This window comes from Marinomonas polaris DSM 16579 (assembly GCF_900129155.1).
Classification (GTDB): Bacteria; Pseudomonadota; Gammaproteobacteria; order Pseudomonadales; family Marinomonadaceae; genus Marinomonas; species Marinomonas polaris.
Genome location: NZ_FQVF01000012.1, coordinates 1 through 57,671, shown reverse-complemented (window position 1 = coordinate 57,671; position 57,671 = coordinate 1). Strand labels below are relative to the sequence as shown.

Annotated in this window: 53 protein-coding genes and 1 tRNA gene (1 of these 54 running past the window's edge); 22 read left to right on the top strand and 32 right to left on the bottom strand. The window is 41.6% G+C overall.

The window, feature by feature from the left end:
• Both BUA59_RS13660 and BUA59_RS13655 read right to left on the bottom strand, forming a co-directional pair.
• On the bottom strand, positions 1-917 hold the start of the coding sequence (locus BUA59_RS13660) for a methyl-accepting chemotaxis protein (RefSeq protein WP_072840256.1). 1,075 nt of this gene lie to the left of the window's left edge; the window shows 917 of its 1,992 coding nt (coding positions 1-917); its start codon is at positions 915-917; its stop codon lies beyond the left edge, outside the window.
• Positions 918-1,117: 200 nt separating this feature from the next.
• Positions 1,118-2,509, bottom strand: coding sequence for an L-cystine transporter (locus tag BUA59_RS13655; protein WP_072840255.1), 1,392 nt, complete (start codon positions 2,507-2,509; stop codon positions 1,118-1,120).
• Between the two features lie 308 nt (positions 2,510-2,817).
• On the opposite strand from BUA59_RS13655, the gene BUA59_RS13650 reads away from it, so the two are divergent.
• From BUA59_RS13650 to modC, 4 genes are all read left to right on the top strand, one after another.
• Positions 2,818-6,015, top strand: coding sequence for an HD domain-containing phosphohydrolase (locus BUA59_RS13650; protein WP_072840254.1), 3,198 nt, complete (start codon positions 2,818-2,820; stop codon positions 6,013-6,015).
• Positions 6,016-6,176: 161 nt separating this feature from the next.
• Entirely contained in the window at positions 6,177-6,935 is a 759-nt protein-coding gene (gene modA, locus BUA59_RS13645; protein WP_072840253.1) for a molybdate ABC transporter substrate-binding protein, read from the top strand.
• A 9-nt stretch (positions 6,936-6,944) separates the two neighbouring features.
• Positions 6,945-7,628, top strand: coding sequence for a molybdate ABC transporter permease subunit (gene modB, locus BUA59_RS13640; RefSeq protein ID WP_012068696.1), 684 nt, complete (start codon positions 6,945-6,947; stop codon positions 7,626-7,628).
• Between the two features lie 2 nt (positions 7,629-7,630).
• On the top strand, positions 7,631-8,770 hold the full coding sequence (gene modC, locus BUA59_RS13635) for a molybdenum ABC transporter ATP-binding protein (protein ID WP_072840252.1): 1,140 nt from the start codon (positions 7,631-7,633) through the stop codon (positions 8,768-8,770).
• A gap of 47 nt (positions 8,771-8,817) precedes the next feature.
• Here modC and BUA59_RS13630 read toward each other — a convergent pair whose 3' ends face one another.
• Complete coding sequence (locus tag BUA59_RS13630; protein ID WP_072840251.1) at positions 8,818-9,630, bottom strand: TOBE domain-containing protein; 813 nt, start codon at positions 9,628-9,630, stop codon at positions 8,818-8,820.
• Between the two features lie 494 nt (positions 9,631-10,124).
• Between BUA59_RS13630 and BUA59_RS13625 the strand changes: the two genes are divergently transcribed.
• Positions 10,125-11,330, top strand: coding sequence for a tyrosine-type recombinase/integrase (locus BUA59_RS13625; protein WP_072840250.1), 1,206 nt, complete (start codon positions 10,125-10,127; stop codon positions 11,328-11,330).
• Between the two features lie 19 nt (positions 11,331-11,349).
• Here BUA59_RS13625 and BUA59_RS13620 read toward each other — a convergent pair whose 3' ends face one another.
• From BUA59_RS13620 to BUA59_RS13590, 7 genes are all read right to left on the bottom strand, one after another.
• Positions 11,350-14,142: a KGGVGR-motif variant AAA ATPase gene (locus BUA59_RS13620; protein WP_072840249.1), complete on the bottom strand. Its 2,793-nt coding sequence runs from the start codon at positions 14,140-14,142 to the stop codon at positions 11,350-11,352.
• A 14-nt stretch (positions 14,143-14,156) separates the two neighbouring features.
• Positions 14,157-14,660 carry a hypothetical protein gene (locus BUA59_RS13615; RefSeq protein ID WP_072840248.1) on the bottom strand — a complete coding sequence of 168 codons (504 nt, stop codon included), beginning with the start codon at positions 14,658-14,660 and terminating at the stop codon, positions 14,157-14,159.
• Positions 14,661-14,845: 185 nt separating this feature from the next.
• Positions 14,846-17,416 carry a MobF family relaxase gene (gene mobF / locus BUA59_RS13610; protein WP_072840247.1) on the bottom strand — a complete coding sequence of 857 codons (2,571 nt, stop codon included), beginning with the start codon at positions 17,414-17,416 and terminating at the stop codon, positions 14,846-14,848.
• Positions 17,403-19,151 (bottom strand): type IV secretion system DNA-binding domain-containing protein, encoded by a 1,749-nt coding sequence (locus BUA59_RS13605; RefSeq protein ID WP_072840246.1) that lies wholly within the window; start codon positions 19,149-19,151, stop codon positions 17,403-17,405. The genes mobF and BUA59_RS13605 overlap by 14 nt, the downstream gene beginning before the upstream one ends.
• A complete protein-coding gene (locus BUA59_RS13600; protein WP_072840245.1) occupies positions 19,151-19,435 on the bottom strand; it encodes a hypothetical protein in 285 nt (94 codons plus the stop codon). The genes BUA59_RS13605 and BUA59_RS13600 overlap by 1 nt, the downstream gene beginning before the upstream one ends.
• Before the next feature lie 134 nt (positions 19,436-19,569).
• Positions 19,570-19,992: a hypothetical protein gene (locus BUA59_RS13595; protein WP_072840244.1), complete on the bottom strand. Its 423-nt coding sequence runs from the start codon at positions 19,990-19,992 to the stop codon at positions 19,570-19,572.
• Positions 19,993-19,996: 4 nt separating this feature from the next.
• Positions 19,997-20,185, bottom strand: coding sequence for a helix-turn-helix domain-containing protein (locus BUA59_RS13590; RefSeq protein ID WP_072840243.1), 189 nt, complete (start codon positions 20,183-20,185; stop codon positions 19,997-19,999).
• Between the two features lie 93 nt (positions 20,186-20,278).
• Here BUA59_RS13590 and BUA59_RS13585 point away from each other — a divergent pair, with 93 nt between their 5' ends.
• A complete protein-coding gene (locus BUA59_RS13585) occupies positions 20,279-21,436 on the top strand; it encodes a hypothetical protein (protein ID WP_072840242.1) in 1,158 nt (385 codons plus the stop codon).
• Between the two features lie 94 nt (positions 21,437-21,530).
• Here BUA59_RS13585 and BUA59_RS13580 read toward each other — a convergent pair.
• Positions 21,531-21,607: transfer RNA gene (locus BUA59_RS13580), tRNA-Ile, on the bottom strand.
• Between the two features lie 175 nt (positions 21,608-21,782).
• On the bottom strand, positions 21,783-22,301 hold the full coding sequence (locus BUA59_RS13575; RefSeq protein WP_072840241.1) for an isochorismatase family protein: 519 nt from the start codon (positions 22,299-22,301) through the stop codon (positions 21,783-21,785).
• 139 nt (positions 22,302-22,440) lie between these two features.
• On the opposite strand from BUA59_RS13575, the gene BUA59_RS13570 reads away from it, so the two are divergent.
• On the top strand, positions 22,441-23,385 hold the full coding sequence (locus tag BUA59_RS13570) for a GlxA family transcriptional regulator (protein WP_072840240.1): 945 nt from the start codon (positions 22,441-22,443) through the stop codon (positions 23,383-23,385).
• 1 nt (position 23,386) lies between these two features.
• Here the strand turns inward: BUA59_RS13570 and BUA59_RS13565 are convergent, their stop codons facing one another.
• The gene (locus BUA59_RS13565) at positions 23,387-24,229 is read right to left on the bottom strand and encodes an AraC family transcriptional regulator (protein WP_072840239.1); all 843 of its coding nucleotides are present in this window, start codon (positions 24,227-24,229) and stop codon (positions 23,387-23,389) included.
• Positions 24,230-24,353: 124 nt separating this feature from the next.
• On the opposite strand from BUA59_RS13565, the gene BUA59_RS13560 reads away from it, so the two are divergent.
• On the top strand, positions 24,354-24,884 hold the full coding sequence (locus BUA59_RS13560; protein WP_072840238.1) for a peroxiredoxin-like family protein: 531 nt from the start codon (positions 24,354-24,356) through the stop codon (positions 24,882-24,884).
• 83 nt (positions 24,885-24,967) lie between these two features.
• On the opposite strand, the gene BUA59_RS13555 is transcribed toward BUA59_RS13560, so the two are convergent.
• Positions 24,968-25,297: a DHCW motif cupin fold protein gene (locus BUA59_RS13555; protein ID WP_072840237.1), complete on the bottom strand. Its 330-nt coding sequence runs from the start codon at positions 25,295-25,297 to the stop codon at positions 24,968-24,970.
• Positions 25,298-25,432: 135 nt separating this feature from the next.
• A complete protein-coding gene (locus BUA59_RS13550; protein WP_072840236.1) occupies positions 25,433-26,170 on the bottom strand; it encodes a GntR family transcriptional regulator in 738 nt (245 codons plus the stop codon).
• A 168-nt stretch (positions 26,171-26,338) separates the two neighbouring features.
• On the opposite strand from BUA59_RS13550, the gene BUA59_RS13545 reads away from it, so the two are divergent.
• The 3 genes from BUA59_RS13545 to BUA59_RS13535 all read left to right on the top strand — a co-directional run bounded on the left by BUA59_RS13545 (position 26,339) and on the right by BUA59_RS13535 (position 30,465).
• The gene (locus BUA59_RS13545; protein WP_072840235.1) at positions 26,339-27,163 is read left to right on the top strand and encodes an amidohydrolase family protein; all 825 of its coding nucleotides are present in this window, start codon (positions 26,339-26,341) and stop codon (positions 27,161-27,163) included.
• Positions 27,164-27,200: 37 nt separating this feature from the next.
• On the top strand, positions 27,201-28,499 hold the full coding sequence (locus tag BUA59_RS13540) for an SLC13 family permease (protein WP_072840234.1): 1,299 nt from the start codon (positions 27,201-27,203) through the stop codon (positions 28,497-28,499).
• Positions 28,500-28,569: 70 nt separating this feature from the next.
• Positions 28,570-30,465 carry a methyl-accepting chemotaxis protein gene (locus BUA59_RS13535; protein WP_072840233.1) on the top strand — a complete coding sequence of 632 codons (1,896 nt, stop codon included), beginning with the start codon at positions 28,570-28,572 and terminating at the stop codon, positions 30,463-30,465.
• A 640-nt stretch (positions 30,466-31,105) separates the two neighbouring features.
• Here the strand turns inward: BUA59_RS13535 and BUA59_RS13530 are convergent.
• Positions 31,106-31,543, bottom strand: a complete 438-nt coding sequence (locus tag BUA59_RS13530; protein ID WP_198515398.1) for a GNAT family N-acetyltransferase — start codon at positions 31,541-31,543, stop codon at positions 31,106-31,108.
• 168 nt (positions 31,544-31,711) lie between these two features.
• On the opposite strand from BUA59_RS13530, the gene BUA59_RS13525 reads away from it, so the two are divergent.
• The 5 genes from BUA59_RS13525 (at position 31,712) to BUA59_RS13505 (ending at position 36,689) form a co-directional block, all read left to right on the top strand.
• Positions 31,712-32,725 (top strand): sulfate ABC transporter substrate-binding protein, encoded by a 1,014-nt coding sequence (locus BUA59_RS13525; RefSeq protein WP_072840232.1) that lies wholly within the window; start codon positions 31,712-31,714, stop codon positions 32,723-32,725.
• Positions 32,726-32,938: 213 nt separating this feature from the next.
• The gene (gene cysT, locus BUA59_RS13520; protein ID WP_072840231.1) at positions 32,939-33,778 is read left to right on the top strand and encodes a sulfate ABC transporter permease subunit CysT; all 840 of its coding nucleotides are present in this window, start codon (positions 32,939-32,941) and stop codon (positions 33,776-33,778) included.
• A complete protein-coding gene (gene cysW, locus BUA59_RS13515; protein WP_072840230.1) occupies positions 33,779-34,657 on the top strand; it encodes a sulfate ABC transporter permease subunit CysW in 879 nt (292 codons plus the stop codon). It begins immediately after the preceding gene.
• A 10-nt stretch (positions 34,658-34,667) separates the two neighbouring features.
• The gene (locus BUA59_RS13510) at positions 34,668-35,756 is read left to right on the top strand and encodes a sulfate/molybdate ABC transporter ATP-binding protein (RefSeq protein ID WP_072840229.1); all 1,089 of its coding nucleotides are present in this window, start codon (positions 34,668-34,670) and stop codon (positions 35,754-35,756) included.
• A 6-nt stretch (positions 35,757-35,762) separates the two neighbouring features.
• Positions 35,763-36,689 (top strand): CysB family HTH-type transcriptional regulator, encoded by a 927-nt coding sequence (locus BUA59_RS13505; protein WP_072840228.1) that lies wholly within the window; start codon positions 35,763-35,765, stop codon positions 36,687-36,689.
• A gap of 16 nt (positions 36,690-36,705) precedes the next feature.
• On the opposite strand, the gene BUA59_RS13500 is transcribed toward BUA59_RS13505, so the two are convergent.
• The 15 genes from BUA59_RS13500 to urtA all read right to left on the bottom strand — a co-directional run bounded on the left by BUA59_RS13500 (position 36,706) and on the right by urtA (position 52,827).
• Positions 36,706-37,617: a response regulator transcription factor gene (locus BUA59_RS13500; protein ID WP_072840227.1), complete on the bottom strand. Its 912-nt coding sequence runs from the start codon at positions 37,615-37,617 to the stop codon at positions 36,706-36,708.
• Positions 37,604-41,125: a hybrid sensor histidine kinase/response regulator gene (locus BUA59_RS13495; RefSeq protein WP_072840226.1), complete on the bottom strand. Its 3,522-nt coding sequence runs from the start codon at positions 41,123-41,125 to the stop codon at positions 37,604-37,606. The genes BUA59_RS13500 and BUA59_RS13495 overlap by 14 nt, the downstream gene beginning before the upstream one ends.
• Positions 41,126-41,164: 39 nt before the next feature.
• Positions 41,165-41,764, bottom strand: coding sequence for a HupE/UreJ family protein (locus BUA59_RS13490; protein ID WP_072840225.1), 600 nt, complete (start codon positions 41,762-41,764; stop codon positions 41,165-41,167).
• A gap of 70 nt (positions 41,765-41,834) precedes the next feature.
• Positions 41,835-42,476: an urease accessory protein UreG gene (gene ureG, locus BUA59_RS13485; protein WP_072840224.1), complete on the bottom strand. Its 642-nt coding sequence runs from the start codon at positions 42,474-42,476 to the stop codon at positions 41,835-41,837.
• Positions 42,477-42,528: 52 nt separating this feature from the next.
• Positions 42,529-43,236: an urease accessory protein UreF gene (locus tag BUA59_RS13480; protein ID WP_072840223.1), complete on the bottom strand. Its 708-nt coding sequence runs from the start codon at positions 43,234-43,236 to the stop codon at positions 42,529-42,531.
• Positions 43,217-43,660, bottom strand: coding sequence for an urease accessory protein UreE (locus BUA59_RS13475; protein WP_072840222.1), 444 nt, complete (start codon positions 43,658-43,660; stop codon positions 43,217-43,219). The genes BUA59_RS13480 and BUA59_RS13475 overlap by 20 nt, the downstream gene beginning before the upstream one ends.
• A gap of 23 nt (positions 43,661-43,683) precedes the next feature.
• Entirely contained in the window at positions 43,684-45,390 is a 1,707-nt protein-coding gene (ureC, locus tag BUA59_RS13470) for an urease subunit alpha (protein WP_072840221.1), read from the bottom strand.
• On the bottom strand, positions 45,390-45,707 hold the full coding sequence (locus tag BUA59_RS13465) for an urease subunit beta (protein WP_072840220.1): 318 nt from the start codon (positions 45,705-45,707) through the stop codon (positions 45,390-45,392). The genes ureC and BUA59_RS13465 overlap by 1 nt, the downstream gene beginning before the upstream one ends.
• Positions 45,708-45,722: 15 nt before the next feature.
• A complete protein-coding gene (locus BUA59_RS13460) occupies positions 45,723-46,025 on the bottom strand; it encodes an urease subunit gamma (protein WP_072840219.1) in 303 nt (100 codons plus the stop codon).
• 66 nt (positions 46,026-46,091) lie between these two features.
• Positions 46,092-47,030 carry an urease accessory protein UreD gene (locus tag BUA59_RS13455; protein WP_072840218.1) on the bottom strand — a complete coding sequence of 313 codons (939 nt, stop codon included), beginning with the start codon at positions 47,028-47,030 and terminating at the stop codon, positions 46,092-46,094.
• Between the two features lie 53 nt (positions 47,031-47,083).
• Positions 47,084-47,791: an urea ABC transporter ATP-binding subunit UrtE gene (urtE, locus tag BUA59_RS13450; RefSeq protein ID WP_072840217.1), complete on the bottom strand. Its 708-nt coding sequence runs from the start codon at positions 47,789-47,791 to the stop codon at positions 47,084-47,086.
• Positions 47,788-48,639, bottom strand: coding sequence for an urea ABC transporter ATP-binding protein UrtD (gene urtD / locus BUA59_RS13445; RefSeq protein WP_072840216.1), 852 nt, complete (start codon positions 48,637-48,639; stop codon positions 47,788-47,790). Before urtD ends, urtE begins: the two co-directional genes overlap by 4 nt.
• Positions 48,636-49,769 carry an urea ABC transporter permease subunit UrtC gene (urtC, locus tag BUA59_RS13440; RefSeq protein WP_072840215.1) on the bottom strand — a complete coding sequence of 378 codons (1,134 nt, stop codon included), beginning with the start codon at positions 49,767-49,769 and terminating at the stop codon, positions 48,636-48,638. Before urtC ends, urtD begins: the two co-directional genes overlap by 4 nt.
• Complete coding sequence (urtB, locus tag BUA59_RS13435; protein WP_084122441.1) at positions 49,766-51,388, bottom strand: urea ABC transporter permease subunit UrtB; 1,623 nt, start codon at positions 51,386-51,388, stop codon at positions 49,766-49,768. The genes urtC and urtB overlap by 4 nt, the downstream gene beginning before the upstream one ends.
• A 155-nt stretch (positions 51,389-51,543) precedes the next feature.
• Positions 51,544-52,827: an urea ABC transporter substrate-binding protein gene (gene urtA, locus BUA59_RS13430; RefSeq protein WP_072840214.1), complete on the bottom strand. Its 1,284-nt coding sequence runs from the start codon at positions 52,825-52,827 to the stop codon at positions 51,544-51,546.
• Between the two features lie 932 nt (positions 52,828-53,759).
• On the opposite strand from urtA, the gene BUA59_RS13425 reads away from it, so the two are divergent.
• The 6 genes from BUA59_RS13425 (at position 53,760) to BUA59_RS13400 (ending at position 57,354) form a co-directional block, all read left to right on the top strand.
• Positions 53,760-53,996: a tautomerase family protein gene (locus BUA59_RS13425; RefSeq protein WP_342742493.1), complete on the top strand. Its 237-nt coding sequence runs from the start codon at positions 53,760-53,762 to the stop codon at positions 53,994-53,996.
• Positions 53,997-54,080: 84 nt separating this feature from the next.
• Positions 54,081-54,518, top strand: a complete 438-nt coding sequence (locus tag BUA59_RS13420) for a hypothetical protein (RefSeq protein ID WP_072840212.1) — start codon at positions 54,081-54,083, stop codon at positions 54,516-54,518.
• Positions 54,519-54,555: 37 nt separating this feature from the next.
• Positions 54,556-54,996 (top strand): GFA family protein, encoded by a 441-nt coding sequence (locus tag BUA59_RS13415; RefSeq protein WP_072840211.1) that lies wholly within the window; start codon positions 54,556-54,558, stop codon positions 54,994-54,996.
• Positions 54,997-55,254: 258 nt separating this feature from the next.
• Positions 55,255-55,656, top strand: coding sequence for a DUF6088 family protein (locus BUA59_RS13410; RefSeq protein ID WP_072840210.1), 402 nt, complete (start codon positions 55,255-55,257; stop codon positions 55,654-55,656).
• Entirely contained in the window at positions 55,640-56,623 is a 984-nt protein-coding gene (locus tag BUA59_RS13405; protein ID WP_072840209.1) for a nucleotidyl transferase AbiEii/AbiGii toxin family protein, read from the top strand. The genes BUA59_RS13410 and BUA59_RS13405 overlap by 17 nt, the downstream gene beginning before the upstream one ends.
• 170 nt (positions 56,624-56,793) lie before the next feature.
• A complete protein-coding gene (locus tag BUA59_RS13400) occupies positions 56,794-57,354 on the top strand; it encodes a DUF262 domain-containing protein (protein WP_072840208.1) in 561 nt (186 codons plus the stop codon).
• Here BUA59_RS13400 and BUA59_RS13395 read toward each other — a convergent pair.
• Positions 57,347-57,671 (bottom strand): integrase core domain-containing protein (locus BUA59_RS13395; RefSeq protein ID WP_139248883.1); only part of this gene is annotated, 325 nt, incomplete at its 5' end. The genes BUA59_RS13400 and BUA59_RS13395 overlap by 8 nt on opposite strands.

Sequence of the window (57,671 nt, the reverse complement as noted above, 5' to 3'; positions counted from 1 at the left end):
TCACTGCGGGAAGTCAACGAAGCGCTAAGGATATTAATTTCGGAACTGATTTTGTCGGCAACGCCTTTTATCAAGCCTATTTTGGCTGTAGCAAGCTCAAACCAGTCAGCAGGGCCACTCACGGATGAAACATCTTTTGTCGCTAAAAAAGCATCAGTAGCTTGGGTAACTGCCTTCCATTTCTCGTTTTTCATGGCAGCATTCAGTAACGCTTCTTCTTTATCTGACGCAGTCACAATAAAATGCTCTAACTGATGATGCTCGTCTTCTATAAATGCCGCGATCTGTGACTGACGCATAAAATTAGTCGATTTAGCGGCATACACGCCATTTAAAGCACCACGATATTGACCAGCGCGCTCTTTCATCCACAATAAACTTAAACGGGCCTCAAGTGCCTTGGCGATTTCTCGATTACTAATATCTAGAATGACGCGTTGAATCGAATTTAACGCTTGGCGATTCACCTCAGAATAAAAATCAAAAGCGCCATTATCAGCAGCCAAAGCATCTACTTTTTGTCGAACTTTATTTTTGTCCTGCAACATTGTTAAAACAGGGGTTCGTAGACGATTCAAACGCTCAGAAGTAAGCACCTCGAAAGCGCTATCATCTATATTTTTAAGCGCCGCTTCTGCATTATCGGCTACTTTACGCTGCGCCAACAAAGCGTCCTTGCCGCTGCTACCCTTACTACCAAGGAAACCAGCACTTAAACCACGTTCAACCGCAAAGTTGTGCGCTACGCCATCTAAAATGGTCGACAGCTTCACCATATCTTCGGCAATACGTCCCTCATGAACGCGTTCATTTAAATCTTTGACTAAAAACGCCACAATAATAATGGCAAACAGGGATGGTAAAATGCCAACAATGGCTACCGATTGAGATATTTTGAGATTGGAAAATAAGGACACGAGCCTCTCCTTGTCGTTGTTATTAAGCAAGCTTAGATCAAATCATGCACTTTGCATGCCCAGAACTTAATTTTTAAATTATCCAAATTTCGCTACTTTCCTTTTAACCTCCTCGCTTTTCATTCTTGGTTTATTTAATAAGTCACAAAAAAACCACCCGGAGGTGGTTTCTATAAATAAGATGTTGTTACGCTTTGCTATTAACTATTTTTCAGCTCAGCTTCTGGCGCTTCATCTTGTTCAAACACACTCGAATCAGTATGATCAAGCCACTTCGAGGTAATACTACCAGCCGTCATCGCACCATTTACGTTCACAGCAGTACGCCCCATATCGATCAAAGGTTCGATAGAAATCAACAAGCCAGCTAATGCAACAGGCATATCTAAAGCAGACAATACAATTAAAGCCGCAAATGTCGCGCCACCACCGATGCCCGCAATACCAAATGAACTAATGGTTACGATAGCAATAAGTGAAATAATGAAGCTTGGATCTAATGGATTAATGCCTACCGTTGGTGCAATCATCACAGCCAACATCGCAGGATATAAACCAGCACAGCCATTTTGCCCCATCGTCGCACCAAAAGAAGCAGAGAAATTGGATTCACCTTCACCGTTACCTAGACGTTTAACCTGAGTATCGATATTCAACGGAATCGTTCCCGCACTAGAGCGAGAAGTAAAAGCAAACAACAATACAGGTAGAACTTTCTTAAAGTAGCGAAGCGGTGAAATGCCATTAAATGCCAACAAACATAAATGCATGACTAAAATAAGCGCCAACCCCACATAAGACGCCACAACAAAGTTAAGCAAAGTCAAAATATCGGAAACATTTGATCCCGCAACAACCTTGGTCATCAACGCAAGAATACCGTATGGCGTAAGGCTTAACACCATACGAACTAAGGTTCTAACGATAGATTGAGCTACATCAACAAAATGCTCAAAACTTGCACCTAACTTTGGTTCAGCACGAGCAACCGTTACGCCAGCTACACCAACAAAAGCTGCAAAAATAACCACAGCAATAGTTGAAGTTGGACGACTACCCGTTAGATCGGCAAAAGGGTTGCCAGGGAAGAAAGAGGTAATCATGTCAGCAAACGATACACTTGCTAGTCCATCAAGGCGTGTTTCCAATGCTGCACCACGCGCCATTTCGCGAGCACCCTGCACAATACCATCCGCAGACAAACCAAATAAGTTGCTAACGAAAACACCGATCAAAGCAGAAACAGCCGTCGTCGCCAATAATATGCCAATAATGCCACCAGACATCTTGCCCAAAGAGCCCGTGTCTTTCACCTTAATAATAGCGCCAATAATAGACACTAAAATCAATGGCATTATGATCATCTTCAGCAAACTAATATAACCATAACCAACGATATTTACGTACTCTAATGTCTCGTTAGCTTCAGCGCTGCCAACACCATAGATAAATTGCAATGCAGCACCAAAGGCAACACCTAAACCCAAACCAGTGAATACCTGAGTGGATAATGTCTTTTTCGCTTTTTGCAGTTTGAACAGCAATGCGATCAACAAAGCGAAAACTGCTAAGTTAATAATGGAATACAACATGGAGAGAAAACCTTAAAAAATAAATCATAGAACACCGACCCCTTACTCATCTAAACATCAATAAATAAGGTAAATCGATAAGTTGCCGCCATGTTAACAAAATGCTGACTAAATGGATAAGAAGGAAATATGATTAACTTATATAAGAAAAATGTATAAGGATGAAACTTGAGCGCATTACAAAATACTCAAAAATCACAAATCGTCACACATATTAATTTGCACAAATGAACGAATTCGGTTTGTATTAGAGAAAGTAGAAACGCCCCACCCAAACTCGGCATTCAAAACTTATTACAAGGACGTGAATGGTGACTAGCAAAAAACGGATATTCAAACGATTATCTATCAGAATTCTAGTCGCAAACATGTTCCTTCTGGCTATTGTTATTACAGCCTCTGTTGCCATTTCACTGCAGTACAGTGCCAGTAAAAGAATGGCCGTCAGCCATATGTTATCTAGCATGAATTTACTTTCTGACCATATGAGCGACAGCGTTTATAGCCTAGAGAATGATGCAAAACAGACTGTCAGCTTACTTGCAGAATTAATCAACAGTGATCTATCTGATGCGAGTATCGAACGTAAAAGCAGTTTATTTGCTCAGTTCTTAAAAAAACGTCCCGAGCTATACAGCCTTTACATTGGTGACAAACAAGAACATTTTTTTCAGCTCATCAACCTAGATTCAGCCAAAGATATAAGACAACGAATGGGTGCTCAGCCAGATGATCGTTGGGCTGTTGTCGAAGTCTCAGGCAGTAATGAAAGACGTCTACGACAAACCTACTTTTACACCTCTACTTTTCACCTTAATCACCAGCAAACGGAAAACAGCAATTTCTACCCAACTGAACGACCATGGTTCGCAGCTTCAGCACAAAATGATATCTATAAAACCCCGCCTTACCTTTTTCAGCATCTACAAATATCCGGGCAAACCTACGCTCAACGAATACGTAATACAGACCAGGTAATTGGCTTAGATATTCTCTTATCGTCTTTATCTGATCAACTGTCTCTATCTTCATCAAAACTAATTAATGGGCAAGAACAAGCTTTTTTGTTTAGCCAAAATGGAGAAATTATTGCCTCGAACATTAATAGCACCCACTCTGTTATCACACCTGAAATACAACCAATACTATTAAGTCAGCAACAAAAAGAAGCCATCACCAATCTAGGTCGCCTTAAAGTATCTAATCAGAATGATTGGCGCCCTTTTGACTTCAGCGAGTCAGGAGTACCAAAAGGCTACTTTATCGAGTTGATGCAAATGATTAGCGCTATGACAGGTCTTAAGTTTGACTACATAAATGGCTTCAGCCGTGAACAACTTGTCCAAAAATACAAAGATGATGGGATTGATATTTTACTGTCTGTACAAAAAGCTCAAAACACAGATATTGAAGGATTATACAGCGTTCCATTGCGAGATATTCCGTATGCCATTGTAACAAAAAATATCACGCAAGAACCAAAGTCGTTAAGTGACTTAAATGGAAAAACCGTCGGCTTTTTAGGCCGCTGGTCAGTCCTACCAACGCTCAAAACACACTTTCCAAACATAAAATGGCAAGAGTCCATCACCGAACGAGATCTCATTTCACGCCTACAATCCGGACAATATGACGCCATTATAGGTGCATCTCCTGTCCTAAAATCGACAATAAGCATAATGGAAGCTGAAGGCTTACAAGTGTACGATGAATTAGTAGAAATCAACAATATCGTACCTAGTCACTTTTATCTGGTAACAAAAGAAAAGCAAAAATTTGCGCTCGATTTAATCAATCAGGCATTAAGTCAAATTACACCTGCTCAACGAGATGCTCTAGATGTTGCTTGGCTACAGCAGAATACCCAGTATATGCAAGATCATCTTGATATTCCCTTTAAAAAATTAATCAAAACTGCTGATGATCCAAACGCTAAACAGCCTCTGATTATCAAAAAAAATGACGGTACCCGCTACTATATTTTTATCAAAAATATAGGTAATGACATATTCACCAAACAATACTTTACCGCTGTCATAACAGAGAAAATGCTTTTCCAACAAGCAACTAAAGAGGCTTTTCATTCAGCATTATTAAGCGCCTTAGTGATGGTGATCCTATTACCGATTATCTGGCTTTTCAGTACGCCGATAGTCCGTCCCATTCGACAATTACAGCGAGTAACAGAGAAAATCAAACTACGCCAATTTGACGATGTAGCATTTGTAGATTCCAATATCAAAGAAATCTGGCAACTGTCCAACTCCTTTGTTTCAATGTCACAAGATATTAAACAGCACGAAGCCAGCCAAAAAGGATTTATGGAGGCATTAATTCGTCTAATCGCAACGGCTATAGATGACAAGTCGGCACACACCGGCGGTCATTGCTATCGGGTTCCTGAACTTGGATTGATGCTTTCTGACGCCTTAGAAAAAGCCGAAGAAGGCCCTTATAAAGCGTTCAAATTCGCCAATGACAATGAACGACTAGAGTTCCGCATTGCCGCTTGGTTACACGACTGCGGCAAAATCACCATGCCAGAACACATCATAGACAAAGGCTCAAAGCTCGAATGCACTTACAATCGCATTCATGAAATTCGCACACGTTTCGAAGTCTTATGGCGTGATGCAGAAATAGATTACTTACATAAAGTACATATTGAAAAGCAAGATCCTACCATCGCCTTAACGGTATGGGAGGAACGCCAAACAATACTTCAAGAAGAATTCGCTATAGTTGCCAAAGCAAACGTCGGCAGTGAATTAATGAGCGAAAAAGACAGACAGAAAATAAAAGAAATTGGCGCGCAAGAATGGATACGTCATTTTAGTAATCGCTTAGGCTTATCCCCTGCGGAAGAAATGATGCTCGCCAAGCAACCACAAGCAGGCAATCAAGAGGATAAACAGCTCGGTCAACAAGCCGTAACAGAAACCTTGCTATCCGATAAACCAGAACACATCATTCCACGCCATAAAGAGATCACATTTGACGCGTCTTTAGGCATCAAGATGGCAATACCAAAGCATCAATATAACCAAGGTGAAATCTACAACCTGACCATAAAAAAAGGCACGCTTACCAAGGAAGACAGATTTAAAATCAACGAACACATCATCAGCACCATTACCATGCTAGACAGCCTTCCGTTCCCACCAGAGCTAAGTCGAGTCCCTCTTTACGCCTCTACTCACCATGAAAGAATGGACGGACAAGGCTACCCGCGGAAACTCAATGCAGAACAACTCAGCCTGCCTGATAGAATACTCATGATCGCCGATGTATTCGAAGCTCTCACCGCCTCAGATAGACCTTATAAAAAAGCCAAGCCAGTCAGCGTCGCCATCGACATCATGTTTAATATGTGCCAAGAAGGACACCTCGACTTACAACTCTTCCGCTTCTTCCTAACAAGCGGCACCTACTTACAATACGCACAGAAATTTTTACCAGAAGACCAAATCGATACCGTTAATATCAAACTTTATTTAGAAGGCTGACCTAAAAAACGCACCTAAAAAACGTACTTAAAAAAGTACCTAGAACACCGCCCAAAGATAAGCCAAAAAACACAGCAGCGTTGCGCCATTTCGCTATATAACGCACTATACAACGCATCGATATAAATCCTATTGTCAGACCATTCCATAAGGTTAAATCTATGCGATTATTCAACTCGCTAAGTGTCATATTATTGAGTTTCTTAATGCTTAGCCCTTCGACTTACGCAGAAGAAGTTTATGCTGCCGTCGCCTCGAACTTCACAATCGCCATGAAAGACATAGCCAAACAATATGAAGAAGAGTCTGGCAATAAAGTTGTTTTATCCTTCGGTTCCTCGGGTAAATTCTTCGCCCAAATTCAAAACGGCGCTCCGTTTCAGGTATTTCTATCGGCTGATGAAAACAAACCTGATGCCTTAGAAAAAGCAGGATTAATCGTTACAGGTACTCGTTTCACCTATGCTATTGGTGCCCTAGCATTATGGTCAGCTAAGCCTGATTTTATCGATAACAATGATGCTCGCTTAAAAAGCGGTGATTTTAATAAATTAGCATTAGCCAACCCAAAACTTGCGCCCTATGGCGTTGCTGCAACAGAAGTATTAGAGGAGTTAGGACTAACAGAATCAACTAAATCAAAATGGGTAATGGGCGAAAACATTTCACAAACCTATCAGTTTGCCAGTACAGGCAATACAGACTTAGGATTCGTTGCACTGTCACAAATCATGAGTGAAGGGCGAATTGCAAAAGGCTCAAGTTGGATAATTCCCACTGATCAATACAGCCCTATACGCCAAGATGCCGTATTATTAAAAAGCGCAGAAAATAGCACTGCAGCAAAAGAACTACTTGACTACCTACGTAGTGACAAAGCTCGTAGCATCATTCATTCATACGGTTATAAAACGGAATAACACCACAGCATGCTTTCTGCGTCAGACCTAGAAGCCATTTGGCTAACCTTTAAAGTAGCGACAACTGTTACTGTTATTTTACTGCTCATTGGAACCCCAATCGCATGGTGGTTAGCACGTACCCGCTCTCGCCTAAAAGGCCCAGTCGGTGCCATAGTCGCGTTGCCACTCGTTTTGCCACCCACTGTGCTGGGGTTTTATCTTTTGATAGCAATGGGACCCAACGGTTTTATTGGTCAACTAACCCAAGAGCTAGGGATAGGAACATTACCTTTTACTTTTTGGGGGCTGATAGTCGCGTCTGTGTTTTATTCTCTGCCCTTTGTCGTACAACCCATACAAAACGCCATTGAAGCAATTGGAGAACGACCATTAGAAGTAGCTGCCACCTTACGAGCTGGCAGCTGGGATCGCTTTTTCACTATTGTATTACCATTAGCAAAGCCCGGTTTTATTACTGCAGCGATTTTAGGTTTTACGCATACTGTCGGCGAATTTGGGGTTGTCTTAATGATTGGCGGAAATATTCCCGGACAAACTCGTGTTGTATCAGTGCAAATCTATGATCATGTTGAAGCATTGGAATATGACCAAGCCCATAAACTCGCCGCAATCATGGTGATTTTTTCATTTTTAGTATTGCTCGGCCTGTATAGCTTTCAACGAAAAAATACACTCTGGGGAGCGAAGTAAGCATGCCAACAAACAACACCACTACAGAGAATACAGAAAGTATAGAAAATACAGAAAAAGGCCTGTATGCCAGATTTCACTTACAGCACTCAAATACAAAATCATCAGGCTTTGCTTTAAATGTCGACCTAACTCTTCCAGAAAGTGGCCTAACGGCTATTTTTGGGCAATCAGGTTCTGGGAAAACCACCTTACTACGCTGTATCGCAGGACTAGAGCGAGCACAACAAGGGCACTTTGTGATGAAAGGGGAAATATGGCAAAGCGATACTATTTTCCTACCGACTCATAAACGGCCATTAGGCTATGTGTTTCAAGAATCTAGCCTCTTTACCCATCTAACCGCAAAAGGCAATTTAGATTACGCCATAAAACGCAGTGGCATTCCTCTGCCAGCCAACTTATACGAACAAGTCATCGACTTAATGGGCATCGAATCCGTACTGACGAATAATTCACAGCAACTGTCTGGCGGTGAAAAACAACGTGTTGCCATCGCCCGAGCCTTATTGATTCAACCCAAATTACTACTCATGGATGAGCCCTTAGCATCGCTAGATAACGCAAGAAAACAAGAAATTCTGCCCTACCTAGAAAAGCTTCGCTCTACCCTCAAAACACCCATTTTATATGTCAGCCATTCTGTGGAAGAAGTCATGCGCCTGGCAGATCATGTGGTGCTGATGCAAGACGGCAAAGTTGCCACTCAAGGGCATGTAGAGGAGGTTTTTTCGCAACTTAAATCACCACTGCTGGTGAATAATGACACTGGCGTCATCTGGCAAGGCAAGATTATTGAACAAGACAATAAGTGGCACTTATCAAAAGTATCTTGCGCAGGTAGCGACTTATGGATTCGTAACAACGGCGACACTCTAGGACAAAATGTTCGAGTAAGAATACTCGCCACTGACGTAAGTTTAACGCTCACTTATCATGAAGATTCCAGCATATTGAATCGACTACCAGTAAAAGTCCTCGAAATTGTTGCAGACAAGGACCCAGCAATGGCGTTAGTACGATTACAAACAGAGCAAAATACGCTTATAGCAAGATTGACCTACCGATCCGTTGAGCACCTAGCCTTGGCAGAAGGAAAAGCACTCTGGGCTCAAATTAAAAGTGTGGCTCTTGTAAGGTAATCACATAAACAGAAAAAGAGATGAAGAGACTCAGAAGCGAAGAGAATCTATCCGTCTCTGAGTAATATCACGCTTGGCGCCTTAAATAACGCACAAGCTTTATTGCCCACTTCTAGCGCTAATTCCGTGGCACTGATGTTGGTAATAATCGCAGATACAGACTTTCCACCCCCAATATCTAACGTCACGTCCGTATTAACTGCACCTGGTAACAAACGCGAGATCGTACCAACCAGCTTGTTTCGAGCACTGGTGACAACGCCTGTATCAGTACTCAAAATCACCGAAGAAGCCTTGATCAAAGCCACTACGTCACAACCTTTCTTCAACGCAAGTAGCTCAACACTTTCCTGAGTAATCATCGCAATGATCAATTGATTAGTACCGATATCCAACTCAACCTCAGCATTTACAGCACCAAGAGTAATATTACTAACCGTACCTCGAAATTGATTTCTTGCACTCGTTTTCATACTCTCACTCTTCATAAAACTCGCCACATCATTCAAGGTATGCAGCTTATCACCTAAACGCTCAATGAATTTCTGATGCTCATCCTGCAAGGCTTGGAAACCTGAAATCACCCTATAGCCCAACTCGGTTAACAGAGTTCCGCCACCTTGCGCGCCGCCGGTAGAACGAACCACCAAAGGCTGAGCCGACATATTATTCATCGCATCAATACGATCCCAAGCGGTTTTATAACTGATTCCCACCTGCTTTGCGGCCTTGGAAATAGAACCACACACATCAATAGCGGCCAACAACTCAATTTGCGCAGATGCAAAAGATTTATGCTGCTCGGTTAATAAGAAAACCTCCCCCTTCAACCCAGCCAACGCTGTTTTCTTATCTGTCATAAAAACCTGTTTGCTAATTGCATCTATAATCTTACTAACCAGTTTATATTAAAGACAATTTTAATACCCATGGTATTAAAAAACATCATCAGATAAACCAACGAGAAGAAGTAACAAACTTAATATAGAGAGAGTAATCATTACATATCAGTCGATATGACAATAAATTAGATGGTAATGACTTACACGATTTACGAGAATAGTCGACAGGAGCGTACTGAATCGGAGGTAATAAAAAAGCCCCGATAAGTCAGTTTACACTAACCTATCGGGGCTTATTTTATATGGTGGGCCTGCCCAGACTTGAACTGGGGACCTGCCGATTATGAGTTTTAATCCCTATTGGTTGATGCAGCTTCACACAGATTGATAAAAATATATTTATACTTATAGATCAATTATTTAAATTTTAAACAGTTTTATTAAGCTTTACTTAACTATACCTATATTGATAGATTATGTAGCACATTTGTAGCACGTAATTTAGGTATTATATGAAACTGAAGTTCACTAAAGAGATCATTTCCGCCATAGAGCCGTCAGATAAAAGACAGCGCATTCAAGACGCCAAGGTCGATGGACTAGTGATTGAGGTACTTCCTTCAGGCAGAAAATCGTTTCGTGTCTACAAACGTCTCAAAGGACATACCTCCCCTGTAAGTATCACATTAGGTCAATTCCCTTCTTTGACTATTGAGAACGCTCGAAAAAAAGCATTAGAGAAGTTATCCAAGCTTGCACATGGCATCAACCCAAATGAACAAGCAAAAGCCGATGCCAAGTCAAAAATTACACTTACAGAAGTTTATGATGACTACATATCACAAAAGGAGCTGTCTGAGTCGAGCTTGCGAGGCTATAACCAAATAATGCGATCATATCTTGCTGACTGGCATAAAGCGGCTCTTGCAGACATTACAGAGAGCATGATCAAGGAAAAACATGCGAGTCTCTCACGCACTAGTCGAGCGCAAGCCGACTATTGCATGAGAGTACTCAGAGCTTTATACAACTTTGCTCAATTTGAATATAAAAACGCTCAAGACAAACCAATTTTTCTCTACAACCCAGTTCAAATACTTAGCCACAAAAGACAATGGAATCACGTACCGCGCAAACAAACACGCCTCACTCGATCTGAAATCCCTAAATTATTGAGCGGCCTAAATACGATTCGTGAAACCGCAGACACATTTTTGTTTGCGGTCTGTGACTTTGTTGAAATAGCCTTATTCACAGGATTAAGAAAATCAGAACTACTAAACTTGAAATGGGAACAGGTGAACCTTGAAGAACGAACTTTCCGAATTTTAGAGACAAAAAATGGTGATGCGTTAGAACTACCAATGGCAGATCATTTATATTCTATCTTTGAGAGACGAAAAACAATAACCAACAATGAGTATGTCTTTCAAGCTGACAACGATTATGGATATGTTCGAGAGCCCAAAAAATCAATACAGAAAATTATAGATGAAACAGGGATTAGCTTTACACTTCACGACCTTAGAAGAACCTTTACAAGCACGGCTGAACTCTTACGAGTCGGCACCTATACAATTAAACGATTACTTAACCATAAAACAGGAAGAAATGATGTTACGGCTGGCTATACTATTTTAACATCTCATGAACTTAAAGCTCCCTCTAGAGAAATTGAAAATGAAATTCTCAATAACCTAGAGGGAGCTAACCAATAATTTTTAATATCTTTAAAGGCTAAGTTCTAAATTTTTTTCTGATATCAAATTTAGACTTACTCTTTGGTGACTTCAATCCCATATAATATTTATAAAGATAGGCAAAGGAATATTTTTTCTTTCCGCCAGGTATAAAGGTCATAAACACTATACCATTTAACTCTAGCATTTCCTCAAAAACCCTAAATGGAATTTCTTTTAGATCAGGATGATTATTTTTAACTTGAAAAATAAGCTTTTCAAAATCATTTTGAAGAAGAGATGAGTATTTTAAGTCATCTGTAACTAGTCCATTTCGAATATCTTCGACAACATACTTAATTAGTTCATTTCCCTCTTCACTAGCTAAGTCTTTAAAATAGTTATCGACAGCTTCTGACCTTACACTTTTCGACTCACAATAGGCAACATTTAAAACGGCATCTCCTCTCAAAGCATTCCCATCTCTCTTTTGCTCATTAATTGCTAATTTTATCAAATCAAGAAATGGTCTTAAACTTACAGTTTTATCAGCATTTTTGAGATTATTATACAATGCTTCATAAGAATCTAACCAATTCTCTCTAGGCTTTCCAAAAAAGGCTGTAACCAATGGCTTCAATACATTCTCATCAGTAGGTAATTGATTAAGTTGATTTTTCTTTTTAAGCTTTGACTCAATAACATTCTTTACATAACTCTTTGACATTCTTTGAGATAAAAACTCAATGAAATCTTGTTTAGAATAGGCGTATATTATTTTAAATAAAAAAACATACATCTCATCAGGAGACCACTCTAAGTTTATTATTTGATGATCAATAGAACTCTTATTTGTTATATTACCAAGTTTTTTATACAGATCTCGCCTTAAAAATAATTTCGGAAATATTCTTTCCCAATTATTATTTTGACATAAGCGAATAAGAGGAGATATCCCAACATCCCACTCATTTGGTTTTACAACAAAATCTAACTGATCAAATGTAACAATCAACCTAGAATCATTTTTCTTAAAAGCCTCATCTATTGAATAAAGAGACTCTTCAATCTTTAAATACTTTGTATCATCTTCAATAACATCGGTTATTTTTTTTGCACTTGAAAGATCATTACGAACTTCAAAATATAGATCATTACGATATACTGCATTTTTTCGACATATAGCCAACCACAAATATAAATTCCAAAACTTATTCACGAAGTTTTCATTATTTATTTTCTCATCAAAAAAAGAAGATAAAGAAATAAAACCAGCAGAATTCTTAGCTCTATCATCAGGTATTACATTTAATATATCAAAATTCAAATGTTTCTTTTCTGCACGAATAACTAAAAGTTCAAAAAATGTATCATCCTGTAAAGCTTTATAGAATGCAGTCTTCCCTGTACCCTTACCACCTAAAAGTATTTTATATTCGGGCAGAAATAAATCGTGCATACACTGTCTAACATAAAAATCATTTTCAAAAAAATTATCATTGAAAGTTACATTTTCAGCATATTTTTCTGGAAAGTTACTTAATAAATTATCAAGCAATATGTCACTTAAATTCTTCCCTTCAAAAACAGAATCAGTAGGCGAAGTTTCCTCCGCATAGAAAGCTTCGCTAATAGATTCATCAAAAACTTCTTTTCGCTGATCAAGATCAGAACTTAACTTGTAGCACTCTTCAATTTCGTCACTAAGGTAAGAAAAAAAATCTTTATATTGAGTAGAATAATTCATGAGATCTTTAACATCTTCACTTTTTTCAAATTTTGTACCAATAAATTCTAGATCATTCTCTCGAACAAAGTGAAAAACAGGAATAGAATTATCTAATCCTTGTTGATTATTGATTGTATCTTTAAAATCATTATGTCTTCTCGCTGCTGAAATAGATAATATAGATAATATAATGCAGAGTTTTGACTTTTCATGTTCAACAACAAATTTATCATATAAAAATTCTAAACCAGGTCTATTTTGTATATCATCCCCTGCTAAAGCCACTATTTTATTAGACAACTGGGATAGTACACCAAAGACGTTATTAAACCCTGTCCTAGAATCGAACAATATAACATCAGGACTATAGTTCTTTTCAATATCCTTAACCAAACCATCAAAGTCTCTTAATAAGACATTTTTACCTTGAATATCTATTCTTGAAAGCCCTTCAAGATAAAAGTTTTTTTCTTTATCAAAGATATTACCTGCTGGCATCATGTTAATTTTCCCTTCTCCACTCAAAGTAGAAGAAGTTTCATAAACATAGTTCGAGTTAAGTTCTAAACTAGGTATAAATTTTTTATCATTAAAATACTCAATTACACCATTTTTAGGGTTGTCAAATTGAGATATATCAAAAAAATTAATTAACCCTGGAGCTTCAAAATCACAATCAACAACAAAAACTCTTTTACCTTTATTAGCAAGATACCTAGAAAAAAGAACTAGCGAAGTCGTTCTACCAACGCCACCTTTATAACTATAAAATGTAACAACTGGCGTTTTACTTTCTTTTTCATAGTTACTTTCTTCAATAAGACCATCTAAAGATCGCCTAACACCAAGATTTATCTTATCCTCACCTTCAAACAAATAGGACTCATCTTCATAAGACTGAGAGTCAAGAAAAACAAATTCTACTTCATACAAGCTCAGGTCTTCGTTATAACCAGCGACTTTAGCCAGAGAAGAGATATCAGATATAGAATCACTAAATATTGAAACGATTAAAGATTGATTTAAATTTAATTTCACATTGAAATCATATATATCTTTGCTTTCAATTAATCCACTTAAACTATTATTTAAAAAATCTATAAACTTAAAAGACTCTAACATTTAATTATTCCTTATTACATATTTTCCACTACTGAGAAAATCTCTTCGGCTTTCAAATTAAAATCTTTAACATGAACATAACTATCACAATATCTAAACTGAATTGGAATTTCACTATACAAATATCTCACATCGGCATCCCAATTTTTATATAGCAGCTTAACTTCTTTTGATACACCGTTAAAACCACTTACCAAAGGAATATCACCTTTATGTCTATTGAGATATTCTGAATAACGTTCAAATTTATGATTTTTGATCTGACCAGAGAAAGTTAAACCATTTTGATCTAGATCTTTTATGTCTTTATTTCTATCATATTCAATGAAGTAATAAATGCCATATTTTATTGAGCATTCTACAACGTACCCAGAAAGATAATACAAATTAATTGTTAACTCTTTAATTCTAGCTTTATTTTTACTTTCACGTCCAATTAAAACCTCAACTTCTTTTTTTAATATATCACAAGTGTTTTTATGTTTCCTAGCGGAGTTTAAAAAATCTTTATATTTCATAAAAAACCAAAAAAATAAATTGAATATTACACTCTATTTAAAATTTAAAAACTCTCTCAATTAAAAATTAGAAAAAGTATCATTATCAATAAAGCTCTAAAAACTCGATTTTTAATATATACATTCTGATAATAAAAATTAATTCTATTACTTTTAACAATATCAGCCTTGACGGTTCGTCTGCACTAGAGACCTCTTTCATGTATAAATAAGCTTAGATCTGGTACCTCCTTAAAAGCTGATTTTAGTGTTTTGGCTGTCTCTAATTTTATTTCTTCTAAAAATTCGATAGCCATAATCGGCTTATTATTTTTACTCATCTGCTCCGCTAGTGTTGCTAGGCGAATACTGTCATTGCTGTATTCATCTTGCTCTAAAGAACCTGATAGCCAGTCTAACTCTTCACGATTGATAAACCAATGACATTGATCCTTGTGTCGCGAACCAGCAACATATGATGCTGATCGATCAACTCCTGAGGTGTAATAGACGAAAGTGTCACCATCAATTGTACGACCTTGGCTGGAGTAGATTGTAGAAGCGTATGCATGAACTAAAAAAAGTCTGCTATCTTCATCACTGTATTCTGATTGATAAAAACTGACCTCACGATTACTATCTAATTCAACTGTGAAACGAATATCATCGCTAAACTTCTTAATATTAACTATCGTACCTATTTCTCCGTTCGTTAAATTTCGGGAATAATCATTTTTAGAAAAACGCACTCTATCACCTGTAGAAAATGACAGTGTCATTTCATGTTTTCCAATAATGCAATCAGCCTCTAAATTTTCTAGACCAACTACACCCATTTCTTGATAAGACTTTCGAACATCTTTATTTAAAAGCTTCACATCACTCCAACGATAAGCCAATATCAATGACTGCTTTGAAGGATTCTCATTTTTATATCCTAACCATTTATCAATCAGCTTTTCTCGGCTTTTTTCGCTACTATCAGAGAAGTGCAGTAGCCCACGCTCTTGATGAACGAGCAGGGCCTTGAGTGAATTACCTTCCCTTAAATCCATTACCGCTTGTCTTGCCCATAATTCACGCTGACGTCTAATAGTTTCTATACGGGTACAACCTCGTTGTTGAGATAAAAATCTTAGGCTACCATCATGCGTAATCGCGCTTAACTGCTGTTGCTCTCCAACTAAAACTAACTTTCCATTCGCATTATCGACGGCTTTAAATAGCGTCACTAAGTCATGGGTCGATACCAGCCCAGCTTCATCAATTACTAAAACTGTATTTGAGAGAGAAATTTTCTTTGTCTCAATATCAACCAAAAGTTTAGCTAGTGTTCCAGATTGAATCCCCGTTTCATTTTCTAGTTGTAATGATGCTTGTCTAGAAATAGTAGCTCCTATTACACGAAATCCGGCTGTTTCATAAGCTAACTTCATAGAACTCATTGAGCTCGATTTTCCCGCGCCAGCGGCCCCTTGAAGAATGTCGAGATTAGATTGACATACACCGTGCACTGCTTCTATTTGTTCATCTGACAGGCTATAGCCTTGCTGTACACATTGCACTTCAAGAGCAGAAACGATTTTACTCTCTGATAACTGATAATAATTTTTAGATTGTAATTTTTGAGCGTATTCAAGAAGTTCTTTTTCTAGTGATAATATCTCTGTTGTTGTATAAAGGCGATTACGCTTATTATCAATACCGAGCTCAATAATTGACTGCTCTGCTAATAAATATTGAACTGCTGATTCAATTTCTTTTATCTCTGCATGATAAAATTGAGCTTCTACAGCAATAGCTGCATAAAGATCTTGTAATCGAAATACAGATATTTTTTCAGTCAAAAGTTTAACTATCGAATTTAAAGGCATTGGTTCTGAACTAATCTCGACTGATTTTTTTTGAATGAGGCGAACATGTTCATCACGAAAATTTAGCTCATCCATTTCATTTTGCCAGCGCTGAAATAACGCAGGCCGATCAGTGATATTCTGTTTCTTTTTACGTGTCATCATGACAATTTTAGATCCGATTTTTGATGCTGTTGTTCTTACACCGACACTAAATAATTTCTCTCTGATGACTTTTTTACGTTTTGAGAAATGCTCACAAACAGACCTAGGGATTCCTTCTATTTCAAACTCTGGTTTACATTCGGTACGTTCGATAGAAAACCCAAGATCTTGCATTCTACGAGCTAATGCAGCTCTGTAAACTGCCCCAGTTGCTTTTTGCCACTTGTAAAGATGGTTTGATTCAAGTGTTCCAAAGCTACCATCAAACCTGAATGCCCCGTTTTTTATCAGACAGTGTGTATGAAATTGGGGGTCTTGATCACGACTAGTTGAATGCTCATATAATACAGCAATAAACCCAGTTACCGCTTCTTGTTCATATCCATTATGACCTCGTCGCGTGTAACCTGCGTGTTTTTCAAGAAATTCAATAGCTTCCTTAACCGATTTTTCTCTCGCATCGTGGATTTTATTTCTTAATTCAAGATCAGCTCTAGCTGTCAAAACAGAAACACTTTTGGGATCTGAAAAAGTAACATCCCAACCAATTCTTTGATTTTTTTTTCCTAGTAAAGGTTTGAAAATACGCTCAAAACTTTCTTTACCTAACAACTGTTTTTTTTTAAGCAGTAGCGCTCCTGAACCAGCTAGAACACCACCATTCTCCGTTTCTGATGCATAATAGTTATCCTCTTCTAAATAATCCAAATAACTTTCACCCTGTTTAGAACTTGCTGAAATAAGCTTAATCGTCATCATGATTCACTCTCCTCGCAAGACGTCCACGCATTGGTGTTTTTATAGCTATTTTTGTTTTTCTCGTCTGAGATAGAGTCCAATTTGCGGCTATTGTTTCTGCTGCGATTGGCTTGATATTATGTATAGGCCATATCAAGTAATAAACACTTAACCAGCCTGACACCATAATATAGCCGTGAATACCGTTTTTTGATGCAAAGGGTAGATTTACTAAATCAGAAGCATTAACTAAGGGTTGAATTTCTTTTTGCCATTGTATAAATTTTTGGTTAGTTAAATTCGGTCGTTCTATAATTCGATCTGAAAATGCTTTAGCGGCATACTCAGCAGAACCTCCACTTGCTCCCATTTTCATAGTCACTATGGTCGAAAATAAATTAAGTAATGTATTGGCACCTTGCTCCGTGTAGAGTTCAATCAGCTGCGAGTGCCCTTGTGTTCCCGCGACAATACGACAACCCTTTGAACGCCCTAGTGTCATCCATTTTTTAATAGATTCATTTCGGGGTAAGTTCCCAATTTCATCTAAAAACATCCACAATTCACGTTTTGTGCTATTCTTTGAGGATAATATACTTGAAGTCATTAAAGATATCAGGGTATTAGCAATAGGAGCACCTATATCCTTATACTTAGCACTTGCTTGAACAATCACTACTTTTTTTTTGGACTCCCTATCAAATGTCCATTCAGATATTGAAAATCCAGTCTTATACGCATTAGGCCATGCATCTGCTAATATATATATCCAACCTAAAGAACTAATTAATTGAGCAAAAAAACTTGCAGTAGTTTTACTATTGGGCTCAATGAAGCGTGTTGCACGTGGATAGTATTTAGTAAACATTTCTTTTAGAATAGCATCGTTAGTAGAAAGTATGTTAGCTAGCTCCTTCCAGCCCCAATACTCATTTGTATGATTTAATGTCATTATCATCCCTGATAAAATTGATCTTGCCCCCTCGGACCAAATAGGATCCTTCGTTTCAGATATTAAATGATCAGCTATGAGCTTAGCATCAGTATCAGTTTTTGCATCAGCACTTATGTTCCATGGCGTACCACGTTTATCCCAAGGGGATATTAATACTGTATTACTTGAATTATAAAATAGTTTTGTGAACTCTCGCTTCTCATCATATATAAAAGCCTTTTCACCTCTATCAATTATTTGCTTTATTATTGGAGTTATGAATACTGTTTTTCCAGATCCTTGATTACCAATAATAAGAAAATTACCATTTTCTCTATCACGTGTTAACACTACTTTTGGGTGAAGAACAAGCCCCTTTTTTGTTCCTCTTTTCAGTTCAATCGCTAGTTGCTTTTTAGCATGTTTGAATGCTTTTTCACCTTTAAGCAATCTAGCTCCACTTACATGATAAAGCTGGTCGTTCTCACATGACCTCACATATATAGATACTAAGATAGAGAAAAGCAGTGCTGGTAGTATTACTAATAGAACATGAATGAAGAAACATAACTCTAATTCTCTATTGCTAATTTGCTGCCAGTAATAGCTAACACTATTCGTTTTAGCATCTGCAAAAAAATCGTAAACTATAAGCTTCCAATGTTCTAAATGAGAGTCCAATCTCCCCCAATTTTCAGGAGATAGCACATCCCATGTGAAATAAATTAAAATTATTATTGATATAATGAAGGTTATTAACCCTAATACTAATACCCTAATAATTGAGTTTTTTTGAACTGAAGGAGGTTTATTATTTATCATTACCAAGTCACTCCTTTCAATTTAAGTTGTTCAACAACTTCATCTCTTTCTTTTGAACTTATACCCACTACAGCACATATCATTTCGAACATAACTTTTCTTTGACGTAGTTCAATGTTAGCTAGTTGTTGTTTTATCTGTTCATTAGTTTGATACGTTTCCCATGAGTTTCTAATAACTTCTGCTAGGTTAGACCCTCGCTTCTCTGCCTCTCTTTGAATTTCTAAATAGTCTTTTAGTGAAAAACGTGTGGTAACTGACTTTATTGAGCTATCTTTAATCATCTTGAAATCTCCGGATTCTTATTATTATTCAGTGTGTTAAGGTTTATTTTTTATGAAATTGAAATCGTTTATGAAATCGTCTGAACAATAGTATTTTCATAGTGTGCAGACGAATTCTATTTTTTAAAAAAACATCATTGATGTGTAGGGTTTATGTCATATTTAATTTTCTTCAACTCCAAATAAAGCCTGAAAACTTCAGTTGGAACCTTTACGTTGAAAGTATATTTTGCCGTTAACCTTTCAGAAAGATTTGATAAAAAAAACAACTCGTACATTTTTAGTAAATATATTTTTTTATCATTATTTGGACTAATAACAAATGAGATAGCATCATTGAAATCTTCCATCTCAAGCTGTCTACTTTCTTTTTCATGCAGATAAAAAATAGAGAAAAACTCAATAGTTGAAACAATTGATTGCGACATCTCAACAGTTAAAGGTTTTACATTAATTTCAAACCAAACACTCTCTTCATTAAAAAGATTCACGTCTTCAGTTATAGGAATATGTTCTTCTTCTATCCAAAGCTGAATATTTTTCAATATTTCTTTCATAACATTACCCTCTTTTTATTGTTCTACTATTCAAAAAAAACTCTAAGTCTTCTTGTCTATAAAAAACTCTACTACCGACTTTCAAATAAGGAAGATCATAGCGATCATTACTTGCCCACACAGCTAGAGTTTGATGCTTAATATTAAGATATTCAGCAGCTTCTTTTCTATTTAGTAGTCTTGGTTTATTCATCTAAAGTATCTCGTAATAATTTCGATTGATGTAGATTAATCGCTAATATAAAATGATGTCATTACATATTTTAAAATAGGTGGACACTTTAAAATGATAACTACAGAAGGTAATGAAAATAATTTTCAGATGTTGATAAAAAACATCAATTCAATAGTTTTAGATTTTAAAAAAAACAGCAAAGACATTGTTTTTCAAGAGTCACTTTCATCTTTATTGAGTGATATAGAAAATCAAAATACGATAAGGAAAGGTATTAACAAAAATATTTTTGGATTAAAAACAGCTAAATATTTTTTTCAAATACATTTAGATTTCCACTTCAACAATACGATAATCTCCAATCACCTTCTTCATGAAAAGACAGAAGAATTCATCTTTAAAAAAACAATAAAATCCCCTTCACGCATTGTCTCAAGAAAATCAGAGCTTAAAAAATGGAATCAAGAAATTAAAGAATTAATAAAATTAAAAAAAGGAAATTTTGATATAGAAAGTAAGAGATTAGAAACAATACGACTAATAACACTAATAGTTCGTGATTATTGCTACAAAGAAAAAGTTAAATATTGCTCTATTTGTTATAGACGTATTTTAAAAAATAGCTACTGTTCTTATCATTTATCAAGCAGCCCAGATTTTTACAAAGATGTTATTAAAATCAAACATTACTTAAATGAAAGTAGAATAAAAAAACATCTAAATCAAAGAGAAATGCGAAATTCGCTAGGTGATTTTTATATAGAAAGATCTCCTGATTCGTTATCTAAAATAATTTCAGAGCGCTCCAACAGGGTTAAATTTGCTGCAATAGCTTATCTACTCTCAGAAGAACTAGTGACACTAAAGAGCTTTATTTGTCAAAAGCTACTAATAGCCCTACCAGATTTCAATGAAGATATACTTTTAGAACATTTTTCAGAATTTGAAGATTTTTCAAAATGGTTATACTCAGCTAATGTTCTTGATAATCCATTAGAAAATACTAGTATTTTTTGGCTGCTCAACAACATGATAATTGCAGATGAATTTCTTAGAGCCAGTAACGAGTATAGAAAAGAAAATGCAAAGCTTGTAGAAATACAAAATAGTAGACAAACAATTGACGCTAGAAGGAAGGATACAGAAGAGAGAGATCAAGAAATCAGAAAGATGAAAAAACATGGTGTATCGTATCGTAAAATAGCGACACAGTTTAATCTTAGCAAATCAAGAATTGCTGAAATAGTGAGCAAAGCCAATTCTAAATAAGCTATAAAGTAATTTTGTAGCACGGATGTAGCACAAGAAATAAAAAAGCCCCTAGAAGTTAGCGTTAACTAACCTTCTAGAGGCTTATTTTATATGGTGGGCCTGCCCAGACTTGAACTGGGGACCTGCCGATTATGAGTCGGATGCTCTAACCAACTGAGCTACAGGCCCTAAAAGCGTTGCAGATTATATCGATATGCTCGCCGCTTGCCAAGAAGTGCATGCAATTTATATGTAATAAATCTTCGAAAGTGGTTGATTATCCGGCTATTTTTTAACCAACCAATTACTCAGCCCTCTAGTTCTCTGCGTTTTACTCATTTTTTATTTATCGTTAGCGACTCATTTAAACTCGCTCAAAAGCATGCCGAATGTCGGTATAGGTAACTTTCGTCTTAATGGCTTCTAACGCGATCAGGTGTAAAAGCCGTTCACGAGTGGTACAAGCATCTGGCAAGATGCTGACTTGATAAAGATCGGCGGCATCAGAAATCGCAGTATGAGTCACGCAGTTTTGCGTCATCATGCCGCAGATCACTAGACGATCTACTGCCAGCTCTTCTAGCACTTGCGTTAGGTTTGTCTCTTGAAAAGCATCGGCGTGTTGTTTGATGATCACTGGCGCATCAGGTGCGGCGTCTAGAATCGCTTGGTGAAGTTTCACCCCTTCTGTACCTTCAACAAAAAATGGCGATTCGCCAGCTGCTACATGTTGCACAAGTACAATGGCGGCATTTTGTTCTTTTGCTGCGTTAATGGCATTAAGAATTTCTTTTAACGTATTGTCAGTATTCCACAATGGAAAATTACCTTTATCAAAATAATCGTTTTGTGGATCGATGACTAATAATGCAGTGCGGCTCATAAATTGGCTCCTATTAAACAAAGTATTGGCAAGCACAGTCGTCGTGTAAAAACCTCTATCTAGAATCGCAAAACTATGGATTCCATTACAGTGTCAAATTTGACATATTAGAGGCCTAAAATGACAAACAGGTGATTCCTTGAAACATTATCAAATCGCTGTACTTGCTTATCCTCATTCTCTTTTGTCGGCGGTTTATGGTTTTGCCGAAACATTCGAGCTAGCCAATGAAGCCTGCAAAGAAACAGGTTTGGAAATCCGTATCACTACGCATATTTTACACGAGGCAGACTTAAAGAAAGACTTGGACACGCAATCTCACTATCACGCAGTCTTGTTGCCGCCTAGCTTGCATAAAGCCAGTTACAGCGAGAAGAATACCGATATCAATGATTTTTTAATCGCACAGCATCAACAAGGTGCCATACTTTGCAGTGCCTGCGCTGGTGCGTTCTTTTTGGCATACACAGGTCTTACAGATAAACGCCAAATGACGACGCACTGGGCGCTAGAAGGTTTGTTTAAGGAACGTTTTCCTCAGCAAGCAATGGACACGTCGAAGATATTGATTAACCAAGGCGATGTGATCAGCGCCGGAGGCATGATGTCTTGGATGGATTTGGCCATGGAACTAGTACAAGTACTGACGAATGCTAATATCGTTCGTCAGTTAGGCAAAACATTAGTGATTGATACAGGTAAAAGAGAGCAACGCTACTACCAACAGTTTCAACCTAATTTCGACCATGGTGATGCGGCGATTTTGACGGTTCAGCATTATTTACAAGGCCATTTTGCCGAACTGCAACGCACTGAAAGCATGGCCGCTCTCGCTAAATTAACGCCGAGAACCTTTTTAAGACGCTTCGCTAAATGCACTGGCTTCAACCCAAATGAATATTTGCAACGTATCCGTATTCAAACGGCTTGCGATGCCTTAGAACAAACAACGCTGTCGTTCGAGAGCATCGCCCTGCAAGTAGGATATGAAGATGTTGGCAGTTGCCGTAAAGCCTTTCAAAAGATTATGGGGTTAACGCCCAGCGCCTTTCGCCAGCGTTTTGTATCGCCATCACCCCATTAATTCAAAGACGAGATTGACGACCAATGTCTCCCGGTGTCATGCCAATGACTTTTTTAAAAGTCCGGCGAAAAGCCGCCTCGCTTTGATAACCCAATTCATCACTTAAAATTGCGAGATTTCGGTCACCATTTTTTATCCGTTGCGCAGCTAAACGCATGCGCCATGAAGTCAAATAAGCCATGGGAGACATTCCCATCGTACTTTTAAACAAGCCACTAAATACCGAACGTGACATACCCGCTTTTTCGGCAAGACTAGCAACCTGCCAAGCTTGTTGAGGTTGCTCATGGATAGCCACAATTGCCCGCGCCAGCCTCGCATCACTTAAACCTGCTAACAAGCCTAATTCGATTTTTTTGTTTTGAATAAACAATCTCAGCATTTGCACCAAATAAGCTTCAGCTAGTCGCTCAATCACCACTTGAGAACCACAACGAGGCTGCAAGCTTTCTGTGAGTAATATGCTTTTCAAAGGCGACAATTGCAGGGCAATCTCATCACCTTTTTCGACTTTCACCCATTGCCATTCCAAGTCCAACAATGGATTAAGCGCTTTTGTGGCGAAATCAAATTCACAAATTAATAACTTAGTTTCACAGTGTAGCCTTTGTATAAGCGATGCTCTGAGATCCTGGCCCGTAGCAAACCACACACCATCACCCTCTTTCAATCTCGTTCGGCTTTCACCGTGTGTGGTTAAAGAAAGTTCTCCGGAGATTAAATACAACCAATAGCTAGAATCTGCTGATAAAGCCAAACGCTCATTTTGACGAGAAAAATGGAAAGCGCTTATCGAAGTCGCCTTAGGGCGAAACGCACTTAATACCGATGAAAGACGATCCATAATAATTCTTCCTCAAGAGAAAATACGATCTGCAACACATAAAGCACAAACAATCACCAATCATATCACCCTTAACCATAAACTGCCTTCATCAAAACAAACAACAGATTATGAGGTAAGCGAAATGTTCGTCCTAAAACCAAGAACAGCAACACCAAATCTCACTATTAATACTCTGAAAGAGTCTTGGTCACTTGCTCAGCAAGCACCTGAAAACTTCACCATGGTTGTCGTTTATCGTGGTTTGCATTGTTCTATTTGTAAAAATTACTTAAAAGAATTAAGTCGCCTAGCAGATGACTTTATCGCGAAAGGTGTGAATATCCTTGTACTAAGTTCCGACACAGAAGAGAGAGCCGCACAGGCATCAACAGAATGGGAAATTGAAAACTTAACCATGGGCTATGGCCTAACGGTTGAACAATCTCAAGCTTGGGGATTACACAGAAGTGCAGGCCGAGGTGTGACTAGCATTGGCATTGAAGAGCCTGCCGAGTTTACTGAACCTGGACTATTCCTTGTTCGCCCAGATGGCACATTATACTGGAGCAACATCAGCACTATGCCTTTTGCTCGTCCGCACTTCAAAGAAGTACTTGGCGCAATCGAATTTGCTGTCAGCAAAGATTATCCAGCACGCGGTGAACTTATTTAACAACAAAACGTGTATTGTGATTTGACGTTATACAATAAAAAGTAGAATCAACATCTCGGTTCTACTTTTTTATATCCAACACATCAATCTACAATAAAGAGCGTTGCGCCTTCAGAGGTCGAAGAGCGATGTGGCTCGGCATCATCAGCCACTTGGTAACTCATGCCTGCGGATAACACAAAAGTACGACCGTCTTTTAGTACGGTTTTCAGCTCGCCACTCATGCAAAAAAGAATATGCCCTTTTGTGCACCAATGATCCGCCAAATACCCAGCAGAATACGTAACTATTCGCACACGAATATCACCAAACTGTTTGGTCTGCCAATAAGCAAATCCGCTCTCACCTTTGTGGGTCGTTTTTTCGACGCCTTGCCAATCTGTAATGCCAAAGGGTAAATCTGTAATCTTCATAAAAACGCCTTAAAATCCTTCTATTAACAAGACAATGCCGCACCATTTGAGCGGCATAACATAATAAGTAGTAAGCGTTAGCGAGGAACTTTGGTCAAGCACTATATTAATAGATTCGAACAATATTTAAGATGTTTAAGCTATCTCTATTTGGTAACAAAACGTCTCTGCTGCACCATGAGAAATACGGTATTCCAAAGGCGTTTTGTCATAACCATAAGCCACTCGTTCAATGACGGCAACAGGACTGTTTTCAGCGGTTTTTAAAGCTTCAGCAATACATGTATTAGCAGATTTAATGGTTAAGGTTTCTTTCGCCGAAGCGATAAGTTGCCCGCATTGTTGTTCATAAAATGGATAGAGCAAATTACCAAACTCTGATAATTCTAAATCAATAAGGCTGGCAAAAAGTGACGCTGGCAACCAAATTTCTTCCGTTAATACCACTCGATCTTCCAAAAAACGCAAACGTTCAAGACAAATAGCCTTGTCATTCACATCTATTTTTAATGCATCAGCAGCTGGCTGTGGTGGCTTTTTGAGTGTTCTGGATAGCAATTGGCTTGTGGGCATAACAAAACGCCCGTCGGAAGACATCTGACGGAAAAAGCGAAATAAAGAGGCATTAAAATCGGGGCGACGCACAAAAGTACCACGACCTTGACTACGGTAAAGCAAACCATCACTAACTAAGGTGTCGACCGCTTTGCGAATCGTTCCAATGGCAACATCATAGGTTTTTGTCAGCTCACTTTCAGTAGGAATTGGGGCATCCGGCAGCCAAGTTCCCGCGCTAATATTTTCTAGCAATTCATCACGTACCTGTTGATATAGGGGTAAACGTTGGTCTCGCCCCTGCTTAAATAACGCCATTTTGATCCCTCATTTGTAAAGAACATTATTCTAATACCCATACCGTAAGCCGTCTACGATTGTTGACTTAATATTCATATAAACATATATTCATATATATGAATTACATAAGTACACAATTCTCCTCATAATGAACAAACTTAACCGCATGAATGCAAAGGTCTCTTTATGATTTCTGACACTAATTTGCCAGTGAAAGGTATAGACACCCACGCGCATATTTTTCGCACTGATCTGCCTATGACAGCAGAACGAAGGTACGCTCCGGACTATAATGCGCTGCCTGAAGACTTTTTAATGCAGTTAGCAAATTACAACATATCGCATGGTGTTTTAGTTCAGCCTAGTTTTTTAGGTACTGACAACAGTTTTATGCTGCAAGCCTTACATCAATATCCTCAGAAACTTAAAGGCATTGCGGTCGTAGACCCTAGTATTAGCGATAACGAATTAGATGAGTTAGATGCGGCTGGTGTAGTGGGTATTCGTCTAAACTTGATAAATAAGCCACTGGAAAATTACACGTCTCCTCTATGGCAAACATTTTTAACTAAATTAGCAAAACGTAAATGGGTTGTTGAGATTCAGCGAGAACTAGACGATTTAGCAAGCTTTTTACCGGCTATTTTAGAATCTGGTGTTGAGGTCATTATCGATCATTTTGGCCGTACATTGCAGGGTATCCAACCAGCCAATCGAGCACACCAAGACTTCTTAGATTTACTAAGTAGCGGCGCCCCCATCTGGACAAAAATTTCAGCCGCTTATCGCTGCAATGCCAATATTGAGCAAGCACAAGCAATGTTAGCAATATTGCGCACGGCTTATGGGCACTCAGAACTTTTATTATGGGGAAGTGATTGGCCAAACACACAATTTGAAACACAAACAGATTACACAGAACAATACGGTTTTATGGAAGCCTTACTACCCAGCACGTATGAGCGGAATAAAGTACTAATTACCAATCCAAGCAAGCTGTTTAAGTTTTAACCGGCAACCAAATAAGAAATGTAAAGAGAACCATAAAATGAGTCTACTTGTTGTTGGAGCAATCCTACTATCCATCATCCTTGGTTATAAAACCCGTATTAATATCGGGCTTTTCGCCATCGCTTTCGCCTATTTAATTGGTAGTTTTGCGCTTGGATTAAGCCCTAACGACATCATCAAAATGTGGCCATTGAAGATTTTCTTTATCATCTTCTCTGTGTCGTTATTTTATAGTTTTGCCATTATCAATGGGACGTTAGAGAAACTGGCCGAACATCTTATGTATCGTTGCCGACACTTTCCTCATCTATTGCCATACGCTATTTATATTACGACGACTATCATTTCAGCATTAGGCGCAGGTTATTACACCGTTCTGGCCTTTATGGCGCCTATTACTTTATTACTTTGCCAACGAACTGGCATGAGTATGGTGATTGGTTCTATGTCGGTAGGTTATGGCGCACTGACTGGCGCAAACTTTATGTCTAGCCAAAGCGGTATTATTTTCCGCGGCATAATGGCAAACGCTGGCGTGACGGAAAACCAAGCATTCATCAACTCTATTGGCATTTTCCTAAGTACCGCAGCTATTCCTTTAATCGTAATTACGGCATTGGTTTTCTTTACTAAGCATCGTAGCACCATTGCAAAAGGCGGCTACCAAGCAGACCTTCCTACAGCGTTTAACAAAGAACAACGTCAAACATTGACGTTAACGCTGATAATGATGGGCTTAGTCTTACTTGCACCAATTTCACATCTTTTATTTCCAGACAATCAGACGATTACCTTCATTAATTCCAAAATGGATATTGGTTTGATTGCCAGCGTGTTCTCTGTGATCGCACTATTGCTTAAATTAGGTGACGAACGCAAAGCCATCGCGTCTGTGCCATGGTCAACGCTTATTATGATCTGTGGTGTGGGTATGTTGATTTCTGTTGCGATAAAAGCAGGCACGATCAACGACCTAGCGTCTTGGATCGGTACTTCAATACCAGCCGTTTTAGTACCAGTTGCATTCGGTATTGTGGCGGCCTTTATGTCCCTTTTTGCCAGTACATTAGGCGTGGTTACACCAGCGCTTTTCCCAATCGTACCGTCAATTGCTCAAAGCTTGTCACTGGATCCGATGATGCTATTCATCTGTATCGTAGTCGGTGCGCAAGCCACGGCAATATCACCTTTCTCCTCTGGAGGAAGTTTGATTCTAGGTGCCTGCCCAACAGAAGAAAGCCGAACAAAACTGTTCCCTCAGCTTCTGTTTCGCGCAGCACCACTGGGCTTTGCCGCAGCCCTAATCTTTAATTTGCTGATCACCTTTGTGCTTTAGCACCCTCTAAACCTCTTTGGGCGTATGCATCGCTTGGTGCTGCGCCCTTTTTTTATATGGAGATACATTTATGACCCTTTCACTGCGCACTCGCCTTCTGAGTGTCAGCATTATTGCCGTCGTTATAACGACAGCTTACTTAGTCTCAGAAACAACGCATTCCCTGACTCAGCAAATGCGCGATTCACTATTAAAAGATGTCCGCCATTTTTCAAAAGCCTATGGCGATAACACGAGCGAGTGGCTAAACAGCCGCAAGGTCATTGCAGAATCGCTTGCTAATACATTAGAGCGAGCACCTGAACAATCGCCCTATATAGCTATCAAACAAGCCTACGATAGTGGCAAGTTTGCCTTAACCTATTACGGCAATAACGACGGTAAGATGTATCGTCAAGATCCGGCCTTAGACGCAAAACGCGCTGACTACGACCCACGCCAAAAAAGCTGGTACACCGAAGCCATGAGCATTGGTAAAGCCAGCATACTCGGCCCAAATCTAAGTTCTACCACAAAAGAGTTGGTTATTATTTTAACCAATCCAGTAACCAAGAATGGCAAGACATTCGGTATGGTAGGTGCAAACCTAAGCTTGAATCAATTATCTAAACAGGTTGCCGAACTTGATATTCCAGGTTCTGGCTCTGCCATGATGGTGTCATCTAACAACGATATTATTGCTCATGCAGACAAAAATATAGTGATGACAAAAGCCGAATCTATTTCGCCTATTTTCGCGCCTAAATTCCTATCAAACTTAGCAAGAGAAGATAAGCTGGTAGAAGAAACCTTAGATGGGAATGAGGTCTTTGCCTACGCTCAGAATATCCCTAACACGGATTGGACCTTAGTTTTCACCATGGATAAAAGTGAGCTAATGGCGCCCGTTTACACAGTATTAGTTCGTCAAACTATCACCGCCTTGGCTCTATTAGCAGCCTTCAGTTGCTTCTTATATTGGTTGTTTAAAGTACTCTTTAGTGACTTAAATCGTGTTTCAAAAGCCTTGCAGGATATATCCAAGGGCAAAGGCGATTTACGTGCTCGTATAGAAGTAAAACGAGATGACGAGATTGGCATACTGGCGCAAGGTTTTAATGACTTTGTTAGCCACATGCACGGCGTTGTAGAACGTCTAAAAGTACTGTCTAAAGATGTAGCGGACGAAGCACATAACGTCTCGAATTCCTCTACTCAAAGCGCTTCTCGTGTTGCCACTCAGCAACAAGAAATAGACATGGTTGCTTCTGCCGTCACCGAAATGGCTGCCGCAACCAATGAGATCGCAGGCAATGCAGAACAAACTGCAAAAGCCGCTAGCCATTCTGTTGAACTTGGTCAAAAAGGCAGCGCTCAGGTACAAAAGAGCCGTAACTCAACTTACCAGCTTGCCAACGAAGTGAGCCTTGCCACTGAGCAAATCTCAGCTTTGGATCACCATGCCCAACAAATCAGCGGTATTTTATCAACCATTACTGGCATCGCAGAACAAACCAACTTGCTGGCACTAAACGCTGCTATCGAAGCGGCTCGTGCAGGTGAACATGGTCGTGGTTTTGCCGTAGTTGCCGATGAAGTACGTACATTGTCCCAGCGTACTCACTCTTCTACAGAAGAAATTCAAAAGATGATTGAGTTACTACAAGAGCAGACATCAAAAGCAGTTACTTCGATGCAAAACAGCAGTGCTAAAGCGCAAACCAGTGTGGCCGATGCGGATGCAGCAACAGAAAGCCTAGAAGAAATCGCCAATGCTATCATTAGCATTTCAGACATGGCAACGCAGATCGCTACCGCCGCTGAAGAGCAAACAGCAGTAACTCATGAAATAAGCCAAAACAGCGAAATCATTCGCCAAGTGGCGGCAGATTTAGCCGATGAAAGCAAAACAGGTGTAGAGCAATCGAAACGACTTAGCCTACTTGCTAAACAAGTCGACACAGAAGTCGGCCAGTTCCAAATATAAGTTCTAATCACTCAAAAAAACTGGACGGAACTATTTTCAGAAAGAGATAGTTCCAGAACAGGACATCAAAATAACAAAAGCCTCGCTGGCAATGCTAGCGGGGCTTTTTCATTAAAACGAAAGCTCACGACTGTAGATATATCATCAAGATCTTTTTAAAAATTTAAGCAAAAAAAAGTGATGGCTCAAAAAATGAGACATCACCAAAAAAAAGGGAAGTACAGAATGAATCTTTAGCGATTTAAAGAAACATCACCCTAAAAGAAGGGCTACTGACGCTACTTAAAAAATAGAAAAACTACAAAGTAAGATAGAGAACAGGTTCATTGTCGAATCTGATAAAGCTTTACCAAACTCGCGGAAATTCAAAAGGTTTGAAGGGAGTCCATTCGATAGATTAGACGATATATTTAAGATCTAAAGGCCTTCAACAGAACGTCATAATAAAAAGAAAAATGACTCAAAACAATGCACGCAAGGCATCATGAACATTCTTATCTCGTTCCAGCATTTGTGTGCAAATTTATGAAAATTTGCAAGAACCTGTCATTAAAACATAACAAAAGATCACATAAAGCATATCCATTATTCTTTATGCGATTCAAGAACCTATCAAGATTCAAGAACCTACCGATTATGCTTACTTCAAAGATTGGATATCCGTTAACACCCATGCACTGTTATGCTGGGTAAAACCAATTTTAGGGTAATAATCTACCGCCTGAGGAGCAGACAAAAGAATCAAAGAACACTTAGGCTGCAACGCTTCCTTGGTCATTCGCACCAAGGTTTTACCAATACCTGATGCCTGCACAGACTCATCTACCGCCAAGTCAGATAAATAACAGCAAAAGGCAAAATCCGTCACCGAACGAGACACGCCCACCAGAGCCTCACCCTGCCATGCGGTAATCAACAAATTGGAGTTTTCCAGCATAGCGTTTACGGTCTCTAAATTATCAATAGGACGACGTGCACCTAATGTAGTTTTCGACAGCAGCTCAATAAACTGAGCCGCCGTAATCGCCTGATTTACCTTGTATGTAATAGCCAGTTCTGTGGATTGCTCAACGGACATTATTCGGACTCCTTTAAAGTTAGCTAGCGCTACGTCAAAGATATTATTTAGCATTTTTTCGTATAAACAATCCATTTTAAATTGGTTTTGTTTGTATAACTGTTTACTTAACCTTTCCTTGTCTTTAACACCTCAGGCTAGACCTCATTTCATCAAGGAAAACAGAAAATGACTTTTAAAAAACGACTCAGTATATTGCCCTTAATTATTAGTGCTACGGTGGCTAGCCAACAGCTTATTGCAAAAGACATCACCTTGCTCAACGTGTCTTATGACCCAACACGGGAACTTTATCAGGCGTTTAACCCACTATTTATCGACTATTGGAAGCAGCGTACTGGTGATGACGTAACGATCAAACAATCCCATGGTGGCGCAGGCAAACAAGCTCGTGCTGTGATTGATGGCCTGCAAGCTGATGTAGTGACGTTAGCATTGGCCTACGACATCGACGCGATTGCTGAAAAAACTGGCAACATAGATCCAAATTGGGAGAAAAAACTCCCCAACAACAGCGCGCCTTATACATCAACTATCGTTTTCTTAGTTCGAAAAGGCAATCCTAAAAACATCCAAGACTGGGACGATTTGGTCAAACCCGGTATCCAAGTCATCACACCGAACCCGAAATCTTCTGGCGGAGCTCGTTGGAATTATTTAGCGGCTTGGGGTTACGCAGAAGAAAAGTACGGCAGTGAGGAAAAAGCCAAAGACTATATTAAACAGCTATTTAAAAATGTCCCTGTGCTAGACAGTGGTGCCCGTGGCGCAACCAATACCTTTGTTCAACGTGGCATAGGCGATGTATTACTTGCATGGGAAAATGAAGCTTTTCTAGCCATTAATGAACTAGGCCCAGAAAAGTTTGAAATTGTTGTGCCATCGGTATCTATCTTGGCAGAACCTCCTGTCACAGTGGCGGATAAAATCGCTGAAAAACACGGCACAAAAGAAGTGGCAGAAGCCTATTTAGCCTATTTGTATTCACCTGAGGCACAGCGTTTGGCGGCAAAACATTACTACCGTCCAGTTTTGCCAGCATTGGCAGATCCTAAGGACATCGCGCGTTTTCCAAACGTTAGAACGTTTACTATCAAAGAAAAATTCGGCAACTGGCAGCAAGCACAGAAAACTCATTTTAGTGATGGTGGGGAGTTTGACCAGATATATACCGTTAAATAAAAGCCAATCGCCTTCTAACCTCTTAATCTCGTAACCATAAATGCAAAACGGACGCTCCATCAGCGTCCGTTTTGCATTTAACGTTTTACTTTTACGAGACCGTTGTACAAGAAAGGCTAAATCACTTTTCTTCATAAGCTTCCCATTTATTCTTAGTTCTGCTGCATAAGCCATCGCCATAAACTACAGACTTTAGATATTCTGGATTCAGTCATGAACACGCTTCGTCAATTTTCGGTGTTACCCGGATTTGGGTTATCTCTGGGTTATACCTTGGTGTATTTATCCCTCATTGTACTGGTTCCCATCAGCGCAATTTTTATCTTCACCTGTCAGTTAAGCCTGTCTGAATATTGGCAAGTCGTCACCTCACCTCGTGTTATGGCGTCTTATCAATTGTCATTTGGCACATCATTTTTAGCGGCTGCTATTAATGCCGTCTTCGGCGTGTTGCTGGCTTGGTGTTTAGTACGTTATTCCTTTCCCGGTAAACGCATCGTCGACGCCTTAATCGACTTGCCTTTTGCTTTGCCTACTGCGGTTGCTGGTATCGCCTTAACCGCTTTATACGCACAAAACGGTTGGCTTGGACAAATCATTGAAGGTTATTTTGGCATTAAGGTGGCTTTTACGCCTATTGGTATTTTGATTGCGTTGGTGTTTATCGGCCTGCCTTTTGTGGTGAGAACGGTACAACCTGTATTGGAAGAAATTGATACCGAATTGGAAGAAGCCGCGTCAAGCCTAGGCGCGAATCGTTGGCAAGCTTGTCGCTATGTGGTTTTACCAGTCTTGCTACCCGCCATCATGACGGGCTTTGCCCTAGCTTTTGCCCGTGCGGTGGGCGAATACGGCTCGGTTATTTTTATTGCCGGTAACATTCCTATGGTGTCCGAAATCACGCCCTTAATGATCATCAGCAAGCTAGAGCAATACGACTACACAGGCGCAACGGCTATCGCTTCCGTCATGTTAATTGTGTCATTCATCTTATTGCTACTGATTAACCTATTGCAGTCATGGACAGCCAAACAAACAGGAAGGAGCGCTTAAATGAGCACACTTGCTATACAAACGCACGCTTCACAAACGACACGTTTTGAAAAGAACGCCGCAACACGAGAACCCAACTGGGTAAAATATTTACTGCTAGGAATCTCATTAAGTTTCTTTGCGCTGTTTTTGTTGTTGCCGTTAATCGCTGTCTTCACCGAAGCCTTACGCAAAGGATTAGAAACCTATTGGCTAGCATTTACCGATGCTGATGCCCTGTCTTCCATTGCTCTTACACTAACCGCCGCGCTGATATCTGTGCCGCTAAACCTGGTTTTTGGCGTGGCCGCCGCGTGGGCCATCACAAAATTTGAGTTTAGAGGTAAACAGATTTTAATCACCTTTATCGATCTGCCTTTTTCCATCTCGCCGGTCATAGTTGGCTTAAGTTTGGTACTGGTATTTGGTGTTCATGGCTGGTTTGGCGAATGGTTAGTCGCCAATGACGTCAAGGTTATTTTCGCCTTACCGGGCATTGTGCTGGCCACCATATTTGTGACCTTTCCATTTGTCGCGCGGGAACTGATTCCACTCATGCAAGCACAAGGCAAAGAGGAAGAAGAAGCTGCCATTGTGCTGGGTGCGAAAGGCTGGCAAAACTTTTGGTACGTGACATTACCGAATATCAAATGGGGCCTGTTGTATGGCGTAATTCTCTGTAACGCCAGAGCCATGGGTGAGTTCGGCGCGGTATCCGTTGTGTCTGGTCACATTCGTGGCGAAACTAATACCCTGCCCTTGCATGTGGAAATTCTTTACAACGAATACAACTTCTCGGCGGCTTTCGCAGTGGCATCTTTATTGGCTTTATTAGCCCTGCTGACCTTGGTCATCAAAAGCTATGTCGAGCATAAAATCAGCAAAAGAACGAACGGATAATAGGTGATATATGAGCATTAACGTAAAAAATATACACAAGCGATTTGACGAATTCACCGCTCTTGACGATATATCACTGGACTTTCCATCAGGCGAATTAGTGGCGCTACTTGGCCCATCTGGCTGCGGCAAAACAACCTTGTTGCGCATTATCGCTGGACTAGAACAAGCCGATCTCGGCGACATTATTTTGGATGGCGAAAACGCCTCAAACACACATGTTAGAGATCGTCAGGTCGGCTTTGTTTTCCAACATTACGCTTTATTCAAGCACATGACGATTTTCGACAATGTCGCCTTTGGTTTAAGAATGAAACCTAAAGCACAACGTCCATCTGAGTCCAAAATACGCGAAAAAGTATTCAGTTTATTGCAACTTGTGCAATTGGATTGGCTCGCCGACCGCTTCCCTGCACAACTCTCTGGCGGCCAGCGTCAGCGTATCGCCTTGGCCAGAGCCTTAGCGGTCGAACCACGCGTTTTGTTACTGGATGAACCCTTTGGCGCCTTAGATGCAAAAGTACGAAAAGAGCTACGCCGTTGGTTGCGAAAACTCCATGACGAGCTGCATATCACCTCTATTTTTGTCACCCATGACCAAGAAGAAGCCTTAGAAGTCGCCGACCGAGTAGTATTAATGGATCACGGCAAAGTAGAACAAGTCGGCACACCAGAAGCGGTTTACAATCACCCTCAAACGCCGTTTGTGTACAGTTTCTTAGGTTCGGTTAACGTGTTTCATGGCCGCGCGGAACAAGAGCATTTACAGGTTGGTAATGAACAATTGCGTCACCATAATGATTCTTATGGCCATGCCCAAGACGTGTTTGCCTTTGCCAGACCCCATGAATTAAAAATCGTCGAGAATAATCATCACGAAGGCGTGTCCGCACGAATAAGCCGTGTATTATCCTTTGGTATCGAAACCAAGGTGGAACTGGACGGTCTTAACGGCACACATTACGAAGTACACTTGTCCCAACAACAGCGACAAGATCAGCCATTGCACATTGGGCAAGAGGTCAAATTAGTCCCATCAGCTTTAGCGCTCTTCCCTAAAGAAATAGAAACACTACGACTTAGCGAACAACAAGGATAACGACCAGTGAATTTTCAGCAATTACGTATTTTGCGAGAAACCGTCAGACAAGATTTCAATCTGACGGAGGCGGCCAACCACCTTTTCACGTCGCAATCGGGTGTTTCTAAACACATCAAAGATTTAGAAGACGAGCTAGGTGTTGAACTGTTTGTTAGAAAAGGCAAACGACTGCTCGGACTCACCGAGCCGGGCAAAGAATTAATCAAAATTGCCGAGCGAATTCTGTTGGATGCCAACAACATCAAAAACTTAGCAGATCACTATCGCGACAACGACAGTGGCGAACTCACCATCGCCACCACTCACACGCAGGCAAGATATATCCTGCCGGCGGTGATTACCTTATTTAAGCAAAAATACCCAAAAGTTCATTTGAAGTTACATCAAGGTAGTCCAAGCGAAATTGCTAAACTGTTACTCGCCGGCGAAGCCGACATTGGTATTGCCACAGAGACACTGGGCGACATCGCCGAATTGGCAAGCTTCCCTTACTATCAATGGACGCACACCGTCGTCGTGCCCAAAGATCACCCATTGAATCAGCATCCTCAACCACTGACATTAAAAGCCATCAACGCTTATCCGATAGTGACCTATCACGATGGATTTACTGGCCGAGCAAATATCGAAAAAGCCTTTCGGCATGCGGGAGAAAAACCGAATATCGACATGTCAGCGTTAGATGCGGACGTCATCAAATCGTATGTGGAATTGGGCATGGGCGTGGGGATTATTGCGTCCGTCGCCTACGATGAAAAACGTGATACAGATCTGGTTATCTTACCGTCACAACATTTATTCGACCCCAGCTGGAGTAAAATTGGCTTACGCCGAGGGCATTATTTACGCCAATACGCCTATGACTTCATTCATTTATGCGCTGACAATTTAACCGCCGACGTCATAAATGCAGAGATAAAGCCCGAATAGCTAACGCCCTTTTAAATTAGCGCTCAGCCGACAAAACCCGCAGAGCCACACCAGCGGCTGAGGTGCGGTTTTCGACACCAAGCTTAGGGAAGATTTGCTCTAGGTGTTTGTTGACTGTGCGCGGGCTCATTTCAAGAATTTCAGCGATTTCGCGATTAGTTTTACCGTTGGCAATCCAGTGCAATACTTCTGATTCGCGATCCGTTAAATCCAGTTCTTTCTTCAACAAGGCTGGGCCTGCTGGTTTATCGCCGTCTTCCAGCCTTAAAAGTACTTCTTTTTGCTCGGTGACGCCCATCATTTTCAGCGCTAAAGGGTATTCCAAACCGCTGAGTTTCAAGACGTTGCCGACCACAGGTTGATGAGCTAACCAAAGACGTATTTGCAAGGCTAATTCCGTACTTTGCCATTCACTGCTGGCGCGCGCTTTGGCAAGTAAGGCATAGGTTTGCGGCGTTGCCCAAGCAATTCCCCCTGCATAGGTTGTCGTCATTAAATACTGTCCCATGCTATCAAGTGCTGATTGTGCATTGTTGCTCAAACGAGCATTAGACAAGTGCACACGCATGCGAGCAATCAACTCATTGGGTTGAATTGGCTTAGTGAGATAATCTACGCCGCCCGCTTCTAGACCACGTACAATGTCATCAGTATCGCTCAAACCTGTCATGAAAATAACCGGAATCGACGCCAAGCTTTGGTCGGCTTTTAGCGCTCTGCAAGTTTCAAAACCATCCATATTCGGCATGATGGCATCGAGCAAAATAATGTCAGGACGAATCCGTCGGGCGATAGTTAAGGCTTGTTTTCCTTCAAGGGCAACAAGCACATCCATATTGGCCGTTTCCAAGGTGTCATGAATTAGGCTCAACGCATCTGGCGAGTCGTCGACCACTAAAACAATGTCACTTTTACTACTCGGATTCATAATTAGATTTCTCACTTACATCACTGATTACACATGAGTTTTTTTGTATATATTGGGCAATTGCATCGAACTGAAAGCTTTGATACAAGCTTTCCAATTGCAGCAAATGGCTCGGGGCAATCACGTCTGTTTTAGCCAATTGATCCAACACGCCACGCACGCCTTTTTTGTAACCCATTTCCGCGAACGCCATCAACTCCCGCACACTTTCATGGTCTGGAATGGCGACTGGTTGTTGCCCATCTAACGCTTTCTGATGAGATTCTTCCTGGCTGCCAACGTTATGAGTAATAGCAATCGGTGCCAAGGTGTCTAATTCAGTTTCTTGATACACCCAATCCAGCACCAGCCAGTTTTTAATCGCATCTAACAAAGCACTGTTGTTCACCGGTTTGACTAAATACTGATTAAACGCCGCTTGCTCGTCAGGCTTACGTTGATTTTCTTTGGCATCTGCGGACAACATAATAATCGGCGTACTATAAGCCCGATCTCGCAACAGCTTAGCCAAGCTCAAACCATCCATTCCGGGCATCGACACATCTAAGACAAATAAATCCGGAGAGCAGGATTCCAACTCATCCAAGCAGCTTTCAGCATCGGCGGCTTCCAACACATTAAAACCAAGCGGCACGAGAATATCCGACAACAAACCACGCACCACAGGGTCATCATCCACCACCATCAGAGTACGCTGATAGCCACGATAACTCACGATGCGTTTGTATTCATAAGCCGAGCCATCTCCTTGGCTGACCCAAGGCAACATCAGGCTAACGCGAAACTCACTGCCCTCGCCGACCACAGAATGAGCTTGTATATCACCGCCCATAATTTCCGTCAGCAACTTCACTATGGTCAAGCCCAAGCCAGTGCCGGGTAAATTGCCAGTACTGACGTCGCGGACTCGCTCAAACGGATCAAAAATACGCTTTAAATGTCCTTCTTTAATACCAACGCCCGTGTCTCGAATAACAAACTCCGCCACTTGATTGCGATAGTTCACTTCGAACAAAACCGAGCCTTTTGGCGTGTATTTCACCGCATTTGACAACAAATTGATCAAAATTTGCCGCAAACGCTTTTCATCCGTCACCACATGCTGAGGCAAAGGCGCGAGAATTTTCGATTGTAATTGAATGCCTTTGTCACGAGCCTGCATGGCAAACATACTGTTTAGCTGATCGATCAATTTCGGAAAATCCACCGTATTGCGGTACAGATCAAAGCGCCCCGCTTCGATCTTCGAAATATCCAACAAACCTTCGATCAAATCTGCCAAATACAAACCGCTGCGATGAATAATATCCAAGCCATTCTGATGCCCAGATGGCGTATTGGCTTTTTCTGACAAGAGTTGCGCATAGCCAATAATAGATTGCAGCGGCGTGCGTAATTCATGGCTGATACCAGTTAGATAACGACTTTTCGCCTCATTTGCCCGCTCTGCCTGCTCTTTGGCATTTTGTAATGCACGGTCAGTTTCTTGGTGAGCGTCAATCTCACGTATCAGTTTTCGCGTTTGGCGATTCGATTCTTTCTGCGCCACCACTCGACTTTCATGCGCCAACACAAACAACCACGACAAAACGCCAGATACGATCAATAAGGTGAAAAACAGCGCCAACATGGTGTCTTTCAGCAAGACAGCTTCATTCAGCGAACTCGGTGCCATCTGCCGATAAATCAACATCATCAGTGCCGCGTTAATGATATTGATCACCAACAACAAAGACGCAAAACGACCAAAGCGCGAACTCAGCGCTTTTACCAAACCTTTGGGCAAAAACAGCTTTAAGAAATAATCACTCTGCTGACCAATACTCGCCTGCGGCTTACAACTGTCTAAACAGCGCACATCCAAGGAACAACACAAAGAACAAATTGGCTGCATGTAGGCAGAACAAAAACTCATGTCTTCCGTTTCGAAAGCATTCTCACAAATCCCGCAGGTCAAGGTGACATACTTAGGGTTGCGCTGTCTTGCTAGCTCTATCATCGGAATCAGCTCTGGGCTTTGGCGCGCAAGGTAATATTTGCCCTTGGTAAGCCAAGCAATCAGCGGCACAAACACGAAACAAGAACCTAACGAAATAAAGTGACACAAGCTTTTCGCCACTTCACCAAAGACACCTAAATAGCTCACTAACCCTAACGTGGTCGCGATCAACATCGAGCCTGTTCCTACAGGATTAATGTCGTATAAATGCGCGCGTTTAAACTCGACATAATTGGGACTTAATCCCAACGGTTTGTTGATCAATAAATCCGCCGACAAACTGCCCAGCCAGCTCACCGCCGCGATGGCAAACACGCCCAAAATCGCGCCCAAGGCTTGATAAATACCCAACTCCATCAGTAATAACGCAATGGTAACGTTGAATACCAACCAGACGACACGGCCCGGATGAGAATGAGTTAAACGCGAGAAGAAATTAGACCAAGCAATGGAACCTGCATAGGCGTTGGTTAAGTTGATTTTCATCTGGCAGATAAATACAAACACCGCTGCCAGAATCAATGCGGTAGTGGGCGAGGTAGTTAAAAAGAAAAAGATGCGCTGATACAAATAAGTTGGATCGGTGGCTTGTATCGCGGAAGCACCATCAGAGATTGCCAAGTAGGCTAAAAAAGAGCCCAACAGCATTTTGATCGCACCAATAAACACCCAACCTGGGCCAGCTAAAATAAGCCAAAACCACCAGCGACGGCGGTTTTGTTTGTTCTTGATAGGAAAAAAACGTAAATAGTCGACTTGCTCGCCAATCTGCGCCATCAAGGCAAATAACACAGACGCCGCCGAGCCAAATAATATCCAATCGAAATGCGTACTTTGTGGTAAATCCACCGGCGCGTATTGCGTCCAGCCTTCGAAGCTTTGATATTCCTGCGTCACCACCACGCCGATAGCCGCCACTTGTAATACCAACCAAATCCACTGGCTGCCATTTTGAAAGCGACTAATAGCACGAATACCATGCGTTACGATAGGAATCACAAAGATAGCCGAAAGCGCATAACCCAAGGCCAACGGAATGCCCAACAAAACTTCCAACGCCGAGGCTAAAATCGCTGCTTCGATAGCAAAAAAGATAAATGTGAATGTGGCGTAAATCAGTGAGGTTATCGTCGACCCAAGATAGCCAAAACCCGCTCCTCGAGTCAGTAAATCTATGTCCAAGCCATGCTTGGCAGAATAATAAGCAATGGGAAAACCGGTGATAAAAAACACCGCCAATACCGTGAGAATGGCCGCTACGGCATTGGTAAACCCATACGCCAGTGTAATAACCGCGGCCAATCCCTCTAAAGCTAAAAACGCGGTCGCACCGAGCGCCGTATGACCGATTCGCTCAATCGTCATCGCATACCCATGCGATGACGCACTACCGTGAGAGGCGTTTTCATTCCTAGAAGTATAACGCAGAGCGTAATCTTCCATCGTTTGGTCAGCAACCCACTTATTATAGTGACGTCGCACTTTAAAGATCTTTTGTGCCGCTGTCATAATATCTCGGACTTAGGCATTAAGATGCCGACCATCTTCTTATGCAAAAGCAAGAAACAAACCCGCTGTCGCAATTAAAGAACCACTAATGCGCGTCACCAAAGGCGTGCCGATTTTCGCCATTACCTGACCAAAGCCTAGACCAACCACATGTAAGCCAGCCGTAGCCAAAGCAAAGCCCAACGCATATTGCAGACCATTGGCATTCAAAGGCATTTCCATACCATGAGCGGCACCGTGGAATAACGCAAAAGCCCCTGCAATCGCCACGCAAACCGCCGTTGGTAAACGCTTAGCAAACAGAACCAAGGCGCCCAAAACGATAACTGACAACAAAATACCTTGCTCAACAAATGGCACATTCAGACCCGCTACCGCTAAACCGCCGCCCAGCAACATAGTCACAACAAACGCAGCTGGAATCGCCCACAAAGCGCGACCTCCAATGCTCGCTGCCCAAAGACCAATCGCCACCATAGCCAAAAGATGATCCAAACCGCCCATTGGGTGAGCAAAACCCGTCATAAAGCTAGAAGCTTGTTCATGCCCCGGATGAGCAAGCACAGAACCTGACGCTAATACCGAAGCTGCTACCAACAAACCTTTTGTTTTCAATGCTCTTTCTTTCAACGCATTCATAATTTTTCTCCTAATACTTGATAAATCTGAACTTAATACTTCCCAAAGACGTTACGAGCGCAGTAGTCGTTTAAACGACGGCCTTCGCTGCTGGTAACTCTTTTGCTTCCAACATCCCTTCCGACACAATGATCTGAATAATCTCATCCAAACCTTGGGCTTTTTTAAGATTCGAAAAAATAAACGGACGATCACCTCGTTGAATTTTGGCGTCGTGCGCCATAACGTCCAAAGACGCACCAACCAAAGGAGCCAAGTCGGTTTTATTAATAATCAACAAATCGGACTTAGTAATACCCGGGCCGCCTTTACGAGGAATTTTGTCACCAGCGGAGACATCAATAACATAAATGGTAAAATCGGATAGCTCTGGACTAAAGGTCGCGCTCAAGTTGTCGCCACCACTTTCCACAAACACCACATCCAATTCACCATGGCGCTCTAGCAATTGGTCAATCGCCGCCAAGTTCATCGACGCGTCTTCACGAATCGCCGTATGCGGACAACCACCGGTTTCGACACCGATAATACGATCTGCATCCAAGGCTTCATGCTGAGTTAGGAACTTCGCGTCTTCTTGGGTATAAATATCATTGGTGACCACGGCAATGTTGTAATAGTCACGCATAGCACTACACAAAGAACGCAGCAACGCGGTTTTACCTGATCCTACTGGACCACCTACACCAATTCGTAATGTTTGTTTTTTCATGCTAATTCCTCTTAAAACTATGTTCCTTCAATAAATAGGAGCGCCGCTTCGCCTAAGAGCGAAACAGCCGCGAATATTGTGTTTCGTGCTGAGCACTGGCAATGGCGATGGCAGGTAACCCCGCGCCAATGCGGTCTTCTTCAATGGTTAACGACATGGCAATGGCGTGCCGAATATCTGTCTGTAATTCACCCAATAATTCTTGTGCTTGCGTTTGCCCAAGGGGAACCAGTTTGGTCGCGGCGGCAATTTGGTTTTCCAACCAAGACCAAGCAAAGCCCAATGAAGCAAGATCAGGTTTTAGGTTCCAATGGCTCGCTGCAATGGCAAACAGGGTGACAAAGCTCATTTCGTCTAAACGCTTAAACGGCGTGTCTATTTGCAAACTGCCCATCAAGCGAAACAAGGCTTCGCCCATGGCGGTGTCGTTTAAACGCAACTCTTTAGTTTCTCGACACGCCAAGATCAGATCATTCAGTTCAAGCAAGCGTTCAGTATCATTCTGCTTAGCCGCTGCCATGCAAAGCTGCAATACGGGCAAATCAATCCGCGCCACAGACTGCTGCAGCTGCAAACCGATCCAATCGGACACTTCGGCTTTGTTTTTTACCCAACCTTGGTCGATGGCGTATTCCATGCCTTGGGAAAAGGCAAAACCGCCCACTGGCAAACCCACACTGCTTAGCTGCAAAAGCCGCAACAAGCTGATGTCAGTGGTGACAATATTACTGGTGACTGTGCTAGTGGTGACTATGCCCATGACTATAAGCTCCAGATTCTGGGACAAATACGCCCTCTTCATGGGTAACGATCAAGCCAAGCATGTGCAGCATGTCTTCTAAAACGTGATCAGGTTTGATGCGCAACCAGCGTTCGCCAATTTGGATTTTGGTGTGACGATTACCCAAGTGATAACAGGCTTTAGAAAAGGCTTCCCAGTCTTCACAGCTGGCATGGGCTACGTCTTCAACCGCGCCATTGACTTGAACTATCTTGCCGCATTCAGATTTTAAAAATTCACCCACTAACAGCGGCTTACCACGCTCAAGGAAAACTCGAACTTCTTCGTTGTTATCGCCCACAAGTTTAAGACGCCCACGATCACGCTGTTCGTGAGTTAACGTTACTGTGGTGTGGACTGGATCGTGACAATGGGTGCCTAATCTTTCGTAAATATCTAGCATCGTATGTTCCTAAAAAAACGTTCCTAAAAGAGAGTGTAAAGCTGAGCCAAGGGCAAGACTTCAGCTGGCTCGCAGGTTAATAATTCGCCATCGGCACGCACTTCATAGGTTTGCGGATCGACGGTAATGTTCGGCAACCAATCGTTATGAATCATGTCAAGTTTGGAAATATTGCGTGTGTTTTTACAGGCCACCAAAGTACGATCCAAACCAAGACTTTCCTTCAAACCATTATTCAGCGCCGCCTTAGAAACAAAGGTAACAGACGTCGCCGCTGCGGCTTTGCCGAATGAACCAAACATAGGACGATAATGCACTGGCTGTGGCGTCGGAATAGAGGCATTTGGGTCGCCCATTGGCGCGCTGGCGATCATGCCGCCTTTGATGATCATCGAAGGTTTCACCGCAAAAAAAGCTGGCTTCCACAAGACTAAATCCGCCATTTTGCCAGGCTCAATCGATCCGACTTCATGGCTAATACCATGAGCAATGGCTGGGTTAATGGTGTACTTGGCAATGTAACGACGGGCGCGGAAATTATCCGCACCAAGCTCTTGGTCTTCTGGCAATAAACCAAACTGCTGCTTCATCTTGTGAGCCGTTTGCCATGTACGAGTCACCACTTCGCCTACTCGTCCCATGGCTTGGGAATCAGACGAAATCATACTGAACGCGCCACGATCATGCAGAATGTCTTCCGCAGCAATAGTTTCTTTGCGAATACGCGAATCAGCAAAGGCCACGTCTTCTGGAATATTGCTGTCCAAATGGTGACACACCATCAACATATCCAAATGCTCGTCTACCGTGTTGCGCGTATAAGGGCGGGTTGGATTGGTCGACGATGGTAAAACATTCGGATTGGAACAGGCTTGAATAATGTCTGGGGCATGGCCGCCGCCCGCTCCTTCGGTGTGATAAGTGTGAATCACGCGATCTTTAAAGGCACCAATGGTGCTGTCAACAAAGCCTGATTCGTTCAAGGTATCGGTGTGAATCGCCACTTGCACATCGTATTTTTCCGCCACACTCAAACAGCAATCAATCGACGCTGGCGTGGTTCCCCAATCTTCGTGCAATTTCAGACCACAAGCGCCCGCTTCTAGCTGTTCTTCTAAGGCTTCTGGCAGACTGGCGTTGCCTTTGCCCAAAAAGCCCAAGTTCATCGGCATGCTGTCGGTGGCTTGTAACATCTTGCCAAGATACCAAGGCCCCGGCGTACAAGTCGTCGCTTTGGTTCCCGTCGCTGGGCCAGTGCCGCCGCCAATCATGGTGGTGACACCAGAGGTCAAGGCTTCTTCAATTTGTTGCGGACAAATAAAGTGAATGTGCGCATCGATGCCACCCGCGGTCAAAATAGAACCTTCGCCAGCGATGACTTCTGTTCCCGGTCCGACCACAATATCGACGTTATCTTGCACGTCTGGGTTACCGGCTTTACCGACTTTAAAAATGCGGCCTTCTTTGATGCCAACGTCAGCTTTCACAACGCCCCAATGATCCAGCACCAAGGCATTGGTAATCACCAAATCTACAGCAACTTCATTGGTCACTTGGCTTTGTCCCATGCCGTCGCGAATTACCTTGCCGCCGCCGAATTTCACTTCGTCGCCATACACGGTGAAATCTTTTTCCACCTGAATCCAGATATCGGTATCGCCTAAACGCACGCGGTCACCAGTGGTTGGACCGAACATTTGCGCGTAACTTTGTCTATCCATCGTCGCCATTATTCTGCTCCTCCCAGTTTGCCCATGACTTCACCACGGAAGCCATAAATGGTTTTCGTGCCGGCGTATTCAACCAACTCCACTTCGCGACCTTGACCGGGTTCAAAACGCACCGCCGTGCCAGACGCGATATTCAAACGAAAGCCTTTGGTCACGGTACGATCAAAGGACAAAGCAGGATTCACTTCGTAAAAATGATAATGGGAGCCAATTTGCACAGGACGATCACCGGTATTTTCGACACGAATTTTCACCGTTTTGCGCCCCACATTGAGTTCAATAACGCCTGCGGCAACCTGTATTTCACCTGGAATCATGGGGGTTCTCCTTCCCTAATTTATAGGATTATGAACGGTGACAAGTTTCGTCCCATCTGGGAATGTGGCTTCAACTTGTACTTCATGGATCAATTCCACCACGCCGTCCATCACTTGTTCCGCGCTTAATACCGTTTTGCCATAAGCCATCAACTCCGCCACGGTTTTGCCATCGCGGGCGCCCTCGATAATTTCCATGGTGATGTACGCCATGGCTTCGGGGTAATTCAATTTGAGTCCGCGATTTAAACGACGTTCGGCAAGCAAGGCGGCGGTAAATACAAGCAGCTTGTCTTTTTCTCTAGGGAGGAGTTCCATTTTAATGCTCCGTTATTTAACTTTATGATTGTTTTCATTGAACCAAAAAAGAGCATGCGCACCTTTTTAGGTCGACCAAATTCTCGGTTCATTGGATTCTTTGTTCATTAATGCGGGACGAATATCGCGCCAGCACTGGATAAATAGCTGTTTCACTTGTTCTGAATCATCGTGAAGACTGCGAACTAAGATGTACTCACCTACCATGCTTACGCCACTTAATGACCCATGTTGGGTACAGTGCTGGCGTAAGGAATCGATCAGTTCGTCGTGATTGACTGAATTAGAAAGTTCCGTCAAATCAAAAGGCCCCGCAATCATCAAACCATTGATTGGCTTGCCATCTAGTCCGGCTTTGGCGCTAAAAATAGCTCGGCTGTTATCATCTATCACCAATCGCTCACGAACTTTAAGACGACCGTTCTGACGAATCTGAAAGCCTTGCTCTGCGTGGCCTTCGCCAAAATCTTCTTTATTGGCGGGCAAGCCAAAGCAAGTGATTTCCCAGCCGATAAACTTAGCGTTATCAGCAAGATCGATACAGTTTTCAAGGCGAGTATGAGCATTCGGATAAAGAATGGTTTCTTGTGGTAACCATTCCATTAAGCTGTTTTCAGCGACGTTTAACTGGGTAATTTGATGTTGTAGGGTTTTGTCTTTACGAGCACGATAAACACGACCAGCACCCGGCGTAGTGATTAAAACGTGTGTATTTTCGGCTAAGTTTGCCGTAATCGTGAGACGATCCCCCGAAACCAAACCGCCCGGTGGATGCAATAAATAGACGTGCGCCGTGTCTCGACCTTCAGGATAAAAAGGCTTCTGCACGTACAAAGGCCCTTTGTGATCACAGGTTTTCAACACGGTACCGCGAGTTGTTTGAGAAAAGCCTAAGGTCAGAAACGCATGCCAGTGAGAAGCATCCCCTGTCACTGGCATGTTTGTTTCTAGCAGCGGCTTTTGGTCGTATTGTTCTGCCAAAGCAAGATTATGTTTATTATTCATTGATGCCCTATAAGCGTCTTTCGCGTGGCTGCTGATTCCAACCAATGCAAAAATCACACCGCCAAATACTGCTTTATCAAAGTATCGTTAAGGTTCTCCATTTTATCCGCCGCCACAATGCGTCCTTTTTCCATCAAACGAAATTCTTTACCCACGCGACGGGCGAAACCGAGCTTTTGTTCCACCAAGATAACGGTCAAACCTTCTTCCGCATTGAGCTTTAAAATCACATCGCCAATTTGTTTAACAATGTTGGGCTGAATGCCTTCGTTAGGCTCGTCCAAGATTAAGACTTTTGGTTCTAATACCAAGGCACGGCCGATGGCAAGTTGCTGTTGTTGTCCACCGGATAAATCGCCACCGCGACGATGCAGCATGTCTTTCAATACTGGGAAAAGTTCGAAGATTTTCTCTGGGATGTCTTTCGGCGAATCCTTGGTACGCTTGCCTCGCACAGGCAAACCAATGCGCAGATTTTCTTCCACGGTCAGCATGGGAAAAATGTCTCGACCTTGTGGAACATATCCAATACCTGAATAAGCGCGCTTCTCTGCGCTTTGCTTGTTTAGCGTTTCGCCTTCCATGGTGATCTCACCACTTTTGATCGGCAACAAACCCATGATGGCTTTTAGCAAGGTGGTTTTACCCACGCCGTTTCGACCCATGATGCAAGTAATCGAACCGGGTACTATCTCTAAATCCAAGCCCCAAAGAATCTGCGTGCCGCCGTAAAGTTGATCAACCTTGTTAATTGAAATCATGCCTGTTCTCCTGCCGCTGCTTCTTCACCAAGGTATACCTCAATCACGTCTTTGTTACTTTGAATCTGATCCATCGTGCCTTCGGCCAAAACAGAACCTTGATGCAATACCGTTACCGTGCGAGCAATACTGCGTACAAATTCCATATCGTGTTCGACCACAATTACCGTACGCTCACCCGCCAAAGACGTTAGCAGCTCGGCCGTACGTTCGGTTTCTTGTGCTGTCATTCCGGCTACAGGTTCATCGATCAACAAAAGTCTTGGCTCAGCCACCAGCAACATACCGATTTCTAACCATTGTTTTTGACCATGAGACAAGGCGCCCGCTAACATGAATCTATGCTTAGCCAAACCAATGGTTTTTAATACGTCATCAATACGGTCGATTTGTGTCGGTGTTAAACGCGAGAACAAAGTCGGCAATACACGCTTGTCAGTTTTAAGAGATAACTCCAAATTGTCGAACACGGTTTGCTCTTCAAACACGGTTGGCTTTTGAAATTTACGACCAATACCAAGCTGGGCAATTTCAGCTTCGTCTTTGTTCAATAAGTTGTGATTTTGCCCAAAGAAAACCGTGCCTGAATCACACTGAGTTTTGCCGGTAATCACATCCATCAAGGTGGTTTTGCCCGCGCCATTGGCACCGATCAAACAACGTAATTCACCGTCGTTGATATAAAGATTAAGGTTGTTTAAGGCTTTAAAGCCGTCGAAGCTCAGATTCAAGTCTTCCACATAGAGAATCATCTTGTTGTCGACATTGACGGCAGCTTGCTCGGGCGCTAGAAATGACCATACCTGATCACGACGGAAAAATTCACGAGTGTTGTCTAATGTACTCATGCTTGCGACTCCTTATTCATAACTGTATTTCGCTTGGCCTTTAGCTGCCCATACAAACCCATCAAGCCTTTTGGTAAATACAAGGTAACCAGAACAAACATGGCACCCAAGGCGAACAGCCAAGCATCCGGCATAATCGCGGTAAAACGGGTTTTCGCGTAGTTCACCAACAATGCACCGATCACCGCGCCAATTAAGGTGCCACGGCCACCCACTGCTACCCAAATCACCATCTCGATAGAGTTGATAGGAGAAAACTCGCCAGGGTTGATAATGCCGACTTGTGGTACATACAAAGCACCGGCAATACCTGCAATCACAGCGGAATAGACAAACAACCAGACCTTGTATCTATCAGTGCGATAACCAATAAAGCGTGAGCGAGATTCCGAGTCACGAATCGCCAACACCACCTTGCCAAGACGAGAGGACAAGATCTTCTGGCTGACCACGAAGATCACCGCCAGCAAAATCGCTGTAATCAAAAACAAAGCTACGCGCGTGCTGTCGGCTTGCAAATTAAAGCCAAGGATTTCTTTAAAATCGGTCAGACCATTGTTGCCGCCAAAGCCCATTTCGTTGCGGAAGAAGGCCAGCAACAAGGCATAAGTTAAGGCCTGCGTCATGATGGAAAGGTAAACGCCGGTAACACGAGAGCGAAACGCCAACCAACCAAACACAAAGGCTAAGAAACCGGGAACCACCACAGCCATCAACATGGCGAACCAGAACTGATCCATCCCCAGCCAAAACCATGGCAATTCTTTCCAATCCAAAAACACCATAAAGTCAGGCAGTAAAGGATTACCATAAACCCCGCGATCACCGATTTGGCGCATCAAATACATGCCCATCGCGTAACCGCCCAAGGCGAAAAATGCCCCGTGACCTAAACTCAAAATACCGCAATAACCCCAAATAATATCCACCGCCAACGCCAGCATGGCGTAGCACAAATACTTACCTAAAAGCGTGATGGTGTAAGTGCTGACATAGAAGATCGAGTCGACAGGTAAAAACAGATTCGCTGCCGAAGCAAGAATCGTCACACTCAATAAAATCACCACAAATGGCAGAGTGTGTTTGCCCGTCGAGCGCCCTTCAGAAAACCAAGCTGTAAGACGTGTCATTCTGCCGCCCTCCCTTTTTGTGGAAAGAGTCCCTTAGGACGTTTTTGGATAAAGAGAATAATAAACACCAACACCAGAATCGCTGCGAGAACCGCACCCGTGGTTGGTTCAAGAAACTTCGTCGCGATACCCAAAGTGAAGGCAGCAACTAAAGTACCCAACAAGTTACCCACGCCACCGAACACCACCACCATGAAAGAATCGATAATGTAGGCCTGCCCCAAGTTTGGCCCAACGTTCGTTAATTGGCTCAAGGCAACACCCGCAATACCAGCGATACCAGAACCCAGACCGAAGGTCATCGCATCAACCCAATTGGTTTTCACCCCCATGGCTTTTGCCATGTTGCGATTTTGCGATACCGCACGAACGTTTAGACCAAGGGGAGTTTTCTTCAATACAATCACCAAGACGATAAATACCAGCAAGGCAAAGGCAAGAATGTACAAACGGTTCAACGTCAAAGACAACACTGGGTTTATTTCCCAAGAGCCGCTCATCCAGCTAGGCGTAGACACTTGACGGTTAAGCGGCGAGAAAATGGTTCGCACCAATTGCTGCAAGATCAGACTGATACCAAAGGTCGCTAGCAAGGTTTCTAATGGGCGACCATGCAAGCGGCAAATCACTAAACGCTCGATCAACACGCCCATCAAACCCGACACCAAAAAGGCCGCAGGAATCGCTACCCAAATTGAATAATCGATGTAATTCGGCATCATCATCTGCACCACATACGTCGTGTAAGCGCCGAGCATAATCATTTCGCCATGGGCCATGTTAATAACGCCCATTACCCCAAAGGTAATCGCCAAGCCAATAGACGCCAGCAACAACACAGAGCCAAGGCTTAAACCAAAAAATAACTGATCGACAAAGGCAAAACGATTCGCCCGTTGTGCGATTTTTTCTAAGGCGATATTCGCAGCACTCACCACCGCCGTATTGTCATCACGAGTTAAGGTAGTCAGTAGGTTTCGAACATCGTTTTCTAAACTAGAGGAAAGCTTTTCAATCGCAGCGATACGGTTAGACGCTGCCAATTCCGTTTGTGACGCAGTATTCATAGCCAACGCCAATCCCATAGCGTCTTTTACTTTTTTATTGGTCTCGTTCGGGTAAAGACCTTCTAACACCGCCACTGTGCTGCCATCTAATTTGGACAGTAATTCGCGTACGGCATTTTCACGCACGCTTGGCGATTTGGAAGTAAGTTGAATACGGGCAATGGCGTTACGCAAATACCCACGTAAGTTATTGTTCACACGGATTTTGTCGACATCACGCTTATCAATGCCAGCGTTGATTTCGTCAGTAAATACGTCTTTGTAATAAGTTTCGCCGTTGGTTTCGAATTGACCAATGACCTTTTTTTCTGCCTTGATGTAATACAAGTTACCGTTTAATAAGGTGCGTAGAAGCGGCAGAACGGTTTCATCGGATACGGCTTCGATTCTGACTAGAATAGGCTCCATATCTTTGATTTTGGCCTCACCTAACTCAGCAAGCAAAGGATCTAAAGACACTGATTCAGCCGCATGAGTAGAAAGGGAAAAGAGCCCAAAAAGACAGCAACAAAGTGCAATACAATGTCTCAAGGTGATACGTCTCAAGGTCATACTCCAAGTGTCGTAGGTTTATTGCGATAGCATTCAAAAACACAACGCTAAAAAGAAGTTAGAAGCTTGTTCGAAGGTAAAAAATAACTCTCTGACTAACTCGCTTATTAGCCTGCTAGACAGAGAGTCGAGGTTACCCCTGGGAATGGGTCAAATTAGTAATTCTGACCAGAACATGTCTTAGTTTTGGTGTTGTAGTTACCGCACTTGATCGGCGCCGTCCAATCTGAAATCAGATCTTTAGAACCTGGCAAGAAATCAGACCAAGCATCACCCGCAACCACGCCATCAGTTTTCCAAACCACTTCAAACTGACCGTCGTCTTGGATCTCGCCAATCAGTACAGGCTTACTCAAGTGATGGTTTTTGTTCATTACTGCAATACCGCCAGTAAGGTTTGGCGTTGTTTGACCGATCATAGCTTGCTCAACCGCATCAACATCCGTTGTGCCCGCTTTTGTTACCGCGTTTGCCCACATTTTGAAACCGATATAAGTCGCTTCCATTGGGTCATTCGTTACGCGATCAGGATTTTTTGTGTATGCATGCCAAGCCTTGATGAACGCTTCGTTTTCAGGTGTGTCTACGCTTTCGAAATAGTTCCAAGCTGCCAAGTGACCAACCAATGGTTTCGTATCTAAACCAGAAAGCTCTTCTTCACCCACAGAGAAAGCCACCACAGGGATGTCTTCAGATGAAATACCTTGGTTACCCAATTCTTTGTAGAAAGGCACGTTGGCATCACCATTGATAGTAGAAACCACCGCGGTTTTCTTACCTTCGCTACCGAATTTTTTGATGTCAGACACAATCGACTGCCAATCAGAATGACCAAATGGCGTGTAATTAATCATAATGTCGCTTGCAGCAACGCCTTTACCTTTTAGGTAGGCTTCAAGAATTTTGTTAGTGGTACGTGGATAAACGTAATCGGTTCCGGCTAACACAAAACGCTCTACGCCAAGATCGTTCATCAAATAATCCACCGCAGGAATCGCCTGTTGGTTTGGCGCAGCCCCTGTATAGAACACGTTTTTAGACGACTCTTCGCCTTCGTACTGAACTGGGTAGAACATCAAACCGTTCAACTCTTCCAATACAGGCAATACCGATTTACGAGAAACCGATGTCCAACTACCAAAAATCACATCCACTTTGTCTTTGGTTAATAACTCACGACCTTTTTCTGCAAACAATGGCCAGTTTGACGCTGGGTCAACCACCACAGCTTCGATCTTTTTACCTAACAAACCACCCTTTTTGTTTTGCTCATCCACCATCATCAAGACAGTGTCTTTTAGCGTGGTTTCAGAAATCGCCATCGTGCCAGACAATGAGTGCAACACACCGACCTTGATTGTGTCTGCCGCCAGCGAAGGAAGCGCAATAAGCGTTGCACCAGAGAGCACAATCGCAGATGTAAGCGTTTTGATTTTCATAGTTGGAGCCGTCCTATTGTGATTTATAATATTGTTGAGTCTTCAGGTGAAGTTTTTAGAAAACGTTCTAACACCTCAAATCCGTAGAGCCAGTATTAAAAAATCACCGTTGGAAGGGTATGCGCGAAATGACTTAGCCCTATACGTCATTTGACGTATAGGGCAATACGAGTGCCTTTTCTGGTTCCATTCAAACGCTTTATATTCCCGACCTTTATTCCGCCCTGCTGGGCGGGTAACTTTTTGCTAGCGCCCAAAAAGTAACCAAAAATTCGCTTTAAGGGAGATTGCCTCGTAAACCCCTTTTGTATAGATATTTGTCTTCTGACCTAACGCACAGAAGGCATAGATTGTTTTTGCAATTGTAAGAAGGGAATTTTTAACTGACTCTGAAACTCCATATAGTCGCGCAATCAGGATTGCGTCGAAGTTCGTTCTTCTGTGGTATCAGTTCAGAAAGCGTAGATGGACTTTAGTGGACTTCATCAAGAATCGTTTATCTTTAACTGTAAGGTCAATCGACACTTTGGCAAAGAACGCGTCAAAGTTCGTTCTTCTATGATATGAGTTCAGAAAGTGTGGATGAGGTTTAGCAGAATTAATCGGTTTTTGTAGGTCTACATAAGGAAGGCACGACCGTAATCAGACATTTTCTAAGGTAAGTCGTCCTTTAGGGCGACATCAAGGTTTGTAAGCTAAACACTGGTAGCTAACTAGAAAGTCTTTTAGTATCTATGACTATTATTGAGTCGGTCACAGCAGCTCTGTTATAACGAAAAATCATTCACCCATTATATTAGTTCAATGTTTACTACTATCTAAAAGAGGCTGTCGCAAAAGGTAACGAGCGAAGATAAGGCAAGGCAAAAAACCGACGAAAAAGCGGAGTTTATACCTATAAATGAGCATTTTGAGACGATTTTTAACGCTGAATTATCGAGCGCAGTAGTTTTGCGACAGCCTCTAAAAGGAGCAAGTTCATGCCAATAATAACTATCCAACAATCTCCAGGTCGTAGCAAAGAGCAAAAACAATTATTGATTCAACGAATTACTGAAGCATTTGAAGAAGCCTATGAATTACCACCTGAAGCCATCACAGTATTTTTCCAAAACTTCGATGATGAGCATTGGGGCAAAGCGGGCAAATTGCATTGCGATAGAAAGTGACATTATCGTCCACTCATTGTGTTGAAGAAAACGTCACAATTCTATTTTTGATCTGAGCCAAACCTTCGCATTAATGGAGAATTAATGAAAAACAATCAGTTGTTATACGTCTTGTATGGGGCGGAAAATACAGGCAAAACGTCTACATTACGCTACCTTGCTCAAAAGCTAGATAAGGTGGCTACTTTGACCTCTGGACGTATTGAATGCGAATTAGATTTCTCTGTTACTTTCAAAATCAAGGAAAAAATAGTTAGCATAGTGACTCCTGGAGATAATGCAGAAATCATAAAAGAGCATTTAGGTCTCAATGATGTGCCATCCAGTAATATAATTATTTGTGCATCTAGAACACGCGGTCAAACAACTGACTTTTTATGGGCAAATTATACAGAGGAACAATTACGCTGGGTAAATAAGATGTATGTGTATCTAGATGACGAGAAACACATAAATGCATGTAATAGGTCTGTGGCTCATTTCTTGTTTGAATCATTATTGTTAGAACTACATACAGAATAAAATCTTATTCTTAAGAAAAATTCAGCGGAGCATTGAAATGATTGATATTGAAGTATTTCCACCATACAAGGGATCGTGTCTTTGCGGTGCAGTCAAATATTCTGTTGATAAAATCGAAAAGGAAATGGCGCACTGTCACTGCTCAATGTGTCGAAAATTTCATGGCGCGGCGTTCGCGACCTTTGGTGAAGCTCGTGCAGAGAATTTTCATTGGCTGTCGGGCAAAGAAAACTTGAAAGAGTATTTGGGCGTCAATGGTAGCAAAAGACTATTTTGTAATAACTGCGGTTCAAGCCTTGTGTTTATGTCATCAAACGACAGCGGAGAGTGTGTAGAGTTCTCACTGGGAACTCTAGATTCAGACATACCAAACAGACCCGATGCCCATATATTCATGCATTATTCTGCTTGTTGGAATCCGGTGACAGACGGTTTGCCGCAATATTCAGAAGGCAGAGGCAGTGCCGAAAAAACATAAAGATTAGTTTCAGTTACGGTCTTCTGATTTCCATTCAAACGCTTTGTATTCCCAACCTTTATTTCGCTCTTTAATTCCGACCGTAATCAGACGGTTTAAAGCAAAGCTTTTATTTTTTGTGGTCGTCTTTTTGAAGATAAAGCAATCAGCTTTAACTTAAATATCATCTGGCTTAAACAATAAACTGTTGTCGTATTTTTGCTTTTGTATTTTGTCGCATTTTTGCATACACTAAGAGGCAGTTTCAGGAGGCGTGGTATGACTATATTAGATAAAGTAAAAACGAGAGTAAGGCGTTCTAAGCGTTCTGTATTTTTACGCGCTGATTTTACTGATATAGCAGATTACGACCAAGTAGGACGGGCATTACGTACTTTAGTCCGTGAAGGTAATGTGATGAAAATAGGCTACGGATTGTACGTTCGCGCTAGAGAAAACCGTATCACTGGCAAGCTAATGCCAGACAATCCAGCTGGGACGGATGGTGTTATGATCGAAGTGATGGAAAAGCTTGGCGTTGAATACCAACTGGATGAACTTTCTTCCATGAACATGGTTGGCGAGAGTACACAGATTCCAGCCAACATCAAAATCCGCCCAAAAAGCCCACGTTTTAAACGCAAAATCATAGTAGGAAACCAACGTGTCAACGTTGCTTGATAGCAGCTTATTTGTTGACGTTGCTGATGCACTTGGCCTTGGTAACCCTGCTATCGTTGAAAAAGATTACTATGCTGTTCAGCTTCTTAAGCTAATTGCACCACTAAATTTAACTTACCATCAAATTGTATTTTCTGGTGGAACAGCACTGGCTAAATCAAAAGTAAAAACCTATCGAATGTCGGAAGACATTGACCTAAAACTCATCCCCTCTGCTACTTTCTCAAACCTTAATTCTAGATCTATCAAAAAAAGCGTAAGAAGAACCATTAAAAACGAAATCGAAGACATTCTTACAAATTCAAATGTTTTCTCTATAGAATCTGATGTCAGAATTAGCGATGAATACCGCTATTTTTGTTTTGATATTCGCTACCCGCAACAACATCAACAAGCACCATGCCTAAGACCATTTATAAAATTGGAATTCATCGAATCTGAGTTATTAACCAAAGCTGATGAAAGAAAAATCCAATCCATTTACTCCGAAATTTTGTCTGAGAAGGCAGAAGTTTCAAGCTTTCCATGTGCCAGTATTCTTGAAACTCAAGCTGAAAAAATGATTTCCATGCTACGCCGTACCGCGAGTAGTAATAGAAGTATTGAACGAGCGGATGATCAAACTTTAATCCGACACGTCTACGACACCTATTGTACTCAACAGCACCAAGCTTCAGATTTACCAGCATTAGCAAATTTGGTGAAAAAAGTGGTTCACATGGATACCGTTCGATACGGAAGTCAGCACCCTCAAATGGTTGCCTCTCCCTATAATGAATTACGCTACGGACTAAATCTACTGGAAACCAATGTGATTCATAGACAAAGGTACGAAGAGTACGTCGAACCCATTGTCTATTCTAAAAGCCCAGTTTCTTGGGACGACGCTTTCCTATCATTTAAAAATTTAGTGCTAGCTGTCTTAAAAGAAATAGATTCTGAATTTGATAGAGTAGCGCAATCATAATTACGTCCAAAAAAACGACATCTGAAGTAAGAATATTCCAATAAGGTAGCAATACACAACGTGTAGTATAGTAATAATTACGTCACCGTATAACCGCTTAATAGCTATAATACCAAACCACACATAAAGTTGATTATTCATCTAAGAAAGCAAAATAAAAAGGAAGGAACATGGCAGCTAAGTCAAATTTAGTAAACCTTGATGCAATGATCAAAAGAGCTGATTTTGCTCATAAACAAGATGAAAATTCATCTTTTGAAACATTCAATAGTATTCCAGCCCGTGAATTAGCTTCAGGTAGCCCAATAGTGGCTCTGCTAAGGAAGCCGGATTTTCAGAGAGAAACAAACCATTGGACACCAGACCAAGTAGTATCTTTACTTGAATGCTATATAAATGGGGATCTAATTCCTTCAGTAATTTTATGGATGTCACCTTCATTTTTGTTTGTTATTGATGGAGGACATAGATTAAGCGTTATCCGTGCATGGATGGAAGATGACTATGGTGATGGTCAGATATCTCATAAGCTATTTGGACATGACATATCTTCAGAACAAAAAACGGCAGCAGACAAAACTAGAAAACTAGTTAAAGAAAAAATTGGTACGTGGAGCTATTATCAAAGCCTTCTAAAAGACAACGATAATGATGATATAACTCCAGAACAAAGAAAAAAATTGAGTACATTGACTGCTCGAGGCTTGCCAGTGCATGTAGTGGTCAAGTAAAACTGGCCACGGTTTTAGAGTTTTCCCAATATAATCGTTCTGATTCATTGGGTGATAACCCACCATTATACTGATGGGGTCTAAGTTGGCTGTAATAGCCAATAATATAGTGAATGATTTCTTGCTGTGCTGCTGGGAAGTTACGATACCCTGACGGTGGTATCCATTCTGTTTTTAAGCTACGAAAGAATCGTTCCATTGGTGCATTGTCCCAGCAATTTCCTCGTCTTGATAAGCTTTGTTTAATCTGGTGTCTCCATAATAATTGCCTGAAATAACGACTTGTATAATGGCTACCCTGATCACTGTGGAACATC

Excerpts from the sequence above, each read along its gene's own strand:
- BUA59_RS13535 (WP_072840233.1), top strand. The coding sequence starts at position 28,570 with ATGACCCTTTCACTGCGCACTCGCCTTCTGAGTGTCAGCATTATTGCC.
- BUA59_RS13630 (WP_072840251.1), bottom strand. The coding sequence starts at position 9,630 with ATGACAGATAAGAAAACAGCGTTGGCTGGGTTGAAGGGGGAGGTTTTC.
- BUA59_RS13475 (WP_072840222.1), bottom strand. The coding sequence starts at position 43,660 with ATGCTAGATATTTACGAAAGATTAGGCACCCATTGTCACGATCCAGTC.
- BUA59_RS13600 (WP_072840245.1), bottom strand. The coding sequence starts at position 19,435 with ATGATTAAAGATAGCTCAATAAAGTCAGTTACCACACGTTTTTCACTA.
- BUA59_RS13550 (WP_072840236.1), bottom strand. The coding sequence starts at position 26,170 with ATGGCGTTATTTAAGCAGGGGCGAGACCAACGTTTACCCCTATATCAA.
- BUA59_RS13525 (WP_072840232.1), top strand. The coding sequence starts at position 31,712 with ATGACTTTTAAAAAACGACTCAGTATATTGCCCTTAATTATTAGTGCT.
- urtE (WP_072840217.1), bottom strand. The coding sequence starts at position 47,791 with ATGATTTCAATTAACAAGGTTGATCAACTTTACGGCGGCACGCAGATT.
- BUA59_RS13465 (WP_072840220.1), bottom strand. The coding sequence starts at position 45,707 with ATGATTCCAGGTGAAATACAGGTTGCCGCAGGCGTTATTGAACTCAAT.
- BUA59_RS13565 (WP_072840239.1), bottom strand. The coding sequence starts at position 24,229 with ATGGATCGTCTTTCATCGGTATTAAGTGCGTTTCGCCCTAAGGCGACT.
- urtB (WP_084122441.1), bottom strand. The coding sequence starts at position 51,388 with ATGACCTTGAGACGTATCACCTTGAGACATTGTATTGCACTTTGTTGC.
- BUA59_RS13545 (WP_072840235.1), top strand. The coding sequence starts at position 26,339 with ATGATTTCTGACACTAATTTGCCAGTGAAAGGTATAGACACCCACGCG.
- BUA59_RS13510 (WP_072840229.1), top strand. The coding sequence starts at position 34,668 with ATGAGCATTAACGTAAAAAATATACACAAGCGATTTGACGAATTCACC.
- BUA59_RS13655 (WP_072840255.1), bottom strand. The coding sequence starts at position 2,509 with ATGTTGTATTCCATTATTAACTTAGCAGTTTTCGCTTTGTTGATCGCA.
- cysT (WP_072840231.1), top strand. The coding sequence starts at position 32,939 with ATGAACACGCTTCGTCAATTTTCGGTGTTACCCGGATTTGGGTTATCT.
- BUA59_RS13625 (WP_072840250.1), top strand. The coding sequence starts at position 10,125 with ATGAAACTGAAGTTCACTAAAGAGATCATTTCCGCCATAGAGCCGTCA.
- urtD (WP_072840216.1), bottom strand. The coding sequence starts at position 48,639 with ATGAGTACATTAGACAACACTCGTGAATTTTTCCGTCGTGATCAGGTA.
- urtC (WP_072840215.1), bottom strand. The coding sequence starts at position 49,769 with ATGACACGTCTTACAGCTTGGTTTTCTGAAGGGCGCTCGACGGGCAAA.
- BUA59_RS13590 (WP_072840243.1), bottom strand. The coding sequence starts at position 20,185 with ATGAATAAACCAAGACTACTAAATAGAAAAGAAGCTGCTGAATATCTT.
- BUA59_RS13500 (WP_072840227.1), bottom strand. The coding sequence starts at position 37,617 with ATGAATCCGAGTAGTAAAAGTGACATTGTTTTAGTGGTCGACGACTCG.
- cysW (WP_072840230.1), top strand. The coding sequence starts at position 33,779 with ATGAGCACACTTGCTATACAAACGCACGCTTCACAAACGACACGTTTT.
- modA (WP_072840253.1), top strand. The coding sequence starts at position 6,177 with ATGCGATTATTCAACTCGCTAAGTGTCATATTATTGAGTTTCTTAATG.
- modC (WP_072840252.1), top strand. The coding sequence starts at position 7,631 with ATGCCAACAAACAACACCACTACAGAGAATACAGAAAGTATAGAAAAT.
- BUA59_RS13615 (WP_072840248.1), bottom strand. The coding sequence starts at position 14,660 with ATGAAATATAAAGATTTTTTAAACTCCGCTAGGAAACATAAAAACACT.
- urtA (WP_072840214.1), bottom strand. The coding sequence starts at position 52,827 with ATGAAAATCAAAACGCTTACATCTGCGATTGTGCTCTCTGGTGCAACG.
- BUA59_RS13460 (WP_072840219.1), bottom strand. The coding sequence starts at position 46,025 with ATGGAACTCCTCCCTAGAGAAAAAGACAAGCTGCTTGTATTTACCGCC.
- BUA59_RS13410 (WP_072840210.1), top strand. The coding sequence starts at position 55,255 with ATGACTATATTAGATAAAGTAAAAACGAGAGTAAGGCGTTCTAAGCGT.
- BUA59_RS13560 (WP_072840238.1), top strand. The coding sequence starts at position 24,354 with ATGTTCGTCCTAAAACCAAGAACAGCAACACCAAATCTCACTATTAAT.
- BUA59_RS13605 (WP_072840246.1), bottom strand. The coding sequence starts at position 19,151 with ATGATAAATAATAAACCTCCTTCAGTTCAAAAAAACTCAATTATTAGG.
- ureG (WP_072840224.1), bottom strand. The coding sequence starts at position 42,476 with ATGAAAAAACAAACATTACGAATTGGTGTAGGTGGTCCAGTAGGATCA.
- BUA59_RS13555 (WP_072840237.1), bottom strand. The coding sequence starts at position 25,297 with ATGAAGATTACAGATTTACCCTTTGGCATTACAGATTGGCAAGGCGTC.
- BUA59_RS13400 (WP_072840208.1), top strand. The coding sequence starts at position 56,794 with ATGGCAGCTAAGTCAAATTTAGTAAACCTTGATGCAATGATCAAAAGA.
- BUA59_RS13480 (WP_072840223.1), bottom strand. The coding sequence starts at position 43,236 with ATGGGCATAGTCACCACTAGCACAGTCACCAGTAATATTGTCACCACT.
- BUA59_RS13490 (WP_072840225.1), bottom strand. The coding sequence starts at position 41,764 with ATGAATGCGTTGAAAGAAAGAGCATTGAAAACAAAAGGTTTGTTGGTA.
- BUA59_RS13540 (WP_072840234.1), top strand. The coding sequence starts at position 27,201 with ATGAGTCTACTTGTTGTTGGAGCAATCCTACTATCCATCATCCTTGGT.
- BUA59_RS13595 (WP_072840244.1), bottom strand. The coding sequence starts at position 19,992 with ATGAAAGAAATATTGAAAAATATTCAGCTTTGGATAGAAGAAGAACAT.
- BUA59_RS13420 (WP_072840212.1), top strand. The coding sequence starts at position 54,081 with ATGAAAAACAATCAGTTGTTATACGTCTTGTATGGGGCGGAAAATACA.
- ureC (WP_072840221.1), bottom strand. The coding sequence starts at position 45,390 with ATGGCGACGATGGATAGACAAAGTTACGCGCAAATGTTCGGTCCAACC.
- BUA59_RS13585 (WP_072840242.1), top strand. The coding sequence starts at position 20,279 with ATGATAACTACAGAAGGTAATGAAAATAATTTTCAGATGTTGATAAAA.
- modB (WP_012068696.1), top strand. The coding sequence starts at position 6,945 with ATGCTTTCTGCGTCAGACCTAGAAGCCATTTGGCTAACCTTTAAAGTA.
- BUA59_RS13495 (WP_072840226.1), bottom strand. The coding sequence starts at position 41,125 with ATGACAGCGGCACAAAAGATCTTTAAAGTGCGACGTCACTATAATAAG.
- mobF (WP_072840247.1), bottom strand. The coding sequence starts at position 17,416 with ATGATGACGATTAAGCTTATTTCAGCAAGTTCTAAACAGGGTGAAAGT.
- BUA59_RS13650 (WP_072840254.1), top strand. The coding sequence starts at position 2,818 with ATGGTGACTAGCAAAAAACGGATATTCAAACGATTATCTATCAGAATT.
- BUA59_RS13530 (WP_198515398.1), bottom strand. The coding sequence starts at position 31,543 with ATGTCCGTTGAGCAATCCACAGAACTGGCTATTACATACAAGGTAAAT.
- BUA59_RS13455 (WP_072840218.1), bottom strand. The coding sequence starts at position 47,030 with ATGAATAATAAACATAATCTTGCTTTGGCAGAACAATACGACCAAAAG.
- BUA59_RS13415 (WP_072840211.1), top strand. The coding sequence starts at position 54,556 with ATGATTGATATTGAAGTATTTCCACCATACAAGGGATCGTGTCTTTGC.
- BUA59_RS13575 (WP_072840241.1), bottom strand. The coding sequence starts at position 22,301 with ATGAGCCGCACTGCATTATTAGTCATCGATCCACAAAACGATTATTTT.
- BUA59_RS13620 (WP_072840249.1), bottom strand. The coding sequence starts at position 14,142 with ATGTTAGAGTCTTTTAAGTTTATAGATTTTTTAAATAATAGTTTAAGT.